The organism is Frigoribacterium sp. VKM Ac-1396, assembly GCF_015350895.1.
Lineage (GTDB): Bacteria > Actinomycetota > Actinomycetes > Actinomycetales > Microbacteriaceae > Frigoribacterium.
Genome location: NZ_JADKSD010000002.1, coordinates 963,786 through 1,020,758, shown reverse-complemented (window position 1 = coordinate 1,020,758; position 56,973 = coordinate 963,786). Strand labels below are relative to the sequence as shown.

General features: G+C 72.7%; 51 protein-coding genes and 1 tRNA gene (2 of these 52 running past the window's edge). 23 read left to right on the top strand and 29 right to left on the bottom strand.

Features of this window, described 5'->3' with window-relative positions:
* Together ITJ55_RS11825 and ITJ55_RS11820 are read right to left on the bottom strand one after the other, a co-directional pair.
* Nucleotides 1-1,190: the 5' portion of an FAD-dependent oxidoreductase gene (locus ITJ55_RS11825; protein WP_194595491.1), read on the bottom strand. The gene continues 283 nt to the left of window position 1, outside the view; only the first 1,190 of its 1,473 coding nucleotides appear in the window; the start codon lies at nt 1,188-1,190; the stop codon falls past the left edge of the window.
* A gap of 84 nt (nt 1,191-1,274) precedes the next feature.
* Nucleotides 1,275-2,471: an aminoglycoside phosphotransferase family protein gene (locus tag ITJ55_RS11820; protein WP_194595490.1), complete on the bottom strand. Its 1,197-nt coding sequence runs from the start codon at nt 2,469-2,471 to the stop codon at nt 1,275-1,277.
* A 119-nt stretch (nt 2,472-2,590) separates the two neighbouring features.
* On the opposite strand from ITJ55_RS11820, the gene ITJ55_RS11815 reads away from it, so the two are divergent.
* Nucleotides 2,591-3,664, top strand: coding sequence for an FUSC family protein (locus ITJ55_RS11815; protein WP_194595489.1), 1,074 nt, complete (start codon nt 2,591-2,593; stop codon nt 3,662-3,664).
* A gap of 9 nt (nt 3,665-3,673) precedes the next feature.
* Nucleotides 3,674-4,627: an alpha/beta fold hydrolase gene (locus ITJ55_RS11810; protein ID WP_194595488.1), complete on the top strand. Its 954-nt coding sequence runs from the start codon at nt 3,674-3,676 to the stop codon at nt 4,625-4,627.
* Here ITJ55_RS11810 and ITJ55_RS11805 read toward each other — a convergent pair.
* Nucleotides 4,624-5,370, bottom strand: a complete 747-nt coding sequence (locus ITJ55_RS11805; protein WP_194595487.1) for a triacylglycerol lipase — start codon at nt 5,368-5,370, stop codon at nt 4,624-4,626. The genes ITJ55_RS11810 and ITJ55_RS11805 overlap by 4 nt on opposite strands.
* A gap of 41 nt (nt 5,371-5,411) precedes the next feature.
* Nucleotides 5,412-5,786, bottom strand: coding sequence for a hypothetical protein (locus tag ITJ55_RS11800; protein WP_194595486.1), 375 nt, complete (start codon nt 5,784-5,786; stop codon nt 5,412-5,414).
* Nucleotides 5,787-6,024: 238 nt separating this feature from the next.
* Between ITJ55_RS11800 and ITJ55_RS11795 the strand changes: the two genes are divergently transcribed.
* Complete coding sequence (locus ITJ55_RS11795) at nt 6,025-6,564, top strand: Dps family protein (protein WP_194595485.1); 540 nt, start codon at nt 6,025-6,027, stop codon at nt 6,562-6,564.
* A gap of 85 nt (nt 6,565-6,649) precedes the next feature.
* Nucleotides 6,650-7,831: an NAD(P)/FAD-dependent oxidoreductase gene (locus ITJ55_RS11790; RefSeq protein WP_194595484.1), complete on the top strand. Its 1,182-nt coding sequence runs from the start codon at nt 6,650-6,652 to the stop codon at nt 7,829-7,831.
* Between the two features lie 130 nt (nt 7,832-7,961).
* Here ITJ55_RS11790 and ITJ55_RS11785 read toward each other — a convergent pair whose 3' ends face one another.
* On the bottom strand, nt 7,962-8,834 hold the full coding sequence (locus ITJ55_RS11785; RefSeq protein WP_194595483.1) for an SMP-30/gluconolactonase/LRE family protein: 873 nt from the start codon (nt 8,832-8,834) through the stop codon (nt 7,962-7,964).
* Nucleotides 8,835-9,074: 240 nt separating this feature from the next.
* Here ITJ55_RS11785 and ITJ55_RS11780 point away from each other — a divergent pair, with 240 nt between their 5' ends.
* The 3 genes from ITJ55_RS11780 to ITJ55_RS11770 are packed head-to-tail and all read left to right on the top strand — an operon-like array spanning nt 9,075 to nt 13,614.
* Nucleotides 9,075-10,895, top strand: a complete 1,821-nt coding sequence (locus ITJ55_RS11780) for a glycoside hydrolase family 15 protein (RefSeq protein ID WP_370544155.1) — start codon at nt 9,075-9,077, stop codon at nt 10,893-10,895.
* Nucleotides 10,892-13,294 (top strand): phosphoketolase family protein, encoded by a 2,403-nt coding sequence (locus ITJ55_RS11775; RefSeq protein ID WP_194595481.1) that lies wholly within the window; start codon nt 10,892-10,894, stop codon nt 13,292-13,294. The genes ITJ55_RS11780 and ITJ55_RS11775 overlap by 4 nt, the downstream gene beginning before the upstream one ends.
* A 41-nt stretch (nt 13,295-13,335) precedes the next feature.
* Entirely contained in the window at nt 13,336-13,614 is a 279-nt protein-coding gene (locus ITJ55_RS11770) for a Rho termination factor N-terminal domain-containing protein (protein WP_194595480.1), read from the top strand.
* Between the two features lie 12 nt (nt 13,615-13,626).
* Here ITJ55_RS11770 and ITJ55_RS11765 read toward each other — a convergent pair whose 3' ends face one another.
* Complete coding sequence (locus ITJ55_RS11765) at nt 13,627-14,640, bottom strand: Ku protein (protein WP_194595478.1); 1,014 nt, start codon at nt 14,638-14,640, stop codon at nt 13,627-13,629.
* A 92-nt stretch (nt 14,641-14,732) separates the two neighbouring features.
* Between ITJ55_RS11765 and ITJ55_RS11760 the strand changes: the two genes are divergently transcribed.
* From ITJ55_RS11760 to ITJ55_RS11740, 5 genes are all read left to right on the top strand, one after another.
* Entirely contained in the window at nt 14,733-15,620 is an 888-nt protein-coding gene (locus ITJ55_RS11760) for an SDR family oxidoreductase (RefSeq protein WP_056262685.1), read from the top strand.
* Nucleotides 15,621-15,785: 165 nt separating this feature from the next.
* On the top strand, nt 15,786-18,449 hold the full coding sequence (locus ITJ55_RS11755) for an ATP-dependent DNA ligase (protein WP_194595477.1): 2,664 nt from the start codon (nt 15,786-15,788) through the stop codon (nt 18,447-18,449).
* Nucleotides 18,450-18,608: 159 nt separating this feature from the next.
* On the top strand, nt 18,609-20,060 hold the full coding sequence (locus ITJ55_RS11750) for an MFS transporter (RefSeq protein ID WP_194595476.1): 1,452 nt from the start codon (nt 18,609-18,611) through the stop codon (nt 20,058-20,060).
* A 371-nt stretch (nt 20,061-20,431) separates the two neighbouring features.
* Nucleotides 20,432-25,564, top strand: coding sequence for a glycoside hydrolase family 3 N-terminal domain-containing protein (locus tag ITJ55_RS11745; protein WP_194595475.1), 5,133 nt, complete (start codon nt 20,432-20,434; stop codon nt 25,562-25,564).
* Nucleotides 25,565-25,715: 151 nt separating this feature from the next.
* Nucleotides 25,716-26,255: a GNAT family N-acetyltransferase gene (locus tag ITJ55_RS11740; RefSeq protein ID WP_370544140.1), complete on the top strand. Its 540-nt coding sequence runs from the start codon at nt 25,716-25,718 to the stop codon at nt 26,253-26,255.
* 89 nt (nt 26,256-26,344) lie between these two features.
* Here ITJ55_RS11740 and ITJ55_RS11735 read toward each other — a convergent pair whose 3' ends face one another.
* The 3 genes from ITJ55_RS11735 to ITJ55_RS11725 all read right to left on the bottom strand — a co-directional run bounded on the left by ITJ55_RS11735 (nt 26,345) and on the right by ITJ55_RS11725 (nt 29,700).
* Entirely contained in the window at nt 26,345-27,604 is a 1,260-nt protein-coding gene (locus ITJ55_RS11735) for an alcohol dehydrogenase catalytic domain-containing protein (RefSeq protein ID WP_194595474.1), read from the bottom strand.
* A 111-nt stretch (nt 27,605-27,715) separates the two neighbouring features.
* Nucleotides 27,716-28,309 carry a gluconokinase gene (locus ITJ55_RS11730; protein ID WP_194595473.1) on the bottom strand — a complete coding sequence of 198 codons (594 nt, stop codon included), beginning with the start codon at nt 28,307-28,309 and terminating at the stop codon, nt 27,716-27,718.
* Nucleotides 28,309-29,700, bottom strand: a complete 1,392-nt coding sequence (locus ITJ55_RS11725) for a GntP family permease (protein WP_194595472.1) — start codon at nt 29,698-29,700, stop codon at nt 28,309-28,311. Before ITJ55_RS11725 ends, ITJ55_RS11730 begins: the two co-directional genes overlap by 1 nt.
* Before the next feature lie 212 nt (nt 29,701-29,912).
* Between ITJ55_RS11725 and ITJ55_RS11720 the strand changes: the two genes are divergently transcribed.
* Complete coding sequence (locus ITJ55_RS11720) at nt 29,913-30,647, top strand: FadR/GntR family transcriptional regulator (protein WP_194595471.1); 735 nt, start codon at nt 29,913-29,915, stop codon at nt 30,645-30,647.
* 111 nt (nt 30,648-30,758) lie between these two features.
* Nucleotides 30,759-31,070: a hypothetical protein gene (locus ITJ55_RS11715; RefSeq protein ID WP_194595470.1), complete on the top strand. Its 312-nt coding sequence runs from the start codon at nt 30,759-30,761 to the stop codon at nt 31,068-31,070.
* A gap of 48 nt (nt 31,071-31,118) precedes the next feature.
* Here ITJ55_RS11715 and ITJ55_RS11710 read toward each other — a convergent pair whose 3' ends face one another.
* The 3 genes from ITJ55_RS11710 to ITJ55_RS11700 all read right to left on the bottom strand — a co-directional run bounded on the left by ITJ55_RS11710 (nt 31,119) and on the right by ITJ55_RS11700 (nt 32,669).
* Nucleotides 31,119-31,592: a MarR family winged helix-turn-helix transcriptional regulator gene (locus tag ITJ55_RS11710; protein ID WP_194595469.1), complete on the bottom strand. Its 474-nt coding sequence runs from the start codon at nt 31,590-31,592 to the stop codon at nt 31,119-31,121.
* The gene (locus tag ITJ55_RS11705; protein ID WP_194595468.1) at nt 31,589-31,828 is read right to left on the bottom strand and encodes a hypothetical protein; all 240 of its coding nucleotides are present in this window, start codon (nt 31,826-31,828) and stop codon (nt 31,589-31,591) included. Before ITJ55_RS11705 ends, ITJ55_RS11710 begins: the two co-directional genes overlap by 4 nt.
* 127 nt (nt 31,829-31,955) lie before the next feature.
* Nucleotides 31,956-32,669: a general stress protein gene (locus ITJ55_RS11700; RefSeq protein WP_228498136.1), complete on the bottom strand. Its 714-nt coding sequence runs from the start codon at nt 32,667-32,669 to the stop codon at nt 31,956-31,958.
* 114 nt (nt 32,670-32,783) lie between these two features.
* Here ITJ55_RS11700 and ITJ55_RS11695 point away from each other — a divergent pair, with 114 nt between their 5' ends.
* A complete protein-coding gene (locus ITJ55_RS11695) occupies nt 32,784-33,521 on the top strand; it encodes an HAD family hydrolase (RefSeq protein WP_194595467.1) in 738 nt (245 codons plus the stop codon).
* A 33-nt stretch (nt 33,522-33,554) separates the two neighbouring features.
* Here the strand turns inward: ITJ55_RS11695 and ITJ55_RS11690 are convergent, their stop codons facing one another.
* Together ITJ55_RS11690 and ITJ55_RS11685 are read right to left on the bottom strand one after the other, a co-directional pair.
* Entirely contained in the window at nt 33,555-34,955 is a 1,401-nt protein-coding gene (locus tag ITJ55_RS11690; protein ID WP_194595466.1) for an NtaA/DmoA family FMN-dependent monooxygenase, read from the bottom strand.
* A 67-nt stretch (nt 34,956-35,022) separates the two neighbouring features.
* A complete protein-coding gene (locus ITJ55_RS11685; RefSeq protein WP_056262639.1) occupies nt 35,023-35,625 on the bottom strand; it encodes a TetR/AcrR family transcriptional regulator in 603 nt (200 codons plus the stop codon).
* Nucleotides 35,626-35,743: 118 nt separating this feature from the next.
* Between ITJ55_RS11685 and ITJ55_RS11680 the strand changes: the two genes are divergently transcribed.
* Genes ITJ55_RS11680 through ITJ55_RS11650 form a run of 7 tightly spaced genes read left to right on the top strand, consistent with a single transcriptional unit; the run spans nt 35,744 to nt 43,149 of the window.
* Nucleotides 35,744-36,874 (top strand): ABC transporter substrate-binding protein, encoded by a 1,131-nt coding sequence (locus ITJ55_RS11680; protein ID WP_194595465.1) that lies wholly within the window; start codon nt 35,744-35,746, stop codon nt 36,872-36,874.
* Nucleotides 36,875-36,876: 2 nt separating this feature from the next.
* On the top strand, nt 36,877-37,728 hold the full coding sequence (locus ITJ55_RS11675) for an ABC transporter ATP-binding protein (protein ID WP_194595654.1): 852 nt from the start codon (nt 36,877-36,879) through the stop codon (nt 37,726-37,728).
* Nucleotides 37,721-38,635, top strand: coding sequence for an ABC transporter permease (locus ITJ55_RS11670; RefSeq protein WP_228498132.1), 915 nt, complete (start codon nt 37,721-37,723; stop codon nt 38,633-38,635). The genes ITJ55_RS11675 and ITJ55_RS11670 overlap by 8 nt, the downstream gene beginning before the upstream one ends.
* Nucleotides 38,635-39,531, top strand: a complete 897-nt coding sequence (locus ITJ55_RS11665; RefSeq protein WP_194595464.1) for an ABC transporter permease — start codon at nt 38,635-38,637, stop codon at nt 39,529-39,531. Before ITJ55_RS11670 ends, ITJ55_RS11665 begins: the two co-directional genes overlap by 1 nt.
* The gene (locus ITJ55_RS11660) at nt 39,528-40,562 is read left to right on the top strand and encodes a nucleoside hydrolase (protein WP_194595463.1); all 1,035 of its coding nucleotides are present in this window, start codon (nt 39,528-39,530) and stop codon (nt 40,560-40,562) included. The genes ITJ55_RS11665 and ITJ55_RS11660 overlap by 4 nt, the downstream gene beginning before the upstream one ends.
* Complete coding sequence (add, locus tag ITJ55_RS11655) at nt 40,559-41,635, top strand: adenosine deaminase (protein ID WP_370544139.1); 1,077 nt, start codon at nt 40,559-40,561, stop codon at nt 41,633-41,635. Before ITJ55_RS11660 ends, add begins: the two co-directional genes overlap by 4 nt.
* Nucleotides 41,632-43,149 (top strand): 8-oxoguanine deaminase, encoded by a 1,518-nt coding sequence (locus ITJ55_RS11650; protein ID WP_370544138.1) that lies wholly within the window; start codon nt 41,632-41,634, stop codon nt 43,147-43,149. Before add ends, ITJ55_RS11650 begins: the two co-directional genes overlap by 4 nt.
* 495 nt (nt 43,150-43,644) lie before the next feature.
* Here the strand turns inward: ITJ55_RS11650 and ITJ55_RS11645 are convergent.
* From ITJ55_RS11645 to rplU, 10 genes are all read right to left on the bottom strand, one after another.
* Nucleotides 43,645-43,720 (bottom strand) — tRNA-Ala (locus ITJ55_RS11645).
* Between the two features lie 441 nt (nt 43,721-44,161).
* Nucleotides 44,162-44,575 carry a ribosome silencing factor gene (rsfS, locus tag ITJ55_RS11640; RefSeq protein WP_194595462.1) on the bottom strand — a complete coding sequence of 138 codons (414 nt, stop codon included), beginning with the start codon at nt 44,573-44,575 and terminating at the stop codon, nt 44,162-44,164.
* Between the two features lie 61 nt (nt 44,576-44,636).
* Nucleotides 44,637-45,881, bottom strand: coding sequence for a hypothetical protein (locus ITJ55_RS11635; protein ID WP_194595461.1), 1,245 nt, complete (start codon nt 45,879-45,881; stop codon nt 44,637-44,639).
* Entirely contained in the window at nt 45,878-46,504 is a 627-nt protein-coding gene (gene nadD / locus ITJ55_RS11630) for a nicotinate-nucleotide adenylyltransferase (RefSeq protein ID WP_082486850.1), read from the bottom strand. Before nadD ends, ITJ55_RS11635 begins: the two co-directional genes overlap by 4 nt.
* Before the next feature lie 17 nt (nt 46,505-46,521).
* Complete coding sequence (locus ITJ55_RS11625; RefSeq protein WP_056262610.1) at nt 46,522-46,743, bottom strand: hypothetical protein; 222 nt, start codon at nt 46,741-46,743, stop codon at nt 46,522-46,524.
* Nucleotides 46,744-46,781: 38 nt separating this feature from the next.
* Nucleotides 46,782-48,050, bottom strand: a complete 1,269-nt coding sequence (locus tag ITJ55_RS11620) for a glutamate-5-semialdehyde dehydrogenase (protein ID WP_194595460.1) — start codon at nt 48,048-48,050, stop codon at nt 46,782-46,784.
* Between the two features lie 80 nt (nt 48,051-48,130).
* The gene (proB, locus tag ITJ55_RS11615) at nt 48,131-48,946 is read right to left on the bottom strand and encodes a glutamate 5-kinase (protein ID WP_194595459.1); all 816 of its coding nucleotides are present in this window, start codon (nt 48,944-48,946) and stop codon (nt 48,131-48,133) included.
* On the bottom strand, nt 48,943-50,493 hold the full coding sequence (gene obgE / locus ITJ55_RS11610; protein ID WP_194595458.1) for a GTPase ObgE: 1,551 nt from the start codon (nt 50,491-50,493) through the stop codon (nt 48,943-48,945). Before obgE ends, proB begins: the two co-directional genes overlap by 4 nt.
* A 144-nt stretch (nt 50,494-50,637) precedes the next feature.
* Nucleotides 50,638-50,904, bottom strand: a complete 267-nt coding sequence (gene rpmA / locus ITJ55_RS11605; protein WP_194595457.1) for a 50S ribosomal protein L27 — start codon at nt 50,902-50,904, stop codon at nt 50,638-50,640.
* A gap of 18 nt (nt 50,905-50,922) precedes the next feature.
* Nucleotides 50,923-51,231, bottom strand: coding sequence for a 50S ribosomal protein L21 (gene rplU / locus ITJ55_RS11600; RefSeq protein WP_194595456.1), 309 nt, complete (start codon nt 51,229-51,231; stop codon nt 50,923-50,925).
* A gap of 165 nt (nt 51,232-51,396) precedes the next feature.
* Here rplU and ITJ55_RS11595 point away from each other — a divergent pair, with 165 nt between their 5' ends.
* Entirely contained in the window at nt 51,397-51,669 is a 273-nt protein-coding gene (locus ITJ55_RS11595; protein ID WP_194595650.1) for a DUF4031 domain-containing protein, read from the top strand.
* 39 nt (nt 51,670-51,708) lie between these two features.
* On the opposite strand, the gene ITJ55_RS11590 is transcribed toward ITJ55_RS11595, so the two are convergent.
* The 5 genes from ITJ55_RS11590 to ITJ55_RS11570 all read right to left on the bottom strand — a co-directional run.
* Nucleotides 51,709-53,121 carry a hypothetical protein gene (locus ITJ55_RS11590; protein WP_194595455.1) on the bottom strand — a complete coding sequence of 471 codons (1,413 nt, stop codon included), beginning with the start codon at nt 53,119-53,121 and terminating at the stop codon, nt 51,709-51,711.
* 28 nt (nt 53,122-53,149) lie between these two features.
* Nucleotides 53,150-54,064, bottom strand: coding sequence for a TIGR03943 family protein (locus ITJ55_RS11585; protein WP_194595454.1), 915 nt, complete (start codon nt 54,062-54,064; stop codon nt 53,150-53,152).
* The gene (locus ITJ55_RS11580) at nt 54,054-55,106 is read right to left on the bottom strand and encodes a permease (protein WP_370544137.1); all 1,053 of its coding nucleotides are present in this window, start codon (nt 55,104-55,106) and stop codon (nt 54,054-54,056) included. The genes ITJ55_RS11585 and ITJ55_RS11580 overlap by 11 nt, the downstream gene beginning before the upstream one ends.
* Complete coding sequence (locus ITJ55_RS11575; RefSeq protein ID WP_194595453.1) at nt 55,103-55,855, bottom strand: hypothetical protein; 753 nt, start codon at nt 55,853-55,855, stop codon at nt 55,103-55,105. Before ITJ55_RS11575 ends, ITJ55_RS11580 begins: the two co-directional genes overlap by 4 nt.
* Before the next feature lie 69 nt (nt 55,856-55,924).
* A protein-coding gene (locus ITJ55_RS11570; protein ID WP_194595452.1) for an Rne/Rng family ribonuclease crosses the window boundary here: on the bottom strand, nt 55,925-56,973 show its final stretch. 1,855 nt of this gene lie beyond the right edge of the window; only the last 1,049 of its 2,904 coding nucleotides appear in the window; its start codon lies beyond the right edge, outside the window; it ends in the stop codon at nt 55,925-55,927.

Genomic DNA, 56,973 nt, shown 5'->3' with positions numbered 1-56,973 from the left:
GCCCACCAGGCGTCGGCCGCGTTGATGCCGATGCCCGACGCGATCGCGATCGGCGTGGTGACGCGCTTGTGCAGCGTGGTCATCCAGGGCTGCGGGTCGCCGAGGACGTCGGACACGAGCGTCATCGCCGCCTGGACGGCGTTGGTCAGGCCCCAGTGCTCGTAGCCGGTGGCGAGGTAGATGCGGCCGCGGCCGCGGGGCAGCCAGCCGACGAACGGCACGTGGTGCGGCGTCCCGTAGTCCTGACCGCTCCACGAGTGGGTCAGGCGGGCTCCGGGCCAGTGCCGCGTCGACCAGTCGACGAGGTCGTCGACCAGCGCCGTCGTCGAGGAGGCGCGACCCACCGCGTGACGGTTGCCGCCGGTCACGAGGCGGTCCCCCACCGCGGAGAACGACCGGGTGGGCCCGTCGACCGCCTGGTACATGCCGCCCGGCAGGTCGTCGGCGCCGTCGAAGGCGAGGCCGTAGGAGCGCTCGCTGCGCAGCTTCGCGAAGTACAGGCCGCGGTCGAGCACGGGACTGCCGGTCGTCACGTGCACCCGGCGGCCGCGGACGTCGGGGCCGTCGCTGTGCGTCACCGTCGGGTCCGACGCGTCCACCCCCGTGACGCGCACCCCCTCGACGACGATGCCGCCGAGCGCCCGGACGTCGGCCACGAGCGCGGCGACCGCCTGCATCGGGTCGAACTGCGCCTGGTCGGGCAGTCGCAGGCCGCCGGTCGTGCCGAACGGCAGGTCGAGCCCGAACTCCTTGACGACGGGCAGGCCGGCCCGGCGTGCCACGAGGTACTCGTCGTCGACCGTGGCGATGCCGCCGCGGGTCGTCGAGTAGCTGAACGCGTCACGGCGCTCGACCTCGACCCCGGCCTCGTCGAGGTAGTCGACCATCCAGTCGAACCCGGCCCGGTTGCCGGCGACGTAGGCGTCGACGACGGCCTGGTAGGTGTTCGTGCGGATGCGTTGCAGCTGCTTGCCCTGCAGCAACGACATCGACGCCGTGCCACTGCCGCTGGCGACGCTGCCCACCGAGCGCGCCTCCAGGACGGCGACGCGGTGGCCGCGCCGGGCGAACAGCAGGGCGGTGACCAGGCCGGTCAGGCCGCCGCCGACGATGACGTCGTCGTAGACGGTCTCGGGGTCGACCGTGTCGGTCGTGACGTCGGGCGCGGCGTCGAGCCAGGGTGACGGCATGGGGGCCTCCGGGTGCGCGGATGGGTGCTGCGCGCCACGGTAGGCCGGTCGGGCGTCGCGCGCCTGCCGCCCCTGCCGCTCGGGTCAGGCGGGGCGGGCGAGGGTGCCGGCGGCGGCGCCGATCAGCTGGACGGCCTTGCGGCGGCCCGTCTCGGTGCCGAGCGTCGCCTGGCCGCCCGCGTGGGCGAGCAGTTGCGACGCGACGCCGGGCGCGAGGCGGTCGGCCAGCCCGGGCAGGCGCTCGACCCAGGTGCGCGTCACGTCGTCGGCGAGGCGTTCGCAGGCCCGGGCCTCGGCCTCGTCGCCGTTGCCGCGGTGCCACTGCCCGGTCACGACGAGGTGGGCGACGAGGGCCGCCGCGTCGCGGGCGGGGTGGCCGAGCCCCGCGGTGTCGACGTCGAGCAGCCCCGTCACGCGCCAGGGCTCGGACGGGTGCACGAACAGTTGCTCGAGGTGCAGGTCGCCGTGGATCACGGCCAGGGCGTCCGAGGCCGAGGAGGCGCGGCGTCGGTCGATCTCGTCGTAGAGGCCGTCGATCTCGGCCGCTCGGTCGGGCAGCGCGGCTCGCAGCGTCGCGCGGTGCCAGGCTCCGTGGTCGAGGGCGTCGGACTGGGCCCGCGCGGTCACGTCGACGTGGGCGATGCGCGTGCCCAGGTCGACCATCTGCTCGACGAACCGGGGGTCGTCGGCGAGCTCGACGACGCGCTGACCGGCCGGCACTCCGGGCACGCGTTCGAGCACGAGGAGGCCGTCGGGTCGCGACGCGAGCACGGCGGGCACCGGCAGCCCCTGGGCCCGGAACGCCTCGTGCAGGGCGACGATCGGCCCCACCCGGTCGGGCCGGATGACCTTGAGGAACACCGTCGTCTCGGCCGCGTCGAGCCGGATGACGGCGCGCTTGCCCGGTCGGTACGCCGCCACGCTCAGCCGGGGCTCGGTGACGGTGACGCCGAGGGCCGCCAGCGAGTCGACCACGCGGTCGGGGTAGGTCGCCCCGGCGAGCGCGGGCAGCATCGGGTCGGCGGGGTAGGCCCAGACGGCGAGCAGCTGCCCGGTGCCGGGGTCGCGGGTGAGTACCGACGAGCCGTCGGCGGCGCGTGTGTCGGTGTCGATGAAGGTGAGCACGGTCGAGGTCGCGCCCGAGGCGTCGACCGTGTCGACCTCGTAGCCGTAGAGGAACCCGGCGCCCGAGGGTTCGACCGAGTGGGGTCGGAAGGCGACGACGGTCAGCCCCGAGTTCGCGAACGCGGCGGGGAGGACCTCGGCGGAGTTGGGCCACACGGGGACGCAGTCAACCAGCACCGGGCGTGATCGGCGGGGAGGCGCGGGCGAGGTGACCGATTCGTGACCTGACGCGGGGACGCCACGCACGCCGCGCCTCCCCGTCTACCCTGGGTGTCGTGAAGATCGTCTCGCGCATCCGCCAGACGAAGCGCACGCCCCTGTTGCAGGTCGTGAAGACCAGCGTGGCGGTGATGGCCGCCTGGTTCGCCTCGGTGGCCCTGTTGCAGCAGCCGCTGCCGATCTTCGCGGCGATCGCCGCCCTGCTGGTGGTGCTGCCGAGCGTCAACCAGTCGTTCGTCCGGGGCATCGAGCGCAGTGTCGGCGTGATCGCCGGCGTGTTGATCGCCTACGCCGCGGGCCAGGTGTTCGGCGACGCGACCTGGATCGTGCTCGCCATCGTCGTGGTGAGCCTGCTCGTGGCGTGGGCGTTCCGGCTGACGCCGAGCTCGGCGAACCAGGTGCCGATCTCGGCCATGCTCGTGTTGGCGATCGGTGCGCAGACCCCCGACTACGCCCTCGACCGTGTGCTCGAGACCGTCATCGGTGCCGCGATCGCCCTCGCGATCAACGCCCTGATCGTGCCTCCGGTGGCCCTCGCTCCCGCCCACCTCGCCGTCGGGCGCCTCGCCCGCGACATCGCGTCGGTGCTCGACGAGACGGCCGCGGTCCTCGACGAGCCGGTCGACCGGGCGCGCCTGGCGGCGGGGCTGACGAGGGCCCGCGAGCTGCGGGTCGCCCAGGCCCGGGCGGTGGACGCGATCACGGCCGGAGAAGAGAGCCTGCAGCTCAACCCGCGCGCCAGTCGCAACCGCAGCGTGCTCGAGGCCGACGCGGCCCTGCTGGGTCGGCTGACGGTGCTCGTCAACCGCGTGGTCGGCATGGTGCGCTCGGTGCACGACAACTACGACGCCGGGTTGGCCGACGACCCCGTGGTGCAGCGCATCGCCGAAGACCTGAGGCGGGCGGCCCACGACGTGCGCCTGCTGGCGCGGACGACCGAGGAGGCGCGGCCGGCCGGGCGCGCCTCCTCGGCCACCGACGCCACCGGTGGGCACACCGGCGCGGGCGTCGACGACGGCCCGGCCCTGACCTCGCCGGTCAGCGTGCTGCGCCCCGACCCCGACAACTGGGTGCTGGTCGGCTCGTTGCTCGAAGACCTGAGACGCGTGCGCGAAGAGATCATCGGGTAGCATCCGACGATGCGACGGGGCCGGGCGACAGGGGTGGCCGCCAGCCCGCCGATCGGCTACGCGCCGTTCGGGCTCGTCACCGATCCGGCGCGACTCGACCTCGTCCGCGAGACGGTCGTCACCTCGCACGGCACCACCGTCGTGCACCACGCCCCGCCCGGCGGTCGGTCCGGTCGTCACCGCGCGACCGTCATGCTGCACGGGGCGGCGGGCTCGTGGACGACGTGGACGCCCCTGCTGCTCGCGGCCCGCGAGGCGGCGGCGGTCGTGACCCGCCCGGTGCTGATCGACCTGCCCGGCTGGGGCGACTCGCCCGAACCCGACCCGGGGCTCGACGTCGCGTCGGCCGCGGCGGTCGTGGTCGAGGTGGCCGAGGTCCTCGGGGTGACCGAGTTCGACCTGGTGGGCCACTCGATGGGCGCGTTCATCGCCCTGCACCTCGCGGCCACCCGCCCCGACCTCGTCCTCAGCGTCTCGGTCGTGTCGGCCACCTCGTTCTCGGCGATCGACGCCGTCTCGCACCCGGTGCGCGGTCTCGTCGCGTTGCCGGCCTTCACGCTGCTGCGCGCCGGGTTCGGGCTGCTGCCCCGCGCCTCCGTGAGGTTGCTGCGCGGCGCCGCGCGCATCGGCCTGCTGCGCCCGCTCTCGTCGCCGGTGTTCCGCCACGTCGAACGCGTCCCGCGCTCGGTGCTCGAGGCGTTCGTCGCCGAGCTGCGACCCCGGGGGTTCCTCGCGGCGTCACGCTCGGGACGCGACTACGACGCGACGCGCTGGCGCGGCATCGACTGCGACGTGGCGGCGGTGGGCGGTGCCGACGACGTGTTCGCCCGCCCCTCCGACCTCGACCGCCTCTCGACGGTGGTGCGCCACGCCCGCACGACGCTGCTCGACGACTGCGGCCACTTCGCCCACGTCGAACGACCGCACGAGACCCTGAGGGCGTTGGGCTGGGTCGAGGGCTAGGAGCGGCCGGCCCCGTCGCGCGGGCGCGACCCGGCACCGCTCTCGACCTCGCGGACGATCATCGCGACGCAGCGCGCGTGGCCGAGCGGGCGGAAGTGGCCGTCGACGGGGAACTCGAGGTTGACCGCCCCGGGCAGCACGCTGCCCTCGGTGACGTGGGCGTCGAACCGCGACGCCATCGACGTGATCGTGCGGTTCGCCTCGAGCTGCTCTGCGAGCCGGAGCAGGTCGGCGTCTCGCGGCGCGAAGACCCGCAGCGCCTTGTTCGGCAGGACCGTCGACCACCGGGTGCCGGAGAAGGGACTGTTCACGGCGACCATCCGGGCGATGCGCCCCTCGCGGTCGGTCGACACCATCATCGTCTTGCCGACCAGTCCGCCCTTGCTGTGCGCGAGGACGACGACGTCACGCAGGTCGTGCGCGTCGAGGATGCGCTGGGCGACCTCGGCCGTCGCGGCGATCGGTCGACGGTTGTGCCCCAGGCCCGGCACGACGACGACCGGGTGGCCCAGGTCGTTCAGGCGGTCGGCGACCGGGCGGAGGAACCGCCAGGTCTCGTAGACGCCCGGCAGCAACAGCACCGGCTCGCGGTCGCCGTCACGGTAGCGCCGTGGCACGACCCGGCCGGAGCGGGTCACGAGGTGGACCCACCAGACGAAGCGGTAGTCCAGGACGAGCGTCCGGACGAACCGCCAGAGGCCGACCCGGCGGCGGCCGTGCCCGCGTGACGGCGTGGAGTCCATCCCGTCAGGCTAGGCGGACGGGGCCGACGGCGTCCGCGTCGTCAGGCAGCCGTCTCGACGAGCGGGACCTCGCCCCAGGGCTCGCCCTCGGGCCAGGCGATCGACTCCACCGCGGCCCTGGCCATCTCGAGGGTGAGGTCCCACCGGCCACAGATCGACGCCCACGGGGGCGGGAAGTCCACCGCGTCGTCGAGCAGTGCCAGGGCCAGCTCGCCGAGGCCCGCCCGAGCCGCCGCGCTGGCCGCGTCGGGCAGCGTGTCGGAGAGGCCGTGGACGACCCGCACGCGGTGGGCGAAGTCCATCTGCTCGATGTCGTCGAACGCCCCCCAGGCGCTCTCGATCTCGCGTCGCAGCCGGGTGATCTCCGCCGCGTCGAAACCGCGACGGTCGGCGCGTCCGGGTACCGCTCGTGCCATGTCAGCCCCCCTCAGAGCATGGCCACGGATCGGGTACCCGCGGCCGGGCGTCGGCGATCGGCGCCGATCCAGCCGAACATACCATCCGGTACGGTCCGGCCTCCAGGGCCGACCGTCACGACTCGATCACGGCTGTCCCCCGAAGGCTGAGCCGCCGCCCGGGCCCGCGGTCTACCGTCCACGACGCACCTACCGGTGCGACGACTCCGCACGACACCCACGACGAACGGGAGACATCATGTTCCAGGGATCCGACCAACTCCGCGACAACATGCAGAAGGTCCTCGTCGACCTCATCGAACTGCACGTCCAGGGCAAGCAGGCGCACTGGAACCTGCTCGGCTCGAACTTCCGCGACCTCCACCTGCAGCTCGACGAGATCGTCGACGCCGCCCGCGAGTTCAGCGACGAGGTGGCCGAGCGCATGCGTGCCGTCTACCTGATCCCCGACGGCCGCACCTCGACCGTCACCCGCGAGACCAGCCTGCCCGAGTTCCCCGAGGGCCCCGTCGAGACCACCGCGGTGGTCGACCTGATCGTCGACCGCATGTACGCCGTCACCGGCACCATGCGCACGGTCCACGACGACGTCGACGACGAGGACCCCACGACCGCCGACGTGCTGCACAGCATCCTCGAGCGCCTCGAGCAGCTCGCCTGGATGACCGGTGCCGAGAACCGCCACCCCGAGAAGGACGCCCGCCAGGACGCCACGCGTCAGCGTGACGAGGACGCCGCGGCCGAGGGCCTCGACCGCGTCGGCGCCGTCGCCAACTGACCCCACCACCTCACCAGGGCACCGTCCGAGGCCGCGCGACCCGCGCCTCCCGGGCGGTGCCCTCTCTCGTCGAAGGGACGACCCCATGACCGAATCGTTCGACCACGTCATCGTCGGCGGCGGCATGACCGCCGACGCCGCCGCGAAGGCGATCCACGAGACCACCCCCGACGCGACGGTGCTGATCGTCAGCGCCGAGGTCGACGCGCCGTACACGCGCCCCGCACTGTCGAAGAAGCTCTGGACCGACCCCGACTACACCGAGGCCGACAACGACCTCGGCACGGTGGCCGACTCGGGTGCCGAGATCCGCCTGCGCACCCTCGTCGAGTCGATCGACCGTGAGGCGCGCACGGTCACCACGAGCGACGGCGACGTCATCGGCTACGGCGCGCTGCTGCTCGCCACCGGCGGCAGCCCCACAGCCCTAGACCTGCCCGACGACGAACGCGTCGTGTACTTCCGCACCGCCGAGGACTACCGGCGGCTGCGGTCGCTCTCGGGGTCGGGTCGCCACGTCGCCGTCGTGGGCGGCAGCTACATCGGCACCGAGCTCGCCGCCGCGCTCGTGCAGAACGACACCCGCGTGACGCTGGTCTTCCCCGACGACGTGCTCGGCGCGTCGGTGTTCCCCGCGTCGATCGCGTCGACGTTCGAGAAGGCCTTCGAGGAGGCGCGGGTCGAGCTGGCCCGCGGACGTCGCGTCGAGAGCGGCACGGCCGACGACGCCGGCGTGCACCTGCGACTCGACGACGGCTCGACGCTGGACGCCGACGCGGTCGTCGTCGGCCTCGGCATCTCGGTGGACGACCACCTCGCGGCCGACTCGGGCCTGGCGACCGACGACGGCATCGTCGTCGACGAGCACCTGCGGACGAGCGACCCGAACGTGTTCGCCGCCGGCGACGTCGCGTCGTACCCCGACGCGATCCTCGGTCGTCGCCGCGTCGAGCACGTCGACAACGCCAAGTCGCAGGGCCCCGTCGTCGGTCGCAACATGACCGGCGCCGACGAGGTCTACGACCACACGCCGTACTACTACTCGAAGGTGTTCGACATCTCGTACGAGGCCGTCGGCACGCTCGACGCCTCGCTCGAGACGGTCGTCGACGAGAAGGACGGCGACCGCGCGGTCGCCTACTACCTCGGCGAGGGCGGGACGGTCGAGGGCGTGCTGCTCTGGAACGTCGAGGAGGCCCGCGACGCGGCCCGCGCCGTCGTCGCGGCAGGCGCCGTGCCGCGCGACGAGCTGGTGGGACGCATCTGACGCCCTGCCGGCACCGACACGACGACGCCCGCCCGATCACGTGATCGGGCGGGCGTCGTCGTCTCGGTCGTGGTCGGGCTCGTGATCGTGGTCGTGGTCCTCCAGGCATCGTGCCCTGACGGCGCGAGCCTCAGCCGAACAGGAACGGCGGGCGGGCGGCCCGGTCGAGCTCGAGCGCGAAGATGCCGCCGCTGAGCGGGAACTCCTCGAGCTGCTCGTCGCTCAGCCCCTCGCGGGCCGACAGCACGAACAGCGTCCGCAGGTCGTCGCCGCCGAACCCGATGCCGGTGAGGTTCGGCACGGGGAAGGCGATCTCGTCGACCAGGCCCCCGTCGGCGTCGAGGTGCACGACCGTGCCCTCGCCGTAGATCGCGCCCCAGAACTCGCCGCGTTCGTCGCGGGCCAGGCCGTCGTGGGCGCCCTGCGACGAGAACGGCACGAGCTCGCCGAGGGTCCCCTCGGCATCCCACGAGGCCCGGTAGATCGTGTCGTCACCGGTGTCGGCGAGGTAGATCTCGCTGCCGTCGTCGTTCCACTCGAAGCCGTTGGTCGTGGCGAAGTCGTCTCGCAGCTGGGTGAGCGTGCCGTCGGGTGCGACGCGGTAGAGGCCGGCGACGGGGCTGCCCTCGGGGTCGGTGGCGCCGACGACGAAGGCGCCGAACGGGTCGCACTTGCCCTCGTTCAGCCGCAGGCGCTCGTCCGCGTGGTCGACCGTGGCGATCGTCCGCTGCTCGGTCCCGTCGTCACGCATGACGACGACCGTGTCGTCGAGGGCCGCGATCAGGCCTCCGCCGCGGCGTCGCTGGAAGCTCGGCAGCGGCGGGTCGACGAGGACCGTCGTGTCGCGCGTGCCGTCGGCCGAGGTGCGGTGCAGCAGGCCGTTCGTGATGTCGGTCCAGACGAGTTCGTGGGCGTCGACGTCCCAGACGGGGCTCTCGCCGAGCGTGGCCCTGGCGTCGAGGAAGAGTCGGGGTTCGGACGTGGTTCCGGTCGGTAGGGACATCCACCAGGTCTACGCGCCCGGCATGTCCGGCCGCTCCACGCCTCGCCCCCAGGGGTACGGTGGCGGCCCCCTTGCACACAGAACACTGCGAGGGGCGGACACCAGGAGGCGCGACGGGCCACCGTAGGACGGGTGACGGACACCCTCGAGACCACCGACGACACCCAGGCCGACCACCACGGCGCGACGACCGGCGCCGCCGGCGAATGGCACCGGCCCGACCCGCGTGACGACGGCTACGTGCCGCTGCGGTCGTACGGCGCCATCGGCGACGGCCGCACCGTCGCCCTCATCGCCCGCGACGGCCAGATCGACTGGCTGCCCATGCCCGACATGGACAGCGACCCCGTCTTCTCGGGCATCGTCGACTCGGGCAAGGGCGGCCGCATCGAACTGCGGCCCGTCGACGACGACTTCGAGGTGCAGCGCGAATACGTCGTGAACACCAACGTGCTCGTGACGCGGTTCCGCACCTCCTCGGGCGTGGTGCAGATCACGGACGCCCTGGTCACGGGCATCGCGGGGCGCCTCCCCTGGGCCGAGCTCGCCCGACGCGTCGAGGGCGTCTCGGGCTCCGTCGACATGCGCTGGGCCGTGATCCCGGGCAACACCTTCGGCACGCACCCCATCCGCCGGGTCGAGACGTTGCACGGCCCCGTGCTGCGGGCCGCCGACATCAACCTCGCGCTCGTCGGCTTCGAGCACGGTCGCCTCGACTCCATCGAGCCGGGCGACGGCGAGGCCCACGGCGGGCCGCACCGCTTCTGGGGCGAGTTCACCACGCACGAGGGCTCGCGCTCGCTGATCTGCCTCTGCGGCGTCGACGACGAGCCGCTGCACCTCCCCGACCCGCACGTCGTCGACCAGGGCATCGACCGCACGGTGCGCAACTGGCAGACCTGGTCCGACGAGTTCAACTGGGAGGGCCGGTGGTCCGACGCCGTGCAACGCAGCGCCCTGGCCCTCAAGCTCTTGATCTTCAGCCCGACGGGTGCGATCGCGGCTGCGGCGACCGCGGCCCTGCCCGAGAACTTCACCGGCGACAAGAACTGGGACTACCGCTTCGCCTGGGTCCGCGACCTGGCCTACACGGTCAACGCGCTGGTCCGCTTCGGCCTGCGCGAAGAGACCCAGGCCGCGGTGTCGTGGCTGCTGTCGGCGCTCAAGGCCAACGGCCGCACGATGCACATCTTCTTGAACCTCGACGGCACGGTGCCCGACGGCACGCACGAGACCGGCTCCGAGGGCTGGCGGGGCATCGGCCCGGTCTACAAGGGCAACCCGGCGGGCGAGCAGCTGCAGCTCGGCACCTACGCCGACATCCTGGCGATCATGAGCCAGTACGCCGCCGACGGCAACATCCTCGACGAGTCGACCGGCGACCTGCTGGCCGGCTTCGCCGACGACGCCTGCCGTCGCTGGCAGGAGAAGGACTCGGGCATGTGGGAGCTCGGCGACGAGCAGCACTACGTGAGCAGCAAGATGGGCTGCTGGCAGGCCATCGACGCCGCCCTGCACCTGACCGAGGTCGGCCAGATGCACCCCGACCCCGACGACGTCGAGTTCTGGAAGAAGAACCGCGACCTGATCGTCGACTGGGTCGCCGAGCAGGGCTGGAACGACGAGGTGGGCTCGTACGTCATGTACCCGGGCAGCGAGAAGCTCGACGCCTCGGTGCTGCTGCACGCCCCGAGCGGGTTCGACCGCGGCGAGCGCATGTCGAGCACCATCGACGCCATCCGGCGCGAGCTCGGCGCCGGCCCCCTCGTGTTCCGCTACAGCGAGGTCGACCAGGAGGAAGGCACGTTCGTGGCCTGCGCCTTCTGGCTCGCCAGCGCCCTGGCCTGCGTGGGCCGGCAAGACGAGGCGGTCGAGCTGATGGACGAGCTCGTCCGGCAGCCGAACGACCTCGGCCTGCTGACCGAGATGATCAGCGCCGACGACGGGCAGTTCCTCGGCAACCTGCCCCAGGGCCTCAGCCACCTCGCGCTCGTCAACGCGGCGATCACCATCGACGAGATGGGCCGCGAGGGCACGACCGACGATCTCGAGGGCCAGTGAGCGAGCACGGGACGGCCCCCGCAGAGCCGACGACCGACGACGACCTCCCCCTCGTCGACGCCTGGTGGCGCGCGGCGAACTACCTGACCGTCGGTCAGATCTACCTGATGGAGAACGCGCTGCTCACGCGGCCGATCCGGCGAGACGACGTCAAGCCGCGCCTCCTGGGGCACTGGGGCACGTCCCCCGCGTTGAGCTTCGTCTACGCCCACCTGAACCGGGTGATCCGGCGCGACGATCGTGACCTGCTCTACGTCTGCGGCCCGGGGCACGGTGGTCCGGCCATGGTCGCCAACACCTACCTCGAGGGCACCTACAGCGAGCTGTTCCCCGACGTGACGCAGGACGCCGCGGGGATGCAGAAGCTGTTCAAGCAGTTCTCGTTCCCCGGGGGCATCCCGTCGCACGCGGCCCCCGAGACCCCGGGCTCGATCAACGAGGGCGGAGAGCTCGGCTACTCGCTGAGCCACGCCTACGGCGCCGTGCTCGACGATCCCGACCTGGTCGCGGTGTGCGTCATCGGCGACGGCGAGGCCGAGACCGGCCCGCTGGCGACGAGCTGGCACGCGAACAAGCTGCTCGACGCCCGGCACGACGGGGCGGTCCTGCCGATCCTCAACCTCAACGGCTACAAGATCGCCAACCCGACGGTGCTGTCGCGCATCCCGGAGTCCGAGCTGCTCGACCTGATGCGCGGCTACGGGTACGAGCCGCTGGTGGTCGCAGGAGGCTTCGACGGCGAAGACCCCATGCGTGTGCACGAGCGCATGGCGACGGCCCTCGACCAGGCGTTCGCGCGCATCGACGAGCTGCAGCGAGAGGCCCGGGCCGCCGGCGCCGAGGGCGAGCAGCCGCGCTGGCCCATGATCGTGCTGCGCACCCCCAAGGGCTGGACCGGGCCGAAGGTCGTCGACGGTCTGCGCATCGAAGGCACCTGGCGGGCGCACCAGGTGCCGCTCAGCGGGGTCCGCGACGACGACGCGCACCGCGCCCAGCTCGACGACTGGATGCGCTCGTACGGTGCCGACGACCTCTTCGACGAGGCGGGGCGACCCGTGGCGTGGCTCGATGGGCTGCGACCGCGCGGCGAGAAGCGCATGAGCGCCATCCCGGCGTCGAACGGCGGTCTCGTCCGGCGTGACCTGTCCCTGACGGACTACCGGGCGCACGCGGTCGAGACGTCGGACGACCGGCGCACCCAGGCCGAGGCCACCCGCGTGCTCGGCCGGTGGCTCGCCGACATCGTGCGCGACAACCCGTCGACGTTCCGGCTCTTCGGGCCCGACGAGACGGTGTCGAACCGCCTCGACGGGGTGTTCGACGTGACCGAGCGCGTCTGGTCGGCCGACATCTGGCCCGACGACGAACACGTCGCCCGCAGCGGTCGCGTGATGGAGGTCCTGAGCGAACACCTGCTGCAGGGCCTGATGGAGGGCTATCTGCTGACCGGGCGCCACGGCCTGCTGAACACGTACGAGGCGTTCGTGCACATCGTCGACTCGATGTTCAACCAGCACGCGAAGTGGCTCGAGAGCGCCGACGAGATCGACTGGCGCGCGCCCATCTCGTCGTTCACCTACCTGCTCTCGTCGCACGTCTGGCGGCAGGACCACAACGGGTTCTCCCACCAGGACCCGGGCTTCCTCGACGTCGTCGTCAACAAGCAGGCGCATCTCGTGCGCATCTACCTCGCCCCCGACGCCAACACGCTGCTGGCCGTGGCGGACCACGCGTTCCGGACCACCGACACGGTCAACGTCATCGTCGCGGGCAAGCAGGAGTCACCGGCCTGGCTGTCCCTCGCCGAAGCCGAGGAGCACGTCCGGCGCGGAGCCGGCATCTGGGAGTGGGCCGGCACCGAGGGCACGCCCGTCGACGGCGTCGACCCCGACGTCGTGCTGGCCTGCGCCGGCGACGTGCCGACCCTCGAGACGGTCGCCGCCGCCGACCTGTTGCGCCAGGTGCTGCCGTCGTTGACGACCCGCGTGGTCAACGTCGTCGACCTCATGCGCCTCCAGGACGTGACCGAGCACTCGCACGGCCTCACGAGCGACGACTTCGACGCGCTGTTCACGACCTCGAAGCCGGTCGTCTTCGACTTCCACGGCTACCCGTCGCTCGTGCACCAGCTCACCTACCGGCGCACGAACCACGACAACCTGCACGTGCGGGGCTTCCAGGAGAAGGGCACGACCACGACGCCCTTCGACATGGCCATGCTCAACGACATCGACCGGTACCGCCTGGTGCTCGACGTGCTGCACCGGGTGCCCGGCCTGGCCGACGAGCACCCCGAACTGGTCGCCGACATCGAGTCGCGGCGCGACGCCGCCCGGGCGTACGCCTACGAGCACGGCGAGGACCACCCCGACGTCACGGGCTGGCAGTTCGGCGCCTGAGGCGTGCGACAGGTCGGCCGCCCGGGCGTACGGTCGGGCGCATGACGCCGAAGGACGACACTCCCCCGCAGCTGAAGAATCCCGACATGTACGAGGCCCTCCGTGACGAGGGTGCCTCGAAGGAGAAGGCGGCGCGCATCTCGAACGCCGCCGCGCAGAAGGGCAACAGCGACAAGAAGGTCGCCGCCAAGGGGGGCAGGGCCGGGTCGTACGACGACTGGACCGTCGACGACCTCAAGGCGAGGGCGAAGGAACTCGGCGTCACGGGTTACTCCGACCTGAAGAAGGCCGACCTGATCGAGGCGCTGCGCGAGCACTGAGCGTTCGAGTCGTCAGCTGGCCTTCTTCTTCGGGGCCGCCTTCTTCTTCGGAGCCGACGAGGCGGGCTTCTTCTTCGCAGCGGCACCCGCGCCTCCTGAACCCGACGACGTCGAGGTCGCCGACGTCGAAGCGGTCCTCTTCGCGGCCGGCTTCTTCGCGGCCGACTTCGTCGAACCTGCAGAGACGTTCGTCGACGAGGCGGACGGCTTCTTCGCGGGCTTCCGGTGGCCACCCGACCGGTTCTTCTCGACCGACTGGCGCAGCGCCTCCATCAGGTCGATGACCTCGCCGCCCTCGCCGTCGTCGTCGTCCGGCTTCTCGCCGAAGGTGGCGTCCGTGTCGAGCGACTCGCCCTCCTCCAGCTTGGCGTCGATGAGCTGCCGCAGCTCCTCCTGGTAGTCGTCGCTGAAGTCGGCCGGCTCGAAGTCGTCGCTCAGCGAGTCGACGAGCGACGACGACATGTCGAGCTCCTTGTCGCTGATGCGGGTCTGCTTCTCGAGGGCCGGGAACCTCGCCTCGCGCACCTCGTCGTCCCAGAGCAGCGTCTGCAGCATGAGCACGTCGCCGCGCACCCGCAGGGCGGCGAGGCGGGTCTTCTGCCGGAGGGAGAAATGCACGATCGCGGTCCGGTCGGTCTCCTCGAGGGTGCGGCGCAGCAGGACGTACGCCTTGGGCGAGGTGCCGTCCGGTTCGAGGAAGTAGCTGCGGTCGAGCATGATCGGGTCGATCTGGTCGGTCGGCACGAACTCGAGCACGTCGATCTCGCGAGAGCGCTCCTCGGGCAGCGACTTGAGGTCGTCGCCGGTGATCACCACGGTGCGGTCGCCGTCGTCGTAGGCCTTGTCGATGTGCTCGTAGTCGACGACCTTGCCGCAGATCTCGCACTTCCGTTGGTAGCGGATGCGCCCGCCGTCGGCGTCGTGCACCTGGTGCAGCGACACGTCGTGGTCCTCGGTGGCGCTGTACAGCTTGACGGGCACGTTGACGAGCCCGAACGTGATCGCGCCCTTCCAGATCGATCGCATGACGCTCATCTTTCTCCGCGTGCGCTCCGAATGACCGCCCACGGGGTACAGGCCCCCGACCGTCGGAGGCGCGGTGAGGGCACCGTGGGCTCATGAGCCAATACGACAAGAAGAACCCGGTCGACCTCTACCCGGCACCGCCGTTCCCGAAGCAGGAGCAGTCGTTGCCCGGCGAGGCCTGGAAGATGGACCCCAAGCCCGACCACGGCGAGACCAGCTACGTCGGCAAGGAGCGCCTCACGGGGTTCCGTGGCGTCGTCACCGGAGCGGACTCGGGCATCGGTCGCGCCGCCGCGATCGCGCTCAGCCGCGAAGGCGCCGACCTCGTGCTCAGCTACCTGCCCAGCGAGCAGAAGGACGCCGAAGAGGTCCGCGACCTGCTCGAGGGCGAGGGTCGCAAGGCCGTCCTCGTCCCCGGCGACATCTCGGACGAGCAGTACTGCCACGACCTCGTGCAGAAGGCGGTCGACGAGTTCGGCGGGCTCGACACGCTCGTCATGGTCGCCGGTCGCATGAAGAGCAACGACGACATCCTCACGCTGACCACCGAAGACATCGACTCGACGATCAAGACCAACGTCTACTCGCTGTTCTGGCTGACCCAGGCCGCCATCCCCCACCTCGAGCCCGGCTCGTCGATCGTGACGACCGGTTCGGTGCAGGGCACGCAGCCCAGCCCCGACAAGATCGACTACGCCCTCACCAAGGGTGCGATCGGCGTCTTCACCTCGGGCCTCGCTCAGCAGCTCGCACCCAAGGGCATCCGCGTCAACCAGGTCTCGCCCGGCCCGGTCTGGACCCCCCTGCAGCCCGGCTCCGACGACGCCGAGACGGTCTCGGAGTTCGGCGGCCAGGCGCCGTTCGGCCGTCCCGGTCAGCCCGCCGAACTCGCCGCGGCCTACGTGCACCTCGTGAGCCCCGAGTCGAGCTACACCTCGGGCGCGACCATCACGATCGCCGGAGCGATGCCCGCGGTCTGACCCGCGCCTCCTCGGCTCGGTCGTCCTGACGACGCCACGGCCCGTCGTCCCGCTCGCGCGGGGCGGCGGGCCGCGGTCGTCCCCGGCGGCGGACCGGCGGTGACGCGACCCGGGGCGGACCAGACCCGGGTAGAACGAGAAGCACACGAGGCAAGGAGGCGCGCGATGGCGGGCAAGGGACGCGGCGAGACCGTCGAGGTCGGCGGGCACCGGCTGCAGCTGACGAACCTCGACAAGGTGCTCTACCCCGACGCGGGCACGACCAAGGCCGACGTGCTCGGCTACTACGCGGCCGTCGCCGAGTGCATGCTGCCGCACGTCGAGGGCCGGCCGGCGACCCGCAAGCGCTGGGTGGACGGCGTCGAGGGCGAGGTGTTCTTCGAGAAGAACCTGCCCGACTCCGCACCCGACTGGGTGGCCCGGCACACCGTCGAACACAAGGACCACGCCAACGTCTACCCGATGGTGAACGACGTGGCGACGCTGACCTGGCTGGCCCAGGTCGCCGCGCTCGAGGTGCACGTGCCGCAGTGGCGGTTCGGCCCGAAGGGGGCGCAACGCAACCCCGACCGGCTGGTGCTCGACCTCGATCCGGGCGAGGGCGTCGGCCTCGCCGAGTGCGTCGCCGTCGCGAAGCTGCTGCGACCGATCGTCACGGGCATGGGCCTCGAGCTGATGCCCGTCACGAGCGGCAGCAAGGGCGTGCACCTCTACGCCCGGCTCGACGGTCGCCAGACGAGCGCACAGGTCGCCGAGGTCGCCCACGAGCTGGCCCGGGCGATGGAGGCCGACCACCCCGACCTCGTCCTCAGCACGATGGGCAAGGCCGACCGCCGGGGCAAGGTGCTGCTCGACTGGTCGCAGAACAACGGCAACAAGACGACGGTCGCCCCGTACTCGCTGCGGGGGCGGACCAGACCGACCGTCGCCATGCCGCGCACTTGGCGTGAGCTCGCCTCGAAGACGCTCGTGCAGCTCGAGTACACCGACGTGCTCTCACGCCTGAGGCGGCGCGGCGACCCCCTGGCCGACGTCTCCGCACACGTGCCGGTGCCGTCGGGGGAACTGGGCGAAGACTTCCGCAACACGGAGGCCGCGGACCACGACCCCGCCTCGACGACCCGAGACCGCCTCGAGGTCTACCGGTCGAAGCGGGACGCGTCCAAGACCGCCGAGCCGGTGCCCGCCGCCGCGCCCGCCTCGACCGACGGCACGAGCTTCGTCATCCAGGAGCACCACGCCAGCTCGCTGCACTGGGACTTCCGGCTCGAGCACGACGGCGTGCTCGTCAGCTGGGCGCTGCCCAAGGGCGAGCCCGACGACCCCGGCACCAACCACCTCGCCGTGCAGACCGAGGACCACCCGCTCGAGTACGGCACCTTCGAGGGCACGATCGCGAAGGGCGAGTACGGCGCCGGCGAGGTCACGATCTGGGACTCGGGCGAGTACGACCTCGAGAAGTGGCGCGACGGCAAGGAGGTCATCGTCGTGCTGCACGGCGAGCAGCGCGGCACCCGGCGCGTGGCGCTGATCCACACCGGGCACGGCGGCGGACGCGCCGAGTCGAACTGGCTGATCCACCGCATGAAGGACGAGTCGGGCGACGGTGACGGCTCTCCGGGTGCCGCGCCCGTCGGCAACTCGGGCGAACGACCGCGTGGCACCCGGAAGACGGCTGCAGACGCGCATTCTCCTGAGTCGCCGACCACCACGTCGTCGGCGGGGTCGACGACGGCAGGAGGCGCGGTTCACGACGACCGCGGAAACCGCGTCGGCAAATCCTCACGCACGTCGCGCGCGGCCGGCGGCTCCCCCGAGAAGGCGGGCAGCGCCTCCTCGGCTCGTGGCACGAAAGAGGAGTTGCCCGCACCCGACCCCGTCGCACCGATGCTCGCGACGACGGGCGACGCACACGACGTCTCGGACGGCGAGTGGGCGTTTGAGATGAAGTGGGACGGCATCCGCGCGGTGGCGGTGGTCCAGGGCGGCGCGGTCACTCTGACCAGTCGCAACGGCAACGACCTGACGCCGGCCTACCCCGAGCTGCAGGTGCTGGCCGAGCGGGTCGACGGCGACGGAGGCGCGGTGCTCGACGGCGAGATCGTGGCCGTCGACGAGAAGGGGCGCCCCGACTTCGGCCTGCTACAGACGCGCATGGGTCTGACGCGACCCCGCGACGTGGCCCGGGCGGCGAAGGCAGCACCCGTCAAGCTGCTGCTGTTCGACGTCATGCGGGCCGAGGGTCGCTCGCTCGTCAAGGACGAGTACGACGACCGGCGCGAGGTGCTCGAGCGCATCGTCGGGAGCGGCGGCGCGATCGACGTGCCCCCGGCGTTCGACGGCGACCTGGAGGCGGCGGTCGCCACCTCGAAGCGCCTCCGGCTCGAGGGCGTGGTCGCCAAGCGCCGCGACGCGACCTACAGCGCCGGCCGACGCTCGCGGGCCTGGATCAAGATGAAGCACCACCAGACGCAGGAGGTCGTGATCGCCGGCTGGCGCCCTGGGGCCGGTCGACGAGCCGACGGGGTCGGCTCGCTGCTGATGGGCGTGCCGGGCGACGACGGACTGCACTACGTCGGCCGGGTCGGCACGGGGTTCACCGACCGCGAGCTCGACGAGCTGCTGGCGTCGTTGCGGGCGGCCGAGCGGAAGACCAGCCCGCTGGTCGGCGTGCCCGCGGTCGACGCGCGCGACGCGCACTGGGTCACCCCGTCGCGGGTGGGCGAGGTGTCGATCGCCGAGTGGACGTCGACCGGGCGACTGCGCCAGCCGAGCTGGCGCGGGTGGCGGCCCGACAAGTCGCCGGACGAGGTCGTCCGCGAAGGATGAAGCACCGTACGACGCCACGAGGTGGGCACGACGCCAGGAGAAGGCCTGGCGCTGTGCCCATGTCCTAGTGCTGTGCCCATCTCTTGGCGCTGTGCCCATCCCCTGGCGCCGTCTGGCGGGAGGGGTATCGGTCTGCGCCCGTCGGGTGTTGAGTGCAGCATGAGCACACCTCCCCCGGCCCCGACCGACGCCGCGACCCTGCGCGGCCGACGGGTCGTGCTCGTGGTCGCCGTGCTCGCCTCGTTCGTGGCGTTCCTCGACGGGTCGATCGTCACGGTGGCGCTGCCCGCCATCGCCCGCGAGCTCGGCGGCGGCACGGCGGCCGGTGGCGCAGCGGCCGGTGGCGCGGCCGGCGACGGTGGTGCCGGCCTCGCCCTGCAGCAGTGGGTCGTCGACGCCTACCTCTTGACGCTGGGCTCGCTCATGCTCGTGGCCGGCTCGCTGAGCGACACGTTCGGGCGGGTGCGCGTGCTGCGCGCGGGGCTGGTCGGTTTCGCCGTGACGAGCGTGCTCGCCGCCCTCGCCCCCGACCCGGGCCTGCTGATCGCCGCCCGAGCCCTGCAGGGCGTCACCGCGGCCCTGCTCGTGCCGAGCAGCCTCGCCCTGATCACTTCGACGTTCACCGGCCCGGCACAGGGCAAGGCCATCGGCAGCTGGACCGCCTGGACCGGCGTCGCGTTCTTGATCGGCCCGCTGACCGGAGGCGCCCTCGTCGACACCCTCGGCTGGCGGTGGGTGTTCGCCGTCGTCGTCGTGCCCGTCGTCCTCACGCTCGTGCTCATGACCCGGCTGCCGGGCGACGCGCACCGGGGTGCCGAGGGCGCTCCCCCGCGGGTCGACGTCGTCGGCGCCGTGCTCGCCGCCGTGGGCCTGGCGGGACCCGTCTTCGCGCTCATCGAGGGGCAGCGCGTCGGGTTCGGCGCGTGGTTCGTCGTCGTGCCGCTCGTCGTCGGTCTCGCCGCGCTCGCCGCCTTCGTCTGGTGGGAGGGCCGCACGCCCGCCCCGATGATGCCGCTCAGCCTGTTCCGCACCCGCACCTTCACGGTGGGCAACCTGGCCACCGTCGGCATCTACGCCGCCCTCAGCCTCGGCACCCTGACCATCCCGCTCGTCGTGCAAGAGCTGGCCGGGCTGCCGGCCACCCTGGCCGGGCTCGTCACCCTGCCGACGACGATCGTGTCGCTGGCCTTCTCGACCCTGTTCGGCACGCTCGCCGCCACCCACGGGCCCCGCCTCTTCATGACGATCGGGCCGCTGATCACCGCGAGCGGCTTCGTCTGGATGCTGCTCGTCCGTGACCCGATCGACGTCTGGTGGCAGATCGTGCCCGGCGTCGTCCTGTTCGGCTTCGGCCTGTCGGTGACCGTCGCACCGCTGACCTCGACGGTGCTGTCGCAGATCCCGCCGGGGCAGTCGGGCATCGCGTCGGCCGTCAACAACGCCATCTCGCGGGTGGCCGGACTGGTCGCGGTCGCGTTCCTCGGCGTCATCGCCGGAGGCGCGCTCACGGTGGGCGGGTTCCATCGCGTCGTGATCGTCGTCGCCGTGCTGCTCGGGGTGAGCGCGCTGGTGTCGTTCGTCGGCCTGCGCGACCGCACCCGCGCCTCCTGAGCGAGCAGCACCGCACCGCGTTTCGTGCACCGCACCCGGTCTAGACGAGGTGCCGCGCACGAAACGCGGTGTCGTGGCGCCGATCGGCCCGCCCAGCCGCACGGCGCGGGACCGGACGGGACGGGACGGGGCGAGCAGCACCGCACCGCGTTTCGTGCACCGCACCCGGTCTAGACGAGGTGCCGTGCACGAAACGCGGTGCGCTGGCGGCTCACACCGGTCTGACGACCCGTGCCGTGCCGTGTCAAGCCCTTGCCTCGCCCATTGCCCTGAGTCGCCTGTGACCCTACGATGAGCCAGACGTGAGCCGCCCTCGTTCGGGGGTGGCTCCAGCTCTGTCGTGAGACAGCCGTGATTACAAGGGAGTAATCGTGTCCGCTGCCCCTGCCCGCACCCCGAGATCGACCACCGCCGGCGTCCGATCCGCCCGACGCCCGCGCCGAGGCCTCGCCCTCGCCGCCGCGACCGCCGCCGCGGCCCTGGTGCTGAGCGGCCTGCCCGCGATCGCCGCCCAGGCCGCCCCCGTCGACCTCGCCCGCTTCGGCACGGTCACCGCGTCGGCGAGTCAGGCCGACCAGGACGGCACGTTCCCCGCCGACGCCCTGATCGACGGCGACCCGGCCACGCGCTGGGCCAGCGGCAACGGCCCCGACGACGACGTCGAGTTCACCGCGTCGGTGATCGTCGACCTCGGCGGCACCGCCCGCGTCGACGCGATCGGCCTCGACTGGGAGACCTCGTACGCCACCGACTACACCGTCGACGTCACGTCGGGCGACCCGACCCTGGCCGAGAGCTGGACCACGGCGCAGACCGTCGCGAGCGACGGCGGGCGCGACGACGTCGCCCTCACGACCCCGACCGACGCCCGCTACGTGCGCGTGAGCATGCTGGAGCGGTCGGCCGCCACCTGGGACCCGGCCCGCCCGCACTACTACGGCTACTCGGCCTTCGGCCTGCAGGTCTTCGGCGAGGCGCAGACGCGCTCGGTCACCTTCGACCGCTCCACCGCCACCGTCGCGGCCGGTCAGACCCTGACCGCGGGCCTCAGCCTCACCGGGCCGAGCGACGAGCCGGTCACCGTGCGCGTGCGCTCCACCGGCGGCACGGCGACCGCGGGCACCGACTACGCGGCCCTCGACGAGACCGTGACCTTCGCGCCCGGCGCGACCAGCGCCTCCGTCGACCTCGCGACGACGTCGACCGGGGCGCTCAGCCCGCGCAAGACGATCGAGCTGACCGCGTCCGAGCCCAGCGACCCGACCGTCGTCGGCAGCCGCGCCACGCTCACCGTGTCGCTCACCCCGACGGGCACCTTGCCCAACGCCGGCGCGACGACCGTGCTCGACGACTTCGAGGGCGGCGTGCCCGCCGGCTACTTCGGCTGGGGCCAGAGCCCCGAGGTCACCCCCGTCCTCGACACCGTGGAGGCGCAGCGCGAGGGAGCGACGGGCGGCCAGGCCCTGCGTGCCACCGTCGCCGGCCCGACCACCGCCGAGAGCTGGTTCGGCTTCTCGCACGACACCCCCGCCACCGACTGGAGCGACGCCGACGGCTTCTCGTTCTGGTTCCGCGGCACCGCCTCGGGCCTGCCCCTGCACTACGAGCTGAAGAACGGCAACGCGGCCCTGTTCGAGCAGACCGTCGTCGACGACAGCGCCGACTGGAAGCAGGTCAGCGTGCTGTTCGCCGACCTGCGGCAGAAGGGCCAGCCGTCGAGCGACCTGCGCTTCGACCCCTCGGCCTCGACCGGCTTCGCCGTCACCCTGACCGGACTCGGCGCGGGCTCGTGGCAGTTCGACGACGTCGCCCTCTACGAGCGCGCGACGACGATAGAGGACTTCGAGGGCGACGTGCCGCTCGGCACGACGACCGACCCGGTCGGCTTCTTCACCTGGGGCTCCCCCGCCCCGCTCGAGCCCACGATCAGCCGCGACGTCACCGTGCAGGAGCGCGACGGCCGTGCCGACAACCACGTGCTGAGCGGCGACTCCTCGATCCCCGCCGGCGGCTACGGCGGCCTCAGCCACAACCTGGCCGACAGCCAGGACTGGTCGAGCTACCAGGGCCTGCGGTTCTGGTGGTACGCGTCGCAGTCCAACAACCCGGCCTCGCCGACCGCGGGTGCCGACATCAAGGTCGAGGTGAAGGACGGCAACCCGGCCGGCGGCAGCACCGCCGAGACGAGCGAGCTCTGGGCGACGACCTTCAAGGACAACTGGGGCAGCAGCACCAGCCGCTGGAAGCTCGTCGAACTGCCCTTCTCGTCGTTCACCCCGTCGGGCTACCAGCCGGGCGACGCCGCGACGACGAACGGCACGCTCGACCTGACGAGCGCGTTCGGGTACTCGTTCACCTTCACCCCGGGCACCCCCGCCCCGGTCGGCTACGCGATAGACGACACGCAGCTCTACGGCACCCCGGCGAGCGCTGCGTCCGTCACGGTCGACCCGTCGCAGGACGTCTACCTGGTCGACGCCGGCGGCTCGGTCGAGATCCCGTTGACCGTGACGACGGCGGGCGACGAGCCGCTCGCGTCCGACGTGTCGGTCGACTGGACGACCGCCGACGGCACGGCCGTCGAGGGCACCGACTACGACGCCGCGTCCGGCACGGTGACCTTCGCGGCGGGGACCGCCTCGGGGACGGCAGAGCCCGTGACCGTGTCGACCCGCGCCTCCTCGGGGGCCGCCGAGTCGAAGGAGTTCTCGGTGTCGCTGGCGTCGACCACGGCGAAGGTCGGCGACGGCCCGCGCGTCGTGATCGGTGCGCACGACCTGCCCTACCTCGACGCCTCGCTGCCGACGGCCGACCGCGTGGCCGACCTGCTCGGGCGCATGACGCTCGACGAGAAGGTGGGCCAGATGGCGCAGGCCGAGCGGCTCGGCCTGTCGTCGCCGCAGGACATCAGCGGCCGTGCGCTCGGCTCGCTGTTGAGCGGTGGCGGTTCGGTGCCCGAGGGCAACACCGCGGTCGCCTGGGCCGACATGGTCGACGCGTACCAGCGTGAGGCCCTGTCGACCCGCCTGCAGATTCCGATGGTCTACGGCGTCGACGCCGTGCACGGCCACAGCAACGTGGTGGGGGCGACGATCTTCCCGCACAACACCGGCCTCGGGGCGACCCGCGACCCGGCCCTCGTCGAGGAGATCGCCCGCGTGACGGCGACCGAGGTGCGCGCGACCGGCGTGCCGTGGACCTTCGCCCCGTGCCTCTGCGTCTCGCGCGACGAGCGCTGGGGCCGCAGCTACGAGTCGTTCGGCGAGGACCCCGACCTGGTGCGCACCTTCGCCGCCCCGTCGGTGATCGGCCTGCAGGGCGACGACCCGACCGACATCGGCGGAGCCGACGAGGTGCTCGCCACCGCCAAGCACTGGGCGGGTGACGGCGGCACGAGCTACGACGAGTCGGTGGCCGGCACGGGGGCGTACCCGATCGACCAGGGCGTCACGAACGCCGACTCGCTCGAGGACTTCACCCGGCTGCACGTCGACCCGTACCTGCCGGCGCTCCAGGCGGGCGTGGGCACCATCATGCCGTCGTACTCGGCGGTCGACCTGGGCGACGGTCCGGTGCGCATGCACGAGAACGCCGCGCTCAACACCGGCCTGTTGAAGGGCGACCTGGGCTTCAAGGGGTTCCTCATCAGCGACTGGGAGGGCATCGACAAGCTGCCGGGTGGCAGCTACGCCGACAAGGCCGTCCGTTCGGTGAACGCCGGGCTCGACATGGCCATGGCGCCCTACAACTACGGCGCGTTCATCGACGCGATCGTGGCGGCCGTGGGCTCGGGCGACGTCGCCGAGTCGCGCGTCGACGACGCCGTGCGGCGCATCCTCACCCAGAAGTTCGACCTGAACCTCTTCGAGCAGCCGTTCGCCGACCGCACCAACGTCGACGGGGTCGGCTCGGCCGAGAACCGTGCCGTGGCACGTCAGGCCGCGGGCGAGTCGCAGGTGCTGCTGAAGAACGCGGGAGGCGCGCTGCCGTTGGCCGCGGACGCCGACCTGTACGTCGCCGGCTCCACCGCGGACGACCTCGGCCGCCAGATGGGCGGCTGGACGATCAGCTGGCAGGGCGGTTCGGGCGACACGACGACCGGGACGAGCATCGCCGAGGGCATCCGCGAGGTCGCGCCCGGTGCGTCGGTCACGCTGAGCCCCGACGCGTCCGCACCGATCGGCGCCGGTCAGACCGGGGTCGTCGTGGTCGGCGAGCGTCCGTACGCCGAGGGCCAGGGCGACGTGCCCAACAACGGCTCGAGCCTGTCGCTGACGGCGTCCGACCAGCGCATCGTCGACACGGTGTGCGCGGCGACCGCCTCGTGCGTCGTGCTCGTCGTCTCGGGCCGTCCGCAGTTGCTCGGCGACGTCGTGGACGTGGCCGACGCGGTCGTCGCGTCGTCGCTGCCGGGCTCCGAGGGCGCCGGCGTCGCCGACGTGCTGTTCGGCGACCGGCCCTTCACCGGGCGCCTGCCCGTGACCTGGGCGGCGAGCGCCGACCAGGTGCCGATCAACGTCGGCGACGCCGACTACGAACCGCTCTACCCGTACGGCTGGGGTCTGCGCACCGACGGGGCGCGCGAGCGTCTGGAGGCGCTGGTCGCCTCCCTGCCCGAGGGCGCGGCCCGCGAGGCGGTGCAGGACGTGCTCGACGCCGACGTCTGGGACGCCGACGGCACGGTGACCGACGCGGCCACGGCCCTGCGCCTCCTGCTCGCGGCGGTGGCGCCGTTCGGCGGCACCGACCTCGGCACGATGGCCACGGCCGACGACCTCGTGTCGATCGCCCGCGACCTCGCGCAGTCGGCGATGGTCGACGGCACCGCGGTCGACGGGTCGGCCGCCCTGACGGCCGACGCCGAGAACGCCCTGCAACGCGGGCTGCCCGACGTGGCCCTCGCCCGCTTCGCGACGGTGCTCGGCATCGAGCTCGGCGTCGTCGAGCCGACGAAGGCCGTCGTGCCGGGCACGCTCGACCCCGCGACCGCCCGACCGGGCGACACGGTGTCGATCACGGCCACGGGCTTCGTGGGCGGCGAGCCCCTGGCGGGCACGGTGTTCTCGGAGCCGCAGTCGATCGGCGGCACGGACGCCACGGCGGCCGGGGTCGGCGTGCTGCGGTTCGTCGTGCCGGCCGACCTCGAGTCCGGGGCGCACGTCGTCGAGCTCGAGGGGTCGGGGCAGATCGCCCGGGCCACGTTGACCGTGCTCGCCGCGGCAGAGCCCGGCGACCCCGGGACCCCCGGGGGCGGCACGCCGGGTGACGGCACGCCGGGTGCGGGCACGCCGGGTGCGGGCACGCCGGGCAGCGGCACCCCCGGTGCCGGGACGCCCGGTGGCGGCTCGGGCTCGGGCAGCGGCTCGGGTGGCACCGTCGTCGCCTCGCCGGCCGGACTCGCCTGGACCGGCTCGGGCGAGTGGATCGGCATCGCCGTCGCGGCGTTCCTGATCATGGCGCTCGGGGTGGCCCTGCGGCTGCGTCGCCCGCGCGACCGGGGCTGATCCGCCCGGCAGCGCCACGCCGATGAACCCCGTTTCGAACGATGCACCCCGTGTCTTCCGGGTTCATGGTTCGACACGGGGTTCGTCGTGGCCAGGGCTCACCACCACCGTCGCCCCCGCCGCGGCGCCCGCGGGCTGCTAGCGTCGCGGGGTGCTCACCACGGACCGCCTGCTGCTGCGCCGGTGGCCTGACTCCGACCGCGAGCCGTTCGCGGCCCTCAACGCCGACCCCGAGGTGATGCGGCACTTCCCGTCGACGCGCACCCGCGCCGAGAGCGACGCGATGGTCGACCGGCTCGACGCCGCGATCGAGACGGACGGGTTCGGGCTCTGGGCCGTCGAGCGTCGCGACACGGCGGCGTTCGTGGGCTTCGTCGGGCTCTCGCGCCCGTCGTTCGACCCCGTGCTCGACCAGCAGGTCGAGATCGGCTGGCGGCTCGCTCGCGAGGCGTGGGGCCAGGGCTTCGCCACCGAGGCCGCGCGCGAGGTCGTCCGCTTCGCGTTCGACGCGTCCGGGGCCGACCTGCCCGCCCTGATCAGCTTCACGGCGGCGACGAACGAACCCTCCCGGCGCGTGATGCGCCGCCTCGGCATGACGCACGACCCGGCCGACGACTTCGAGCACCCGGTGCTGCCGCCCGGCCACGAGCTGCGGCCGCACGTCCTCTACCGGCTGCGCCGCCCCTCCTGACCGCCCCGTGACGCGCGTCGCGCGTCGCGCGCCGCGCCCCTCGTGTGCCGTCGACCACGAGGGAACGAGGTCGACGGCACGGACCGGGGTCACCGCGGTGCGGGCCCGACCGCGACGCCGACCAGCGCCTCGGCCTCACTCGCCGCGGCGAGCGCCTCGGCCACCCGCGACAGCGCGAACGTCTCGCCGACGAGCGACTCGAGCGGCCATCGCCGCCAGGCCCCGGACGCCCAGTCCACGGCCGACGCGAGCCGCTCGGACCCCGCGGCGGCCACGCCCGTGAGCGTGACGAGCCCCTCGACGAGCCGCGTGCTCGCCACGGTCACGTCGTCCCGGCCGGCCGCGCCCCCGAGCACCACGACTCCCCCCGCGGCGACCTGCTCGAGCAACGCCGAGGCCCCGGCGGCTCCGTCGACCGCGAGCCCGACCGTGCGGTGACGGCCCGACCGGTCGACGGACGCGAGCGCCCTCGACAGCGCGTGCGGCCCGGCCGACGCCGCGGGGTCGGCCACGGCCACGGCGCCGAACGCGCGCGACCGCTCGCGCCGCGCCTCCTGCGGGTCGACGACGACGACGCGGGCGCCCTGGTCGGTCGCCATCGCCGTGGCGGCGAGTCCGACAGCGTCGGCCCCCGACACGACGACGACCTGGTCGACGAGCGACGACACCCTCGAGAGCCCGAGCACCGAGGAGGCGCGGTGCAGCAGCTCGGCGGCCGTCGCGGTCGTCCCGGCCACCGGGGCGAGCACGGCCGCGGGCACGTCGTCGCCGACGACGACCACGGCGGTGCCCCGGCGCAGGTGCACGTGGCTCGCGAACGCGCCGGAGAGCTGCCAGCTGCGCCGCGTGCGCTCCCGCCCGTACGCCTCGAGCGACGCGCACGCCGCACCCAGTCCGCGGTGGCAGGCGGCGCACCGGCCGCACGTCACGGTGCGCGACCAGACGACGCGCATGCCGGGCCGCAGCCGCCGACCGTCGTGGGCCCGCGCGTGCTCGTCGGCCTCGACGACGAGCCCCACGGCCGAGCCGCCGAGCACGACCGGTGCCCGCACGCCCGCTCGCCCGGACGCCACGGCGACCTCGTCCGCGCCGGCGACCGCGAGCTCGACAGTGACCAGGGCGTCGCCGCGCGCGAGCCGCACCCCGGGCACGGCGATCTCACTGAAGTCTGCGCCGGCGCGCCCACCGGCTCCGGCCGCGGCTCCCGCACCGGCTCCGGCCGCGGCTCCGGCGCCCGCGCCGAGCCAGACCTGAGCGGTGGCCGGCGGGTCGAGGCACACGTCGCGGCCGTCGAGCACCGGACGCATCGGGTCCGCTCGCAGCCGCTCCGCCTGCGTCGCCCTCGACATCGTCCCCGCCCCTCGCGCCCGGCCTCCGGCGCACGCCACGACCCTAGGCAGTGCGGGTGTCGGCCGGGCGAACCCCCGGCGTCCGCCCGGTGAACGCGGCGGTCCGTCGAGTCACCCGACCGGCGTCAGCCCCAGCGCCCGGATCACGTCGTCGACCTCGTCCTCGGGCGACCGACCGGCGTCGACGACGACGTGTCGCTCGTCGGCCTGCGGCGGTTCGAGCGTCGCGACCTGCGAGTCGAGCAGCGACGTCGGCATGAAATGACCCTCGCGGGCGGCCATCCGGTCGCCGAGCAGGTCGCGACTGCCGCGCAGGTAGACGAAGACGACGTTGTGCTCGCGCAGCACGTCGCGGTACGTCCGCTTGAGCGCCGAACAGGTGATCACGCCCGGTACCCCCGCCATCGCGTGCTCGACGATCCACGACGACACCGTGTCGAGCCACGGCGCCCGGTCGTCGTCGTCGAGCGGCTGGCCGGCGGCCATCTTGGCGACGTTCTCGTCGGGGTGCAGGTCGTCGCCCTCGTACGAGTCCCAGCCGAGCCGCTCGGCGAGCAGGGCCGCGACCGTCGACTTGCCCGAACCCGACACGCCCATGACGACGAGCACGGGGTCGGCGGCGTAGGGCCCGCCCGCCGGCACCGCGCCTCCTGAGTCCGTCGCGGCACCCGAGGAGGCGCGGTCCGCGTTCTCGAGGACGCCCATCAGATGAACACGCTCGCGAGCATGACCCCGGCGAGGGCCGTGAGGCTGAGGACGCACTCCATGAGGCTCCAGGTCTTGAAGTTCTGCCCGACCGTGGTGCCGAGGTACTCCTTGATGAGCCAGAAGCCCGCGTCGTTCACGTGCGACAGGAACACCGAGCCCGCTCCGATGGCGAGCACCAGCAGCGACGCCTCGGGGGTCGACATGTCGGCGGCGAGCGGGGCCATGATGCCGGCGGCCGTGACCGTGGCGACGGTGGCCGAGCCGGTGGCGACGCGCACCAGGGCGGCGACGACCCAGGCGACGAGCAGCACGCTGACGCCCGACTCCGAGACGGCGTCGCCGATGACGGTGCCGATGCCGGTGTCGATCAGCACCTGCTTGAACCCGCCGCCGGCGCCGACGATCAGCAGGATGCCCGCGACGTCGGGCAGCGACGAGCCGAGCGTCTTCGACACGGCGGCCTTGTCCATGCCCCCGGCACGGGCGTAGAAGACCATCGCGTACAGCACGGCCACGGTCAGCGCGACCATGGGCGTCCCGAGGAACTCGAGCAGGTCGACCCAGGTGCCCGACGCGGTCGGCAGCGCCGCCTCGCGGATCGAGCGGGCGAGCATCAGCACGACGGGCAGCAGGATGCCGACCAGGGCGTTCGCGAAGCTCGGGCGCTTGCGGGCCGACCCCTCGCCGCCGTCCTCCTCCTTCGAGACGAAGAGGTCGGGCACCGGCACCGGCGCCCACTTCGCGGCGAGCTTCGAGAACAGCGGACCGGCGACGATCACGGTGGGGACGGCCACCAGCACGCCGAGGCCGAGGGTGAGGCCGAGGTCGGCACCGACGGTCGAGACGGCGAGCAGCGGGCCGGGGTGCGGCGGCACGAGGGCGTGCATGGCCGAGAGGCCGGCGAGCGCCGGGATCGCGATGCGCATGAGCGGCAGGCCCGACCGGCGGGCGACGAGCACGATGACCGGGATCAGCAGCACGAGGCCGACCTCGAAGAACATCGGCAGTCCGATCAAGGCGCCGATGAGGGCCATGACCCAGGGCAGCGCCTTCTGCGACGAGCGCGAGATGAGCGTGTCGACGATGCGGTCGGCTCCGCCCGAGTCGCTGAGCAGCTTGCCGAACATGGCCCCGAGGCCGATGAGGATGCCGACGCTCGTCATGGTCGAGCCGAAGCCGGTGCCGAAGCTCGTGACGGCGTCGCCGGGCGCGAGGCCTGCGCCGATGCCGACCCCGACCGCGCCGAGCAGCAGCGCGAGGAAGGGATGGACCTTCAGCCAGGTGATGAGGCCGACGATCACGACGATGCCCACGAGGGCCGCGATGATCAACTGCGCGTCGGTGCCCGAGGGCGTGGGGGCGGCCGTAGCCGCTGCGAGGAGGTGCATTCCGTCGCGTCCTTCCGAGGACGCGTCACTGCGACCTCTTCGTCGTGGGCCGGGGCCCGGGGGTTGTCGTTCGTCGGCGCCCGACGGATGTCTGGCAGTCTGGTCGGACGAGCGAATCTGATTAGTGTGACTAATCAGACTTATGGAGTGTGCCACAGTCGACACGACCTCGCCACCCGTGACCACCCCACCCTCTTCCCAAGGAGTCGACGATGATCCCCTGCCTCACCGCGTCACGAGAAGGCGGCCTGCACGCCCGGGTGGTCGACGCCCTCGGCACCGAGATCGTCGACGGTCGGCTCGCGGTGGGCTCCGTCCTGAACCTCGACGACCTGGCCGTCCGCTTCACCGTCTCACGATCGGTGCTGCGCGAGGCCCTGCGGGTGCTGCAGTCCCTCGGCATGGTCGAACCCCGCCAACGCCTCGGCACCCAGGTGCTGCCCCGCACCTCGTGGGACCTCATGAACCCGCAGATCATCCTGTGGCGGGGGCGCAGCCCCGAGTACTTCGTGCAGATGCGCGAGCTGCTCGAACTGCGACTCGGCCTCGAGCCGGTGGCGGCCCGGCTGAGCGCCCTGGCCTCCACACCCGACCAGGCGTCCACCGTCGAGGACGCCGCCCGCACGATGGTCGCCGCCGCCGAGTCGGGTGACGGCCGCGCCTACCTCGAGGCCGACGTCGCGTTCCACACGGCGGTGCTGCGCGGCTCGGGCAACGACGTCATCGGCCACTTCGCGACGACCGTCGAGGCCCTGCTGCGCACCCGCACCGAAGAACGCCGCTTCACCATCACCGGGTACACGCCCGCGGCGGCCGGCCTCCACCTCGACCTGGCCCTCGCGATCCGGGCCGGCGACGCCGACGACGCGTTCACCCGGGCGTGGCGCCTGATCGACACGACGGTCGGCGAGTTCGTCGCCGAGGCCGGCGGCTCCCCCGCCTCCTGACCCGCGCCTCCTGCGCTCGTCGGCCGGCACGCCGAGGAGGCGCGGCGAACGCACAGGCGTCCGTCACGTCCCGTTCACGCCCCGGCCGCCCGCGGGGTGGAGCATCGACGCATGATCTCGCTCAGCGCCCTCGTGAAGCCGAAGGACGGAATCCACTCGGTCCGCCTGCTCGAGAAGAGCCTCCGCGACCACTACGAGAACGTGCCCGTCAGGGACCACCAGTACCTCGTCCGCTTCGCCGACGGGCCCGCCCTCGTGACCGACGAGCTCGCAGGGCTCAGGGTCGACGTGGTCGTCTCGGACGAGCGGGCCGCCGTGCACTTCCGCGAGGCGCTCGCCGGCGAGATCGCGACCCGGGTGCTCGGTCGCACCGTCGACGTCGTGTGGTCGCGCTCGGCGACCGTGCCCGCACCGCTCCGCTGACGCGGCTCCGCAGCGGCGGGCCCGCCCGGATGCCGGCCGGTGCCGAGCTCACGCCGGGGCGACACCTCCGTCGGCGTCCGCCGCGACGATCAGCTTCGTCATCGTGCGATGCAGCACGACGAGCTCATCGCGGGTCACCCCGAGCCGGGCCATCATGCGCCCGGGGATGCCCTCGGCTTCACTGCGCAGCGCGGCACCCGTCGGGGTCAGTTCGATCGACAGCGCCCGCTCGTCGTCGGCCCGTCGCCCGCGGGTCAGCAGACCCTGCGCCTCGAGCCGCTTGAGCAGCGGACTGAGCGTGCCCGGGTCGAGCCGCAGCAGACGGCTGAGCTCGCGACCCGACAGCGGGGCGTGCTGCCACAGGGCCAGCATGACGAGGTACTGAGGGTGCGTCAGGCCGAGCGGCTCGAGCACCGGTCGGTAGGCCGCGACGACGCCGCGCGACGCGACCGAGAGCGCGAAGCAGATCTGGCTCTCGAGCTCGAGCGGGTCGGCGGACGGAGGCGCGACGGCGGCGCTCATGCCCGCGGCACCGGGCAGTGCACCATGGTGCGGACGCCCGTGCGGTCGACGACGTGCTCGTCCATCGGCGCACCACAGAGGGGGCACACCCCGCCGTGCTGCGGAGCGACCGCCGGAGCCTCGTTCTTGAACCCCAACTGCGCGCCGCCGATGTAGGGACGCAACCGGGCGTTCATCCGCTCGACCAGGTCGCCGAACCTGCTGCCGTGCTCGTGGTGTCGCTCGGGTCTCGTCATGATGCTGAGTGTACCAACCATTGGTACACCAACGAAAGCCGACGGAGGCGCCACACACGACCGCGCCCGCCCCGACGAACGGGACGGGCGCGGATCGGCCGAGCCGAGGAGGCGCGGGTAGCGCCGGTCAGGCGACCTTGCGTCCCTGCGCCAGCGTCTGGTGCGCCCGGGCGGCGAGTTCGCCGCGGACGAGCACCTCGTACCGGCCGGCCTCCATCGTGCGGACCGACGAGAAGTCGCGGCGACCGCGCAGCATCTTGTGACCGACGAAGCCCCACAGGGCTCCCCACAGGGCACCGAGGCCGACGGCCACGAGCAGGACGCCGATCCACGCGCCGGTCGGGGCGAAGATGCCGAACAGCAGGCCGAGCAGCAGACCGAACCAGGCGCCACCACCGGCGCCACGGCCGGCGGCCTTGCCCGAGGTCAGTCGGCCCGAGACGTTCTCGACGGTGCGGATGTCGTGCCCGACGATCGACACGCTCTCGACGGGGAACCCCTCGTCCGACAGCAGGTCGACGGCGGACTGGGCGTCCTCGTACTTCGTGAACGAGGCCAGCACCTGCGGGTAGCCCGCACCGGCGAAGGCGCCGATGCCGCCGGGGCCGGGCGTGCCGGTCGTCGGGGTCGTCTGCGGGCCGGGCTGCGCGTAGCCGGGCTGACCGTACGGCGCACCCTGCGGGGGCAGCTGCTGGCCGGGTGCCTGCTGGCCGGGCGTCGCGCCGCCCTGCTGCCCCTGCTCGGGCGTGGCCTGCGGGCCGGCGCCCTGCGGCGCGTACTCGCCGTACGCGGGGCGCGGGCGGTCGTCGGGGGTGGGCGTGGTGTCCTGCTCGTTGCTCATGGACCCGTTCTATCGCGCCGACGCACGCGCGGAGGGAATGCACAGGCGGCCCACAGCATCCCTTGGCCCGCTCCCAGTCCCGCCGACTCCGGCCCGGTGCGGCAGGATCGAGGGATGACCACCACCCACGTCCTCGTGCTCGACTTCGACGGGACCGTCTGCCTGGGCGACGGCGCCGTCCTGACGTACGCGCGCCTCCTCGACGAGGCGCTCGGGGCGACCGACGTGCGGCACCCGCCGCGGCTGGTCGAGGCCGTGCTGGCGCGGTTCGTCGGCAGCCCCCTCGCCGACGAGCCCGAGGGCGTCGACGCGGCCACCGCGTACGGTGAGGGCTCCCCCGACGGGTACGTCGTCGCCGAGCGGGTCTCGCGGGCCCTGGGCGTCGACGACGCGGCGCGTTCGACCGCCTACGCCGGGGCCCGTGCGGCCCTCGCCGAGGGTCACCTCGAGATCTCGGCCCCCGACGGGCTCGCCGACCTGCTCGACTCGCTCCCCGACGGCGTGCGCGTCGTGCTCGTGACGAACTCCCCCGAGCACGGCGTCGTGCAGCCGCTCGAGCGGCTGGGGCTCGCCGACCGCGTCGACGAGCTCGTCACCGACGCGCGCAAGCCGGCCGGCCTGCCCGCCGTGCTCGACCGGCTCCGGGCCGACGCGGGCCTCGCCGACCGACCCGACCGCCTGCTCAGCGTGGGCGACATCTGGCCGAACGACCTCGAGCCGGCCGCGGCGCAGGGGTCGCCGACGGCCCTGGTCGAACGCTTCGCCGCCCCGGACGCCCGGCCGACGCACCGGGCGGCGACCCTGCCCGAGCTGTACCCGGCGATCCGCGCCTGGGCGACCCGCACCTCCTGAGGCCTGCGCGCCCCGAGGCCTGCGCGCCCCGACTCAGACCGTCGCCGGCACCACCGCGAAGCGGGCACCCGGGTGGTCGGCCGACAGGTGCGGCCCGGGTCGACCGAGCATCTGCTCACGCAACGTGCCCGTGGCGGGCTCGGCCGGCATGCGACCGCGGCGGCGGAGTTCGGGCACGACGAGCTCGGCGAAGTCCGCGAGGTCGGCCGTGCCGAAGATCGGCTCGAGCAAGAACCCGTCGAGGTCGGTCTCGTCGACCAGGCGCTCGAGCTCGTCCGCGACCTCGACGGGGTCGCCGACCAGCTGCAGGCCGCGGGTGCCCTTGCCGCGCAGGTCGTCGAGGATCTCGCGCACCGTCGGCGCAGGCGAGCCGTCCTTCGGCAGGAAGCGGTCGATGTTGCTCTGCCCCATCTGCCCGACGGGCCCGCCGTCGTCCTGCAGTTGGGTCAAGTCACGTGACGGGTCGAGCGAGAGCAGGTCGATGCCGGTGTTGCCCGCGTAGAGCACGGCGACGACCTCGTCGGTCTGCAGGTCGTCGAACTCCTTGCGCAGGGCGACGGCCTCGTCGTGGGTCGGGGCGACCGTGACCGTCAGCCCGACCATGATCTTGACCGACTCGGGGTCGCGGCCGAGGGCGGCCGCCTTGGCCCGGATGTCGGCGACGTTCGCCGCCGTCTTGGGCACCGTCGTGCCCTGCACGAAGACGCACTCGGCGTTGCGGGCGGCGTAGGCGCGCCCGCGGTCCGAGGTGCCCGCCTGGAACAGCACCGGCGTGCGCTGCGGTGAGGGCGCGACCGTGAAGTAGCCCGACGACCGGAAGTGCTCGCCCGCGAACTCGACGCGGTGGATGCGGTCGCGGTCGGCCAGGACGCCCGCCTCGGCGTCGCCGCGGAACGCGCCGTCCTCCCAGCAGCCCTCCCAGAGGGTCATCGCCAGGTCGACGTACTCGTCGGCCTGGTCGTAGCGGGCGTCGTGGCCGCGCATCTCGTCGTGGCCGAACAACTCGGCGACGGTGTTCTGCGAGGCACCCGTGACGATGTTCCAGCCGATGCGCCCACCGGTCAGGTGGTCGAGGGTGGCGAAGCGGCGCGCGGACTGGACGGGGTGGTCGAGCCCGGTCGACGAGGTGACGACGAAGCCGAGCCGCTCGGTCTCGCGGGCCAGAGTCGGGATCAGCAGCGCCGGGTCCATGCCGGGGAAGTTGATGCCGCCGCGGGCCGCCGTCTCGGGCAGGTCGCCGTCGATCGACGGGTAGCCGAAGCCGTCGGCGAAGAACAAGAAGTCGAAGCCGGCCCGATCGAGCAGCTTCGCCATGCCGATCCACAGGTCGAGCCCGTGGTAGCCGAGCGAGTCGCTGCGGGGGTGGGACCAGCTGAGGGTGCCGCCGACCTGGGGGCCGGCGACTTCGAACACACCGAGACGGATCTGCTTCATGCCGTCAGTGAACCGGATGGTTCACCCGGAGTCCAGCCACGAAACGAACTGTTAATACGACGGGTCGTCAGCGGGTGACGGCCGCGGCGGACCGGACGCGGGCGACCAGCGCCTCGGTGGCCTCGACGGCGGCGCGGTCGACCGCGGCGCTCGACCCGGCGCTGAGCAGCGTGGCCTGGAAGCCACGCCAGAGCGCGACCGTCTCGTGCGCGAACGACTCGGCCCGCGCCTCCTCGACGCCCTCGGCGCGGTACGCCGCCGCCACCTGCCCCACCCACTCGGTGCCGATGTCGCCGAGCAGCGACGCGTAGCGCTCGCGGTCGAAGCTCGCGAGGCCGAACACCTCGAAGAACAGCCGGTTGAACGGCTGGTTGACGGGGTCGGACACCGTCCGCCAGACGGCGAGGAGGCGCTGGTCGAGCGGCAGGTCGGGCCCGGCCAGGTGGTCCACGACCCCGACGATGCCCGGGAACCGCCGTTCGGCGCCGTGCAGCGCAGCCACGACCAGTTCTTCTCGGCTGCCGAAGTAGTACAGCAGCATGCGGTTGTTCGAGCCGACCGCCGTGGCCAGGCCGCGGAGGGTGAGCTGGCCGACGCCGTTCTCGAGCACGTGGTCGACGACGCGCTCGAGCAGTTCGGCCCTCTTGTCGGAGGACTCGCGCGTGGCCATGCCCCCGAAACTAACGCGTCCTCAGGTCGGCGACGACGGCAACACGTCCGAAACGACGATGAAACAGTCCGGGTCTAGCTTTTCGACACCTCACCCGAACAACCCTCAGGAGACCCCCATGAGCCCCCTCTCCGTACCTTCCGCGTTCCGTGACTCGTCCCTCGACCGCCGCGGGTTCTTGCGCCTGGGCGGTTCGGCCGCACTCGTCGTCGGCACGACCGCCCTGCTCGCCGCCTGCACCGACTCGTCGGCCGGCACGGGCGCGGCGACCGGTGGCGCGGCGTCCGGCGGGGCCTTCGGCACCATCGCCGTGCAACTCTCGTGGATCAAGAACATCGAGTTCGCCGGCGAGTACTTCGCCACCGAGAAGGGCTACTACACCGACGCCGGTTTCAGCGAGGTGACGCTGCTCGCCGGCGGCGGGCAGACCGGAGCCGAGGAGGCGCTGCTCGCCGGACAGGCCAAGGTCGGCTTGTCGTCGGCCTCGCTCACCGGCCCCTCGGTCGCGCAGGGCGCGGCGCTCAAGATCATCGGCACGACGTTCCAGAAGAACCCGTTCTGCCTGCTCTCCCTCGAGGAGGGGAACCCGATCCGCACCCTGGCCGACCTCAAGGGCAAGAAGATCGGCGTGCAGTCCGGCGGCAACCAGACCATCTTCGAGGGGTTCCTCAAGGCCAACGACATGACCCTCGACGACGTCGAGCTGGTGGCCACGCAGTACGACATCGCCCCGCTCGAGACGAACGCGTACGACGCGCACATGTCGTACATCACGAACGAGCCGATCCTCGCGAAGATGGACGGCTTCACCCCGGTCGTGCTGGGCTTCGCCGACAACGGGCTGCCGTTCGTCGCCGAGACCTTCACCGTCACGCAGGACACCATCGACAATGAGCGCGACATGCTCAAGGCCTTCCTGGTCGCCGAGATCAAGGGCTGGACCGACGCGGTGAAGAGCCCGGAGCAGAGCGCGAAGTACGCCGTCGAGAAGTACGGCAAGGACCAGGACCTCGACGTCGAGGAACAGACGGCCGAGGCCGAGGCGCAGAACACGCTGATCCTCACCGAGGACGTCAACGCCAACGGCCTGTTCACGATGACCGACGAGCTGGTCGCCGAGAACATCGCCTCGCTCAAGGCCATGGGCACCGACGTGTCGGCCGACGACCTCTTCGACCTCAGCATCATCACAGAGGTCTACGAGGAGAACCCCGACCTCATCACGACCTTCACGATCCCCACGACATGACCATGACGGACGGCACCACGACCGCGACGGCGGCGCTCACCACGGCGACGGGCGACCCCGCCGGACGACCCGAGCTCGCCACGGGCATCAACATCCAGGGGCTGACCAAGTCGTTCCAGCTCGGCCGGAAGAGCGTGCAGGCGCTGACGCAGATCGACCTGGGCACCAAGAAGGACTCGTTCCTCAGCCTGCTCGGCCCCTCGGGCTGCGGCAAGTCGACCATCTTGCGCATCCTCGCCGGGCTCGAGACGCCCACGTCGGGCAGCGTCGTCATCAACGGCAAGACCGCGGCCGAGGTGCAGCGCGGCCACGAGACGGGCATCGCGTTCCAGGACTCGGCCCTGCTGCCCTGGCGCAGCGTCGAGAACAACATCCGGTTGCCGCTCGAGGTCGCCGGGCTCACCCCCCCGGCCGGCCTGATCGACGACCTGATCGACCTCGTCGGCCTGAAGGGCTTCGAGAAGGCCAAGCCGGCGCAGCTGTCGGGCGGCATGCGGCAGCGCGTCTCGATCGCGCGCTGCCTCGCCGTGCAGCCGACCATCATGCTGCTCGACGAACCGTTCGGCGCGCTCGACGACATGACGAGGCAGCGCATGAACGTCGAGCTGCTGCGCATCTGGGGCGAGAAGCCCGCCACCACGCTGATGGTGACGCACGGCATCAGCGAGGCCGTGTTCTTGTCCGACGTCGTCGCCGTGATGAGCGCCCGTCCGGGCCGCATCGCCGAGGTGGTCGAGATCGACCTGCCGAGGCCGCGCCTGCCCGAACTGACCCGCACGCCCGAGTTCCACGCGTACGTCGACCGCATCTCCGAGATCCTGTTCGGCTCGCACGGGGCGGCGGCCGATGACTGACCTGCACACGTCGCCGCGCGAGACCGCCGAGCGCGAGGTCGAGGCCGAGCTGGGTCAGAGCGTCGCCCTCCAGGCCGAGACCGCGCGGGGCCGTGAGCGACGCTCGGTGCTCGGCTCGATGGCGGCGGCCCCTCCGTGGGTCGGCGCCCTCGTCGGCATCGTGCTGATCGTCGCGATCTGGCAGGTCGTGGCCGTCACGCTGTTCTCGGTGACCGGGTCGGTGCCCCCACCCGGACAGGTGCTCGTCCAGCTCGTCACCGACCTCAGCGACCTCGTCTACTGGCGCGCCATCGGCGCGACCGCCGGCAGCGCGGCGTGGGGCTTTCTCTGGGGCAACCTGATCGCGTTCGCGCTGGCCTTCGCGGTGCTGCTCGTGCCGTGGTTCGAGGGCCTCTCGACCCAGCTCGCCGTGGGCTGCTCGTGCATCCCGCTGACCGCGATCGCGCCGATCGTCACGCTCATGTCGCCCGCCGGCGGCCGGACGACGTCGATCTTCCTGGCCGCGCTCAGCGTGATCTTCACCACCGTGATCGGCACGCTGCTCGGCCTGCGGGCCGCGAGCGAGACCCAGCTCGACGTGATCACGGCCTACGGCGGCTCGCGGTGGACGCAGCTGGTCAAGGTCCGGCTGATCGCCGCCCTGCCCAGCATCCTCGCGGCGCTGAAGCTGGCGGCACCCGCGGCGTTCCTCGGCGCGGTCCTCGGCGAGTACTTCCTCATCGGCGTCGACCAGGGCCTCGGCATCCTGTTGCTCGCGGCGCAGGCCACGGCGGCGTCGGTCAAGCTCTGGGCGCTGGCCCTGATCTCGGGCGGCATCGCCGGGATCGCCTACTTCGTCATCGGGCGGATCAGCCGACTGGTCACGCCCTGGTCGGCGGGCGACAGCCGCGCCGGAGAGGGGTTCTGATGGCCACGATCCTGCCCACGGGCACCGGCACCCGCGTCACCGCACCCGCGGTCTCGACCAGCGCCTCCTCGACGGCCCGGTTCGTCCTGCGACGCATCGGCCGCACCGTGCTGACGATCGCCGTCTCGGCGATCATCCTCGGCATCCTGTGGAACCTCGCCATCGTCGTGCTGCAGGCCAATGCGTTCATCGCGAAGACCCCGGCCGACGTGTTCCGCTGGTTCTTCGTCGACTCCGAGCTCAGCCAGACCACGGCGGCCGACAACCGCGTGCACATCGCCGGCCTGCTCGGGGTGACCCTCTGGCACGCCGCGATCGGCTTCGTCTTCGGCGTCGGCGGTTCGCTGGTCGTGGCGATCGTCTTCACGCTGATCAGACCCGTCGAGTTCATGTTCATGCCGATCGCCATGCTGCTGCGCACCGTGCCCCTGCTCGCGATGGCCCCCGTCATCTACCTCGTGCTGGGCAACGGCATCGTCACCGCCGGCTTCATCGGCGGCGTGGTCGTGTTCTTCCCGTTGCTCGTCAACCTGACCCTCGGCTTCCGCTCGGTCAGCGCCCAGTCGGTCGACCTGATCCGGGTCTACGGCGGCAGCCGCTGGACGATCATGCGCAAGGTCGCGTTCCCCACGGCCCTGCCCTACTTCTTCGCCTCGATGCGCATCGCCGTGCCGGGAGCCATCACCGGCGCGATGCTCTACGAGTGGCTCTTCACCTACGAGGGCCTGGGCGCCGCCATCACGGCCGCCAAGTCGCAGTCGCAGTACGGCGAGATCTGGGCGATCGTCGTGCTCATCACGCTCGTCTCGATCGTGCTCTACACGATCACCACCTTCGTCGAGACGGCGGTGCTCGCCAAGTGGGGGCCGAACGCCGGCAAGGCGACCGCGTCGTGACGGGCCCCCGTGTGACGGGCCCCGGCGTCACGGGCCCCAGCGGGACGCGCCGCGTGCTGGTCGACACCGACACGGGCATCGACGACGCCCTCGCCCTGCTCTGGCTCGCCGCGCAGCCCGACGTCGAGATCGTCGGCATCACGGCCGTCTACGGCAACTGCGTCGTCGACGACGCCCTACGGAACATCGGGCACGTCCTGAGCCTCGTCGGACTCGACGACGTTCCCGTCGCCCGAGGTGCCGACGGGCCGCTCGAGGCGGAGGCGCACATCGCGCACTACGTCCACGGTCACGACGGTCTCGGTGACGTCGTCGCCGACCGGCCGCTCCCCCGCGTTCTGCTCGACGTCCCGGCGGCGGAGCGGCTCGTCGAGGTCGCCCGGGCGTCCCCGGGCGAGATCGACCTGCTCACCCTGGGGCCGCTCACGAACGTGGCCCTGGCGCTGCGAGCCGAACCGCGCCTCCAGACGCTGTTCCGGTCGGTGACGATCATGGGCGGCAGCGGGCCGTTCCCCGAGCTCGGCCGGACCGACATGGTCGACGCCAACGTCCAGAACGACGGCCCGGCCGCGCGCGAGGTGTTCACCGCGCCGGCCGGCTCGCGCCTGATGGTCGGCGTCAACGCGACCTCGCAGGTGATCACCGAGGAGTCCCACGTCGCCGCCCTGCGCGACTCGGGCACGCCGACCGGCACCTTCGCGGCCGACGTCCTGGCGACCTACCTCGACTTCTACCGCAACGCCTGGGGCCGCCGGGTCAGCCCCGTGCACGACGGCCTCGCCGCCGCCCTGATGGTGCACCCCGAATGGATCGCCGAGAGCGTCACCGGCCCCGTCGGCATCACCCACGACGGCTTCGCGACGCGGGGCCGCGTGCTCGTCACGCCCGACGGCGCCGCGACGGACTGGCGACCCGACGGGTCGGCACCCGACGACGACCCGTCGACCCACACGACGGCGGTCACCGCCGTCCGCACCGACCTCTTCCTGCCGTCGTTCGTCGACGCCCTGATCCACGGAGCCCGCTCGTGACCACCACCTCCCCCACCGACGCAGCCCGCGCCTCCTCGGCGTCCGCCCCCTCGCCAGCCGACGCCGCGGTGCGCGACCGGCGCGACCTGCGCGACCGGCGCGACCTGCGCGCCCTGCCCAAGGGCCACCTGCATCTGCACATGGAGGCGGCGGTCCGTCCGGACTCGCTGGCCGAGATGGCGGCGTCGTCGGGCGTCGTCGTGCCGATGCCGACCAGCTTCGGCGACTTCAGCGAGTTCAGCGCCACGTACCAGGGCATGCTCGTGGTCCTCGCCGAGAGCGAGAACCTCTTCCGCCTGATCGACGAGGCGATCGAGGACTGCGCCGACGAGGGTGTCGCCTACGTCGAGTTCGGGGCGAGCCCGCAGTTCTACGTCGCGACCTTCGGGTCGCTCGACGCGTCGCTGCGGGCCATGCTCGCGGCCTGCGCCGAGAGCGGCGAGCGGTGGGGCGTCGAGGTCGGCCTGATGATCACGGTCGACCGCACCGAGAGCGTCGAGGCCGCGAACGAGCTGGCCCACCTGGCCGCCACCTACGCCGACCGCGGCGTCGTCTCGCTCGGCCTGGCCAACGACGAACGTGGCAACCCGGCGGCGCGCTACGAGGAGGCGTTCCGCATCGCTAAGCACGCGGGGCTGCTCTCGACGCCGCACGCCGGCGAGCTCGCCGGGCCGGACCAGATCGAGGAGGCGCTGGACGTCCTCGGCGCCGACCGCGTGCTGCACGGCGTGACGGCCGTGCACAGCGAGACGCTGATGGCCCGCCTGGCCGCCGAGGGCGTCTGCCTCGACGTGTGCCTCACCTCGAACGTGCTGCTGTCGGTGATCCCGACGATCGAGGACCACCCGCTGAAGCGCCTGGTCGAGGCCGGCGTGCGGTGCTCGATCAACGCCGACGACCCGATCCTCTTCGGCCCCGGCGTCCTCGCCGAGTACGAGCTGGCCCGCACGACCCTCGGGCTCACCGACGCCCAGCTCGCCGCCTGCGCCCTGAGCTCGATCGAGTGCTCGGGGGCGAGCGACGAGCTCAAGGGCCGGGCCGCCGGCGAGATCGCGGCGTGGCTCGCGGCGTGACTCGCGACGGGACTCGCGACGGGACGCGCGGCGTGACGGCACCGGGCCTGACCGGGCCAGACCTGTCGGCCCCGGTGCGGCGGCTCGTCGTCGAGGGTGCCCATGTCGCGACGGTCGACGCCCACGACACCGAGCACGCCGGCGGGCACGTCGTCGTCGACGGATCGCGCATCGTCGCCGTGGGGCCCGGGCCCGCCCCCGCGTGGGCCACGGCCGGGCTGGCCCCACCCGGGTCTGCCCGCGGTTCGGCGACGGGGTCGGGTTCGGGTTCGGCGACTCCGGATGCCGCGCCGATCCCGGTCGAGCGCGTCGACGGCCGAGGCCACCTGCTCACGCCAGGTCTGGTGAACACGCACCACCACCTCTACCAGTGGCTGACCCGCGGCATCGCGCAGGACTCCATCCTGTTCGACTGGCTCGTCGCGCTCTACCCGACCTGGGCGCGCATCGACGAGCCGCTCGTCGAGGCCGGGGCCGCCGCCGCGATCGCCGTCCTCGCCCGGTCGGGCTGCACGACCGTCGGCGACCACCACTACGTCTTCCCGGCCGGCTCGGGCGACCTGCTCGGCGGCATCGTCCGGGCGGCCGGCACGGTCGGCGTCCGCCTGCACGCCACGCGGGGCTCGATGGACCTCGGCCGGTCGCAGGGCGGCCTGCCCCCGGACTTCGCCGTCGAGACGACGGACGTCGCGCTGCGCGCCAGCCAGGAGGCGGTGGCCCGGTTCCACGACCCGTCCGGCGACGCGCGGGTCCAGATCGCGATCGCGCCCTGCTCGCCGTTCTCGGTGACGCCCGACCTGCTGCGCGAGGCCGCGGTGCTCGGCCGACAGCTCGGGGTCCGGCTGCACACCCACGGCTCGGAGACCGTCGAGGAGGACGCCTTCTGCCTCGAGCGCTTCGGCCGCACGCCGACCCAGTACCTCGAAGACCTGGGCTGGCTCGGCGACGACGTCTGGATGGCGCACTGCGTCCACCTCGACGACCACGCCGTCGGACGCTTCGCCGCGACGGGGACGGGCGTGGCGCACTGCCCGTCGTCGAACGGACGCCTGGCCGCGGGCATCGCGCCGATCGCGTCGCTGCTGGCGGCCGGGGCGCCCGTGGGCCTCGGCGTCGACGGTGCCGCCTCGAACGAGTCGGGGCAGCTCGGCACCGAGATCCGCCAGGCGGTGCTGTTCGGGCGGCTGCGCTCTGGCGCCGACGCGTTCTCGGTGCGGCAGGGCCTGCGCCTGGCGACGATCGGCGGCGCGCGCGTGCTCGGCCGGGACGCCGACCTCGGCTCGATCGAGGTGGGCAAGCTCGCCGACCTCGCCCTCTGGCGGGTCGACGGCGTCGAGTTCGCCGGCATCGCCGACCCGGTCGCCGCGCTCGGGCTGGCGTCCCTGCCGCCGCTGGCCCGGCTGTGGGTCGGCGGCGACTCCGTCGTCGTGGACGGCGCACTGGTGCACGCCGACCAGGGCCTGCTCGCCGAGGGGGCGGCGCGCGCGTCTGCGGAGCTGCGCGCCCGCGTCTGAGCCGACCCGCGCCTCCTGCGCCCGTCGGCGTGCGCCTTGCGTGCTCGGGCGGCCTGGCCTGGCCCTGCCTGGCTGGCCCGTCTGGCCTGCCTGCCCTTCCTGCCCTGCCTGCCTTCCTGCCCTGCCTGCCTTCCTGCCTGCCTGCCTTGCCTGCCTGCCCTGCCTGCCCTGCCTGCCCCGCCCGCGCTGCCTGCCTGCCTGCCCTGCCTGCCCCGCCCGCGCTGCCTGCCTGCCTGCCTTGCTTGCCTGCCCTGCCTGCCCCGCCCGCGCTGCCTGCCCCGCCCTGCATGCCCGGCCTGCCCTGCCCTGCCCCGCCCGCACTGCCCCGCCCGCGCGGCCCGATCAGCCCGCCACGAGGTAAACACCCCGCCACGATTTCGCGTGGCGGGGTGTTTACCTCGTGGCGGCGTGCGGCCGTCACCTGGGCCGCGGGCCCGGCAACGACGAAGGCCCCTCACGAGGAGGGGCCTTCGGTGCTTCTGGTGGAACCCGTTCTGGTGGATCTGAGGGGACTCGAACCCCTGACCCCCTGCATGCCATGCAGGTGCGCTACCAGCTGCGCCACAGACCCAGAACTGCCGCCCCTGGAGGTTTTCACCCCGTCGGAAGCAACTCGTCTACATTACTACATTTTTCGAGCCCGCAAGTTCACCCCTGCCCGAGTCGACCGGCAGGCGTTCTGGCGGTGCAGGCGAGCCCCCGCCCCGCGCTGGCCACCCTGCCCCGAGATGCCGTGGTGGCGCGTGGCCGGAGCCGGGCAGGTCACGACGCCAGGACGTGGTCACCGCACCAGGCGAAGACCTGGCGCAGTGTCCATCTCCTGGCGCGGTGCCCACCACCTGGCGCGGTGCCCACCACCTGGCGCAGTGTCCACCACCTGGCGCAGTATCCACCACCTGGCGCGGTGCCCCGGGCGCCCCGCCACGCGCGATGCCGCCCACCCCGAGAGGTGAGCGGCATCTCGTGACGTCGCGCCGAGGCGGACGGGAGGAGCCGAGGAGGCGCGGGTCGGCTACGCCTCGGCCGGTGCGTCGACGGCCGCGTCGTCGGACGCGTCGGCCGACTCGGTCAGGACGTCGAGCGGGATCGTCGGGCAGTCGCTCCAGAGGCGCTCGAGTGCGTAGTACTGACGGTCCTCGTCGTGGAAGACGTGGGCGACGACGTCACCGAAGTCGAGCAGCACCCAGCGACCCTCGGCGCGACCCTCGCGGCGGAGGGTCTTGACCCCGGCCTCGAGCATCTTGTCTTCGATCTCGCCGGCGATGGCGACCACGTTGCGTTCGCTGCGGCCCGTGGCCAGCAGGAACACGTCGGTCAGGGGCAGGGGGCCGGAGACGTCAAGGGCGACGAGGTCGTCGGCCTGCTTGTCGTCGGCCGCGCGTGCGGCGATCTGCAGCAGCTCGATGGCACGAGGGGTGGCTGTCACGTGTTCCTTAGGGGTAGGTGGTGATTCGGGCCGACCGGGGTCGGTTCGGGTGGGTCGGGCCTCAGCCCAGCACCCCGGTGGCGAAGCCACCGATGATCAAGCCGATGATACCGAGGCCCACCACGCCGCCCGAGATCCCGAGGATCAACGGCAGGTGGGTGCCCTTGGGCTGCGACGCGGCGAGCACGACCGCCCGGGTGGACGTGTGGGTGCTGATGGCGCGGCTGGCCCGCACGGGCTCGGCGTCGCTCGAGGCCTGCTCGGCGTCGCCCTGCTCGAGGATGCGGTCCATGTCGGAGTTGTCGATGCGGGCCTGCGAGCCCGTCGACGCCAGGCTGCGGGGCAGGTCGATCGACCCCGTGATGATGATCTCGCCGGTGGCGTTGAGGGCACCGGTCACGTCGGCGACCTGGGCGTCGGTGAGGATGAGGGCGTTCTGCTGCCCCGTGCTCGTGCCGAGCTGGCGACCGGGGACGGACTGCGCGTCGGGCTCGTCGGACTGGGCCGACCAGTGGCCCGGCGGCACGACGGGCACCACGTCGGACGAGTCGTCTCGACGGTCGTCCGTCACCGCGTTCGACGCGCGCGGCGCCGACGTCGTCGGCCGCGACGACGCAGGAGGCGCGCTCGGCGAGGACTGCGGCCCACGACCCTGCTCGTCGGACAGGGCGAAGGGGAACACCGTCGGCGTCGACGTCGGGGCGGGTGCCGAGGCGGCCGGAGCCGCTAAGGGGGTCTGGCCCGTCCGACGCGGGCCGGGCGCGACGTCCGACGCATCGTCGGCCGACGACGGGCGGGGGGCGGGCGCCGACGCCGGACGGGCATCGGCCGACGACGAACCGACCGGTGCCGACGTGGGCCGAGCCGCCGCGGGGGCGATCTCGTCGACCGTGTTCAGCGCGTCGGCCAGCGGGCGGCGGGGTTCGGGGGCGGGGGCCTGCAGCGGCACCGGTGACGCGCCACGGCTCTGGTCGGCGTCACGCAGCGCGCGCATCTGTCGGCGGGTGAGGCCGGTGCCGGGGTCGACGACCGAACCCGGGGCGGGCGGCGGGACGTCGGGTCGAGCCACCGTCGAGGGGACGGGGGTCGGCAGCGCGTCATCACTCGTCGAGGCCGCCGCCGAGCGCGGAGCCGGCATCGGCTCGGGCGACGAGGTCGGCTCGGGAGTGGGAGCCGGCTCGGCCGCGGACGCCGACGCGGGCACCACGGGCACGGCACCCGTGACGGCCCGACCGGCCTCGCGGGCGCGCTCGAGGTCGCGGATCTGTCGCCGGGTGAGGGGCGGCTGACCGTCGGACGTGCTCATGAAACGCTCCGATACAGATGGTGCTTGGAGATGTACTGGACGACGCCGTCGGGGACCAAGTACCACACCGGAAAGTCTCGACCCACCCGGGCGCGGCAATCGGTCGACGAGATGGCCAGTGCGGGGACTTCTAGCAAGCTTACGTCGCTCTCGGGCAAACCGCTAACGCTGAGGTCGTGCCCCGGGCGCGAGACGGCGACGAAGTGGGCGAGGTCCCAGAGCTCTTGGACGTCCTTCCAGTCGAGGATCTGCGCGACGGCGTCGGCCCCGGTGATGAAGAACAGCTCGGCCGTCGGACGAAGCCGGCGGATGTCGCGCAGGGTGTCGATCGTGTAGGTCGGGCCCTCACGGTCGACGTCGACGCGACTGACGGTGAAGGTCGGGTTCGACGCGGTCGCGATGACCGTCATGAGGTAGCGGTGCTCGGCTTCGCTGACCTCGGGTTTCATCCACGGTTGACCGGTCGGCACGAACACGACCTCGTCGAGGTGGAACGACTGCGCGACCTCGCTGGCCGCGACCAGGTGCCCGTGGTGGATCGGGTCGAACGTGCCGCCCATGATGCCGACACGGGGTCGCCTGACCCCTTCGCCGTCGGGCACGGACGTGCCCGCAACGACCATCTCGGAGGCCTTCGCCGTCAGTGGTTCTCGGGGTGACCGAACTCGTCGATCGGGCCGTCGTGGTGGGCGAGCTTGCTGGCCTTGCGCACCGAGCGGTTCGCGACGTCACGGTAGCTGAACACGACGTAACCGAGAGCCAGGAACGCGAGGGCGAAGACGCCGGCGATGACCGGGGCGGGTGCGATCAGCGGCGCGAGTTCTTCGTGGGCTTCGGCGAGCAGCAGCGAGGCGTCGAGCATGGGTTCTCCCGTTCAGGCGATGACGATCGACGCTCAGTCTACCCGCGCACCTGGCCCCGGCCCCGCACGACCCATTTGCTGCTCGTCAGCTCGGCGAGCCCCATCGGGCCGCGGGCGTGCAGCTTCTGCGTCGAGATGCCGACCTCGGCCCCGAAGCCGAACTCGCCGCCGTCGGTGAAGCGGGTCGAGGCGTTCACCATGACCACGGCGCTGTCGACCTCGGCGAGGAACCTCTCGGCGGTCGCGAGGTCGTTGGTGACGATCGACTCGGTGTGGTGGGTCGACCACCGGGCGATGTGCTCCATCGCCTCGTCGACGTCCGCCACGACGCGCACGGCGAGGTCGAGCCCCATGTACTCGGTCGCCCAGTCGTCGTCGGTCGCGGGCACGCCGTCGGGGAACACCTCGAGGGTGCGCTCGTCGCCGTGGATCGTCACCCCGGAGGCGCGGAGGGCACCCAGCACCGGCGGCAGCAGGCGCTCGGCCGCGTCGCGGTGCACGAGCAGCGTCTCGAGGGCGTTGCACACGCTCGGCCGCTGCACCTTGGCGTTCTGCACGATGTCGACGGCCCAGGTCTCGTCGGCGCTGGCATCGAGGAAGACGTGCACCACGCCGGCCCCGGTCTCGATGACCGGCACCTTCGACTCGCGGACGACGGTGTCGATCAGCTCGGCGCTGCCGCGCGGGATCAGCACGTCGACGAGCCCCCTGGCCCGCATCAACTCGCCGGCGCCGTCGCGGCCGAACTCGTCGATGGTGACGACCGCGTCGGCGGGCAGGCCGACGCCGGCCAGCGCCTCGCGCATGACCTCGACCAGCACGCGGTTCGACTGCTGCGCCGCACTGCCGCCCCGCAGGACGGCGGCGTTGCCGCTCTTGAGGGCGAGCGCCGCGATGTCGACCGTCACGTTGGGCCGGGCCTCGTAGATCGCCCCCACCACGCCGAAGGGCACGCGGACCTGGTCGAGGCGCAGCCCGTTCGGCAACACCTTGCCGCGCACCGACTCGCCCACCGGGTCGACGAGCGAGGCCACGAGCTCGGTGGCCGACGCGAGCCCGGCCAGCCGGTCGGCGTCGAGACGCAGGCGGTCCTGCAGCGAGGCACCGACGCCGTTCTCGCGGGCGTTCGCGAGGTCGAGCCCGTTGGCCTCGACGATGCGGTCGGCGTTCGCGACCAGGGCGGCGGCGATCGCCCGCAGCCCGTCGTCCTTGCGGTCGGCGGTGGCCGTCGCGAGCACGCGAGAGGCGGCCTTGGCCGCGGTCAACTTGTCGGTGAGCGACGGGGCCGGGGCGGCGATGAGCGACATGGACGAAGCCTATGCCGCGCCGCCCCCGTCCCGCGAGGGCCGCGGTCCACGCATCGCCCGTCGGCCACGGGAGGCTCGGGTCAGGCCGAGCGCTCGGCCGCCGACGTGGCGTCCGCCGCCTCGAAGAACGTGCCGACGTGGTCGCCGGCGAGGGCGCGGGCGACGTTGCCGGTGCTCGTCACGAGCACCGGGGTGCCCGCCTCGGCCGCGAACCGGGCCGCCGCGACCTTCGTGCCCGCGCCTCCCGTGCCGACCCCGGCCGCACCGGCGGCGCCGAACGTGACGCCGTCGAGGTCGTCACCGAAGGGCACGTCGACGATCTTCACGGCGCCGGGCTCGTGCGGCGGGCGGGTGTAGAGCGCGTCGACGTCGCTCAGCAGCACGAGCGCGTCGGCACCGATCAGCTGCGATACGAGGGCCGCCAGCCGGTCGTTGTCGCCGAACCGGATCTCGTGGGTGGCGACCGTGTCGTTCTCGTTGACGATCGGCAGGATGCGCAGGTCGAGCAGGCGCTCCATGGCGCGCTGCGCGTTGCTGCGGTGGGTCGCGTTCTGCATGTCGCCGGCCGTCAGCAGCACCTGCCCCGCCACGATGTCGTAGCGGCGCAGGCTCTGCTGGTACCGGTAGATCAAGACGTTCTGCCCGACGGCGGCGGCCGCCTGCTGGGTCGCGAGGTCGGTCGGCCGCGCGTCGAGCCGCAGGTGCGGCAGACCGGTGGCGATGGCACCGGACGACACGAGGACGACCTGGGCGCCGCGACCGTAGGCCGTGGCCAGGGCGTCGACCAGCGGCTCGATCTGGCCCGCGTTCTCGCCGCTGATCGACGACGAGCCGACCTTGACGACGATGCGGCGGGCCGTCGCGAGGCCGGCGCGGTCGACGACGCCCCCGGTCACGCCCGCTCGTCGCCTTCGGCCTCGTCGCCCTCTTTCACGAGGAACCCCTCGTCGTCGGTCCACAGGCCCGCGGCACGCTCACGCTGCAGCTCGGCCCGGGCCTCGGCCTTGGCGTCCATGCGCTCGAAGTACTCCTCGCGACGCTGGTTGCGGGTCGGGCGGTCGTTCTGGATCAGACGCGGGTCGGTGCCGCGGGCACTCGTCATGAGCTCGGCCGTGGACGTCAGCGTGGGCTCCCAGTCGAAGACGATGCCGCCCTCGGGGCCGATGACGACCGTCGAACCGGCCTGCGCCCCGGCCTTGAACAACGCGTCCTCGACGCCGATGGCGTTGAGCCGGTCGGCGAGGTAGCCCACGGCCTCCTCGTTGTTGAAGTCGGTCTGCACGACCCAGCGCTCGGGCTTCTGGCCGAGGATGCGGTACACGTTGCCGTACGTGCCGCCCTCGACGCGGATGACGAAGGGCTTCTCGTTGACGGCACGCGGGCGCATGACGATGCGAGGAGGCGCGGGTCGGGCCGCGATCTCGGCCCGGCTGGCCTCGACCACCTCGGCCAGGGCGAACGACAGGTTGCGCAGCCCCTCGTGGCTGACGGCCGAGATCTCGAACACGCGGTAACCGCGGGCCTCGAGCTCCGGCGTGACGAAGTCGGCCAGCTCACGCCCGTCGGGCACGTCGACCTTGTTGAGGGCGACGAGCTGGGGACGCTCGAGCAGGGGCTTCTGCCCGTCGGGGACGGGGTAGGCCTCGAGTTCGCGCAGGATGACGTCGAGGTCGGTCAGCGGGTCGCGTCCGGGGTCGAGGGTCGCGCAGTCGAGCACGTGCAGCAGGGCCGAGCAGCGCTCGACGTGACGGAGGAACTCGAGCCCGAGCCCCTTGCCCTCGCTGGCGCCCTCGATCAGGCCGGGGACGTCGGCGACCGTGTACCGCGTGTCGCCCGACTCGACCACGCCGAGGTTGGGGTGCAGGGTCGTGAACGGGTAGTCGGCGATCTTCGGCTTGGCTGCCGAGAGGGCTGCGACCAGGCTCGACTTGCCGGCCGAGGGGTAGCCGACCAGGGCCACGTCGGCGACGACCTTGAGCTCGAGCAGCACGTCGCCGGCCCAGCCGGGCGTGCCCAGCAGCGCGAACCCGGGGGCCTTGCGCTTCGTCGACGAGAGGGCCGCGTTGCCGAGGCCGCCGATGCCGCCCTCGGCCGCGACGTAGCGCATGCCCGGCTCGACCATGTCGATCAGCTCGACGCCGTCGGCGGACTTGACGACCGTGCCGACGGGCACGACGAGCTCGAGGGTCTCGCCGTTGGTGCCGGCCCGGTGGTCGCCCATGCCGAAGCCGCCGTTGTCGCTCGAGCGGTGCGGCGCGCGGTGGAACCCGAGCAGGGTCGTGACGCCGGTGTCGCTGACGATCACGACGTCGCCGCCGTGACCGCCGTTGCCGCCGTCGGGGCCGGCGAGCGGCTTGAACTTCTCGCGCTTGACCGACACGCAGCCGTTGCCGCCGTTGCCGGCGCGGAGGTGGAGGGTCACTTGGTCGACGAATGTGGCCATGAGGTGCTTGATCTCTTTGTCTGTGCGTGCCGGTGCGAGCTGCCCGGGTCAAACACGTCTGGGGCGAGCAGGATGCTCGCCCCAGACGGTGCGACCCTCGAGGGGCCGCCGATGCGGGTCGGGTGCCGACGCCGCGTGGTCGTGCTAGACCGTCGCCGTCTCGGCGGCGACGATGTTGACGACCTTGCGGCCGCCCTTGGCGCCGAACTGGACCGAGCCGGGGGCGAGGGCGAAGAGGGTGTCGTCGCCGCCGCGGCCGACGTTGACGCCGGGGTGGAAGTGGGTGCCGCGCTGGCGGACGATGATCTCGCCGGCGAGGACGACCTGGCCGCCGAAGCGCTTCACGCCGAGGCGCTGTGCGTTCGAGTCACGACCGTTGCGGGTGGACGATGCGCCTTTTTTGTGTGCCATGTGTTCTCAGCCCCTAGCTCAGTTGATCGAGGTGATCTTGACGCGGGTCAGGTCGGCACGGAACCCCATGCGACGCTTGTAACCGGTCTTGTTCTTGTAGTTCTGGATGACGATCTTCGGGCCGCGCAGATCGTTCAGGACCTCCGCCGTCACGGTGACCGAAGCCAGGGCGTCGGCCGCCGAGGTGACGGTGTCGCCGTCGACGTGCAGCACGGCGGGGAGGGTGATGGAGTCGCCCTCGGCAGCCTTCAGGCGGTCGAGGGTGACGATCGTGCCGACCTCGACCTTCTCCTGACGACCACCGGCGCGCACGACTGCGTAGACCATGACTGTTCCTTAAGAGTTGGGGGTGCACGGCGCAGAGCGACCTCGGGTCGGCGCGCACCAACCGCCCATCGTACAGGGGGCTGCCGAGAGCGTCAACGCGTCGCCCGGCCCGCTCACGGGCACCCGCGACCCCGACGGCCGGCGACGACTAGCATCCAGGGCGTGATCCTGATCGACGACGCCGTGTGGCCCGCCCACGACACCCTCTGGGCGCACCTGGTCAGCGACGCCTCGTACGACGAGCTGCACGACTTCGCCGCGCGCCACGGCATCCCCCGGCGCGGCTTCGACCACGACCACTACGACGTGCCCGAGTCGCGACGGGCCGACCTGATCGACGGGGGCGCCGTCGCGGTGCCCGGCCTCGAACTCGCCCGGCGCCTCGAACGCAGCGGCCTGCGGGTCTCGCAACGGGTGAAACGTGGCCTGACGGCCTGACGGCCTGACGCTCCACGACCCGACCGGCTCACGGCGCGGTCACCAGGCGGTGTCGAACCCGTCGTAGCTGGCCACCACCGCCCCCGAGGCGACGTCGACGATCGTCGTCGTCACCCCGTCGGCCACCGGGTCGATCGTGTACGAGTAGTCGGTCGGGGTCGTCGCCTCGCCGACGGACTCGACCGCGAGGTACTGCCCGTTGGGCGAGACGCCGAAGCCCTCGATCACGCCCGTCGCGCTGGGCGGCTGCCAGAGCGTCCGCGACGTGGCACCGTCGTCGGCCACGACGAGGGTGCGGTACGTCAGGCCGTCGTCGGACGGCACCGACACCTGCTGCACGACGTGGTCGGCGTCGAGGGCCACCAGCGGCCCGGCGAACGGCAGGACGCCGTCGACCGGAGCGGGGGCGCGGGGACGCTCGTCACCCGTGCCGAGGTCGACCACCATCGACGCGAGGCTCGACGCGGCGATCACCGTCGTCCCGTCGAGCGAGACGCCCTGCAGCAGCGAATAGCTGCCGAGCGGCCGGACGGGGTCGACCCCCGAGAGGTCGATCACGCTGACCGAGTCGTCGACGGCCTGCACGACGACGTCGTCCTCGCCGGGCACGAAGGCCCAGTCGGTCGGCTCGACGGGCTGACCGGCGAGCGAGAGCACCGGCGTCACGGTGCGCGCTCCCTGCAGGGGCAGCGTGTACAGGGTCTCGACGTCGGACCCCGTCGGCCGGAACGAGAAGGCAAGCGTCGTGGTCGCCTCGTCGGCCGCGAAGCGCGTGATCAACCCCGGCTGCTCGGGCACGGGCAGCGTCTCGACCGCCGCGCCGTCGAGCGACACGAGGCTGAGGACGCTCTGGGCCCCGTCGTCGGTGACCACCGCGACGGCCGAGTCGAAGACCTCGAAGGCCTGGATGCGCGGAGCCGACCACACCGTCTCGCGGTCCGAACCCCGCAGCCCGGCCCGTTCGATGCGGTCGTCGGCTCCGCCCGTGCCTCGCACGAGCCGGTACAGCGTCGCCGGGGGCGTGCTGAACCGCGCCTCCAGGGTCGAGGTCTGGCGCTGGTAGACGCTCGAGACGCCGTCGACGGTGACCCGGTAGTCGGTGTCGTAGTCGAGCCGGTCGGTGAAGGTGACGGCGACGACGTCGCCGGAGGTCTGCACCGTGAACGGGGCCGCCGGCGAGACGACGACCTGCGACGCGTCGACGTGCGAGACGGCCTGGTTCGCGAACACCCGCAGCTGCTGACCCGGGCGCTCGACGGTCGCCGACGCGTCGACCTGGGTGTCGCTCACCCTCGGACCCTGGAAGTACGTCAGCCCGCCGAAGGCGGCGCAGACCACCGCGAGCACCGTGACGACGGCGATCCAGCGGGTGCGCCAGCGCGCCTGCGCGTCGCGGGCGTCCTGTTCGGTGAGGAACACCGGGTCCGAGGCGAACGGGTCCGGCGTCGCCACGCCAGTCGCACCCCGGCCCCGCCCGCCCTCAGTAGAGGTACGGGTCACTGGGCTGTCCCACGGTGGTGACGTCGTCGGGCACGAGTGCGATGGGGTCCTGACTCGAACTGCTGCGGTTCGTGTCGAAGCCGCCCGTGACCTCTACCCAGTCGTCGGCGGCGACCTGGTCCTGCCACCCGGGCAGGTACACCGGCACTCCGACCGGCTGGGCGTCGACGGCACAGCAGGTGACGACGAAGCGCGACACGTAGAACACGTCGTCGGGGTCGGCGTCCGACGGCGTCACGAACCCGACGACGTCGGCGGTCTTGCCCTGGTAGAAGGCGAGGTCGGTCGTCTGTCGCAAGAGACCGGCCCAGTCCAGGACGCTGAACGAGCGGTAGGCGTCCGAGGAGGCGCCGGTCGCGTCCGCCACGCTCGTCCGGTCGAGCGCCGCGGTCGACGAGTTCACGTCGCGCTGGCCGGCCGTGGCGCTGGTGAGGGTCGCCGGGGGCAGGGCGACGACGGCGATCGCCACGCCCGCGGTGACGACGACGCCTGCCGAGAAGGCGAGGCGTCGGAGGCCGACGGCCAGCGGGCGGCGGCGCCGAGGCCGCAGGCCGTCCTCGACCGCGGGCACCGTCGCGGCGTCCAGGCGGGCGTCGTGGCCGAGCCCGTCGTGGTCGTGCCCGTCGTGCCCGTCGTGGTCGTCGTGCCCGTCGTGGTCGTGCCCGTGGACGTCGTCGGCCCGGGCGGGCGAGAACGCGAGCGTGGCCAACGACAACGCCATGCCGACGACGATCATCACGACCGTGAAGACGTCGTAGCGCGGGTGGATGTACAGCACCAGCTGCCCGGTCGCGGCGAGCCAGAGGGTGGCGACGCCGACGACGAGCGTCAGCAGCACCCCCTGCCACCGGTCGAGCAGTCGGCGCCAGGGGCCGTGGGCGGGGCTAGGCGACATAGTTGACCACCAGTCCGATCGCGGCACTCGTGAGGGCCACCACGAGGGTGACCTGCCCGAGCACCTTGGGCGTGTAGGTCGTCCGCAGCAGGGCGAGCATCTTGACGTCGATGATCGGGCCGAAGACGAGGAAGGCGGCGATGCCGCCGGGCATGAAGGTGGACGCGAACGGCAGCACGAAGAACGCGTCGACGTTCGAGCAGATCGAGATGACGAAGGCCAGGACCATCATCGCCAGCACCGACCACACCGGGTTGTTTCCGAGGGTCACGAGCACGGACCGCGGCACGACGGTCTGGATCGCACCGGCGACGGCGGCACCGACGAAGAGCGCGGGCATCATGGTCGACATCTCGCGGCGGAACAGGTCGACGCTCTTGGCGGTGCGCCCACGGCCGTGCCCGTGCCCGTCGTCGACCCGGCACTCGGCCGCGAACGACGGCGTGAGCAGGCTCTCCTGGTTCGGGTGCTTGCTGAACAGCCAACCGATCAGGTTCGCGATGACGAACCCGCCGATCAACCGCGCCACCAGGATGCCGCCGTCCCACCCGAAGGCCTGGTGGGTCGTGATGATCGTGATCGGGTTGAGGATGGGCGCCGCGAGCAAGAACGTCATCGACTCCGAGACCGTGAAGCCCTTGAGGACGAGGCCGCGTGCGAGGGGCACGTTGCCGCACTCGCACACCGGCAGGAACATGCCGAGGAACGAGATGACGGCCCGTCGCGGCAGGCCGCGCTTCGGCAGCCACGACGAGAAGAACGCCTGCGGCAGCCACTCCTGGACGATGATCGACAGCACGATGCCGAGCAGCACGAACGGCATCGACTCGACGATGACGCTGATCGTGAGCGTGACGAAGTCCTGCAGGGCGTTCGGCAGCAGGCCCGGGCCGAGCAGCGGTGAGGCGAGCCGGACGGCCACGAGCAGCGCGAGCACCAGTCCCCCGGCGACGAGCAGGGGGACGCGAGACGGGGCCCGCCGCGCGCGACGGCCCGTGCCGTGCCCTGCGTGCTCGACGTGCTCCCGGACGGGAGCGCTCACCGGTCGTCCTCGCGCGACGGGGTCGGCGGGGCGAACCGCGACCAGTCGTCGGGTGCGGGGGCCGGGTGGGCCGGGACGACGGGGCGCTCGGGCGGTTCGACCGGGCGTGCGGGCCCACGACCCGCCGTCGGGACGACCCGTTCGGGCCGGGGGCCGTCGAAGGCGGGAGGCGCGGTGTCGTCGTCCGCGTCGGTCGCGTCGTCCACCGTGGCGTCGTCGGCGCGAGCTTCTCGTGCCACCGACCAGACCTCGTCACCGTCGCCTCCGCCGAGCCAGAGCCGCGCGAGGACGGCACCGGCCACGAGCAGGGCGGTGTCGACGATGCCCGCCGACAGCGGGATGGTGGTCAGGTAGAGCGCCAGGTTGACCCACGTGCCGCCGCTGATCGAGAGCACGATGCCCGGGACGATGCCGACGACCGCCAGGGCGACCGTGCCGACGCCACCCGCCACCGTCGCGTGGCGCACGACCGTCCGCAGGTCGGAGCGCGGCGTCAGCGGGCGCACGGCGACGAGCACGACGAACGAGGCCACGTAGAACGGGAAGGGGTAGAACGCGAAGCTGCCGAGGAACTGCCCGACGGGCGTCGCGACGAAACCACTGGGGAACGCCGTCACCGAGAACCCGACCGCGGAGCCGACGAGGGCGACGAGCCCCAGGGCGAAGCGGGCGATCAACACCACCACGAGGGCCGTGCCCGCCGAGAGCAGGCGCTCACGCCCTTCGGGCCCGGACACCGCGACGGACACAGCCCGGAGCCTCGACCGAAGGGTCGTGGTTCCGGGCTGGGTCAGGGTCACGAAGTCACCCTAGACGACTCACAGATCGTCGGAGCTGACCCCCACGCCGAGGATGAACGGGCCGGACTCGCCGGCCGTCGTCGGCTCGGCCGGAGCCGCCGCAGCCGTCGTGCCCTGGCTGGAGGCGCGGCGCGAGCGCGAACGCCCCTGACCGGGCTGCTTCGGCTCGGGCAGCGCACCCAGCACCGAGTCGAGCAGCTGCTCGGCGTCCTGGCTGCTGATGCGACGCGGCTCGCGACGGGTGGTCGCGACGGGGATGTCGAGGATCGCGACCGTCGCGTCCGGGGTCGAGACCGTGGCGGACGAGCGGCGACGCTCCGTGGTCTTCTCGACCCGCGCCTCCGTGGGCTCGGCGACGGGCTCGGCCTCGACTGCCGTCGGGGCGGGGCGCTCGGCCGCAGCCACCGCCGGGACCTCGACGACGGTCGCACCGGAGTCGGCCTCGGCTGCCTCGGCACCCGCCGCGTCGGCAGAGGTCTGCTCGCCGGTCGCGTCGCCGGCGTCGCGCTGGGCGCGAGACCCGCCGCGGCGGCCCTTGCGACCCGAGCGACCGCGTCGACCCTCGTCACCGGCGTCGCCGCCGGCCTCGGCGGCCGGCTCGGTCTTCGCCGCACCCGCGGCGGCGGCGTCGATGGCGGCCTCGACCGCGGCGGCGGCCTGGGTGGCCGCGTCACCGTCTTTCGCGCCGCCCTCTTCGGCGTGCGCGATGGTGCTCGCCGCGATGCGCGAAAGCGCGTTCTTCACGTCGTCGGTGATGGCGTGGGTGCCGGTCGTGGGGTGCGACCCGCCGGTCGGCGAGGCGGGACCACCACGGCCGGACTGGGGGCCCGTGCCCGCGCCCGAACCGGTGTTGTGGCCGTTGCCGCCCGACTTGCCGGGACCGCCGGCCTGACCACCGCGTCGACGGTCGCCCTGCTGGCCGCCCTTGCGGGGCTGCTGCTCTTGGACCCGTGCCGCGCTGCCCGCCTCGGAGAACGACTCGGCCAGGCCGAGTCCCAACTTCTTGCGGGTCATCTGGACGAGGCCGAGCGAGGTGACCTCGGCGACCTGGTGCTTGGTGCGGTCAC

Excerpts from the sequence above, each read along its gene's own strand:
- ITJ55_RS11810 (WP_194595488.1), top strand. The coding sequence starts at position 3,674 with ATGCGACGGGGCCGGGCGACAGGGGTGGCCGCCAGCCCGCCGATCGGC.
- ITJ55_RS11805 (WP_194595487.1), bottom strand. The coding sequence starts at position 5,370 with ATGGACTCCACGCCGTCACGCGGGCACGGCCGCCGCCGGGTCGGCCTC.
- ITJ55_RS11800 (WP_194595486.1), bottom strand. The coding sequence starts at position 5,786 with ATGGCACGAGCGGTACCCGGACGCGCCGACCGTCGCGGTTTCGACGCG.
- ITJ55_RS11795 (WP_194595485.1), top strand. The coding sequence starts at position 6,025 with ATGTTCCAGGGATCCGACCAACTCCGCGACAACATGCAGAAGGTCCTC.
- ITJ55_RS11790 (WP_194595484.1), top strand. The coding sequence starts at position 6,650 with ATGACCGAATCGTTCGACCACGTCATCGTCGGCGGCGGCATGACCGCC.
- ITJ55_RS11785 (WP_194595483.1), bottom strand. The coding sequence starts at position 8,834 with ATGTCCCTACCGACCGGAACCACGTCCGAACCCCGACTCTTCCTCGAC.
- ITJ55_RS11770 (WP_194595480.1), top strand. The coding sequence starts at position 13,336 with ATGACGCCGAAGGACGACACTCCCCCGCAGCTGAAGAATCCCGACATG.
- ITJ55_RS11765 (WP_194595478.1), bottom strand. The coding sequence starts at position 14,640 with ATGCGATCGATCTGGAAGGGCGCGATCACGTTCGGGCTCGTCAACGTG.
- ITJ55_RS11760 (WP_056262685.1), top strand. The coding sequence starts at position 14,733 with ATGAGCCAATACGACAAGAAGAACCCGGTCGACCTCTACCCGGCACCG.
- ITJ55_RS11755 (WP_194595477.1), top strand. The coding sequence starts at position 15,786 with ATGGCGGGCAAGGGACGCGGCGAGACCGTCGAGGTCGGCGGGCACCGG.
- ITJ55_RS11750 (WP_194595476.1), top strand. The coding sequence starts at position 18,609 with ATGAGCACACCTCCCCCGGCCCCGACCGACGCCGCGACCCTGCGCGGC.
- ITJ55_RS11735 (WP_194595474.1), bottom strand. The coding sequence starts at position 27,604 with ATGTCGAGGGCGACGCAGGCGGAGCGGCTGCGAGCGGACCCGATGCGT.
- ITJ55_RS11730 (WP_194595473.1), bottom strand. The coding sequence starts at position 28,309 with ATGGGCGTCCTCGAGAACGCGGACCGCGCCTCCTCGGGTGCCGCGACG.
- ITJ55_RS11725 (WP_194595472.1), bottom strand. The coding sequence starts at position 29,700 with ATGCACCTCCTCGCAGCGGCTACGGCCGCCCCCACGCCCTCGGGCACC.
- ITJ55_RS11720 (WP_194595471.1), top strand. The coding sequence starts at position 29,913 with ATGATCCCCTGCCTCACCGCGTCACGAGAAGGCGGCCTGCACGCCCGG.
- ITJ55_RS11715 (WP_194595470.1), top strand. The coding sequence starts at position 30,759 with ATGATCTCGCTCAGCGCCCTCGTGAAGCCGAAGGACGGAATCCACTCG.
- ITJ55_RS11710 (WP_194595469.1), bottom strand. The coding sequence starts at position 31,592 with ATGAGCGCCGCCGTCGCGCCTCCGTCCGCCGACCCGCTCGAGCTCGAG.
- ITJ55_RS11705 (WP_194595468.1), bottom strand. The coding sequence starts at position 31,828 with ATGACGAGACCCGAGCGACACCACGAGCACGGCAGCAGGTTCGGCGAC.
- ITJ55_RS11700 (WP_228498136.1), bottom strand. The coding sequence starts at position 32,669 with ATGAGCAACGAGCAGGACACCACGCCCACCCCCGACGACCGCCCGCGC.
- ITJ55_RS11695 (WP_194595467.1), top strand. The coding sequence starts at position 32,784 with ATGACCACCACCCACGTCCTCGTGCTCGACTTCGACGGGACCGTCTGC.
- ITJ55_RS11690 (WP_194595466.1), bottom strand. The coding sequence starts at position 34,955 with ATGAAGCAGATCCGTCTCGGTGTGTTCGAAGTCGCCGGCCCCCAGGTC.
- ITJ55_RS11685 (WP_056262639.1), bottom strand. The coding sequence starts at position 35,625 with ATGGCCACGCGCGAGTCCTCCGACAAGAGGGCCGAACTGCTCGAGCGC.
- ITJ55_RS11680 (WP_194595465.1), top strand. The coding sequence starts at position 35,744 with ATGAGCCCCCTCTCCGTACCTTCCGCGTTCCGTGACTCGTCCCTCGAC.
- ITJ55_RS11675 (WP_194595654.1), top strand. The coding sequence starts at position 36,877 with ATGACGGACGGCACCACGACCGCGACGGCGGCGCTCACCACGGCGACG.
- ITJ55_RS11670 (WP_228498132.1), top strand. The coding sequence starts at position 37,721 with ATGACTGACCTGCACACGTCGCCGCGCGAGACCGCCGAGCGCGAGGTC.
- ITJ55_RS11665 (WP_194595464.1), top strand. The coding sequence starts at position 38,635 with ATGGCCACGATCCTGCCCACGGGCACCGGCACCCGCGTCACCGCACCC.
- ITJ55_RS11635 (WP_194595461.1), bottom strand. The coding sequence starts at position 45,881 with ATGAGCACGTCCGACGGTCAGCCGCCCCTCACCCGGCGACAGATCCGC.
- nadD (WP_082486850.1), bottom strand. The coding sequence starts at position 46,504 with ATGGTCGTTGCGGGCACGTCCGTGCCCGACGGCGAAGGGGTCAGGCGA.
- ITJ55_RS11625 (WP_056262610.1), bottom strand. The coding sequence starts at position 46,743 with ATGCTCGACGCCTCGCTGCTGCTCGCCGAAGCCCACGAAGAACTCGCG.
- ITJ55_RS11620 (WP_194595460.1), bottom strand. The coding sequence starts at position 48,050 with ATGTCGCTCATCGCCGCCCCGGCCCCGTCGCTCACCGACAAGTTGACC.
- obgE (WP_194595458.1), bottom strand. The coding sequence starts at position 50,493 with ATGGCCACATTCGTCGACCAAGTGACCCTCCACCTCCGCGCCGGCAAC.
- rpmA (WP_194595457.1), bottom strand. The coding sequence starts at position 50,904 with ATGGCACACAAAAAAGGCGCATCGTCCACCCGCAACGGTCGTGACTCG.
- rplU (WP_194595456.1), bottom strand. The coding sequence starts at position 51,231 with ATGGTCTACGCAGTCGTGCGCGCCGGTGGTCGTCAGGAGAAGGTCGAG.
- ITJ55_RS11585 (WP_194595454.1), bottom strand. The coding sequence starts at position 54,064 with ATGTCGCCTAGCCCCGCCCACGGCCCCTGGCGCCGACTGCTCGACCGG.